Source organism: Novosphingobium sp. FSW06-99 (assembly GCF_001519065.1).
In the GTDB taxonomy this organism is placed as follows: domain Bacteria; phylum Pseudomonadota; class Alphaproteobacteria; order Sphingomonadales; family Sphingomonadaceae; genus Novosphingobium.
In genome coordinates, this window is sequence record NZ_KQ954260.1 from 104,662 (window position 1) to 161,503 (window position 56,842).

Consider the following 56,842-nt stretch of genomic DNA (forward strand, 5'->3'; position numbering starts at 1 on the left):
CTGACACGCCGCTGCTCTATGTGCTGCGCGACGATCTGGGGCTCAACGGCGCCAAATATGGCTGCGGGCTGGGCCAGTGCGGCGCCTGCACGGTACAGCTTGACGGCAAGGCGGTGTTCTCCTGCGTGACGCCGCTGGCGGCCGTGGGTGACCGGTCCGTGCGCACGGTCGAAGGGCTGGGCACGATCGACCGCATGAGCGCGTTGCAGCAGGCGTTCTGCGACGAACAGGCAGCCCAGTGCGGCTATTGCATCGCGGGCATGATCATGCGTGCACAGGCGCTGCTCGATGCCAATCCCCACCCTGACGATGCGCAAATCCGCGCGCATATGCAGACCAACTTGTGCCGGTGCGGCACCCATATGCGCATCCTGCGCGCGATCCACCGCGTCGCCGATGCGCCCACCGCAGGAGCAGGCCGATGAGCCGCGTCGATCAAGCAACCACGGTGAACCGGAGACAGCTTCTGGCCGGGGGCGGTCTGCTGGTGGCATTCAGCCTGTCCGCACCTGGCCTGGCGCAACTGGCCGGGGGCGGCGAGGGCAGCGCGCCGCCCAAACTGGTGCGGCCCGACCTGCCGGGCAGCCTGAAGACCAATCCCGAACTCGATGCCTGGATCCGTATCGCGCCCGATGGTCAGGCGACGGTCTTTTCGGGCAAGGCCGAACTGGGGCAGGGGATCAGCACCGCATTGTTGCAGGTCATCGCCGAAGAGCTCGATCTGCCGCCCGCCGCGATCACCTTCATCACCGCCGACACCGCGCGCACCCCCGATGAAGGGCTGACCGCGGGCAGCCATTCGATGATGGACGGGGGCACCGCGCTGGCCAATGCCGGTGCCAACGTGCGCCTGTTGCTGACGCGCGCGGCGGCAGAACACTGGCACCTCGATCCGGGCCTGCTGACGACCAGCGGCGAGGGCCATGTCACTGCGCCCGACGGCCGCCGCCTGGGCTATGGCGATCTGGCCGCGCGGCTGTCGCTGCATGTCGAGGCGGTGGCCCATGCGCCGCGCCGCGATCCGCGCAGCTATCGCACGATGGGCCGCAATCTGCCGCGTGTCGATATCCCTGCCAAAGTGACCGGGGGCGCGGCCTATGTGCAGGACATGCGCCTGCCGGGCATGCTGCATGCGCGAGTGGTGCGCGGGCCCAGTTTCGGCACGCACCTGGTCGCGCCGCAACTGGCGGCGGCCCGCGCGATGCCCGGCGTTGTCGCGGTGATCCGCAACGGTGCCTTCATGGCGGTGGTGGCGCGCAAGGAATGGCAGGCGATCGCGGCGATGCGTGTTGCGCAGCAAAGTGACTATGTGCGCACCGCGCCGCCGCTGCCGGTCGAAGACGGCCCGCACCGGTTGCAGAAACTGGCCGCCCGCGAAATCATCGTCGAGGCCACGCGCGACGGCGACCGACCACGCAGCCAGACGATCCGCGCCAGTTACAGCCGGCCCTGGTACAGCCACGGCTCGATCGGCCCGTCGTGCGCGGTGGCCCTTGCCAAAGATGGCGGGTTGACGCTGTGGTCGCATAGCCAGGGCGTGTTCGACATGCATCGCGCGGTGGCCGAACTGGTTGGCCTGCCCCCCGAAAAGGTGCGTTGCATCCACAGCCCTTCGGCAGGGTGCTACGGCCAGAACGGGGCCGACGACGTGACCGCAGAGGCCGGGATCATCGCGATGGCCCTGCCGGGGCAGCCGATCCGGCTGCAATGGATGCGCGAACAGGAATTCGGCTGGGAACCGTGCGGTTGCGGCATGGTGACCGAAGTCGAGGCCTCGATCGGGCCCGATGGCAAGATCGCGCAGTGGACGTTTGAAGTGTGGAGCAATTCGCACAACAATCGCCCGGTCAAGGCGGGCGGCTATGCCGTGGCGCAGGAAATCGTGCCGGGCTTTGCGCCGCAGACACCGGCGCCGATTCCGATGCCCGAAGGCGATGGCGATCGCAACGCCAACCCGCTCTATGTCTTTCCCAACATGGATGTGCGCTATCACTTCGTGCCGGACATGCCGTTGCGGGTATCGGCGCTGCGTTCGCTGGGCGCGCATCTCAACATATTTTCGATGGAAAGCATGCTCGACGAACTGGCGCTGGCAGCGCGGGTCGATCCGCTGGCGTTCCGGCTGGCGCATATGGAGGATACGCGGGCGCGGGCGGTGATGTCCGAGGCCGCGCGGCGGTTCGACTGGGCCCAGCGACCGCGCGGCGACGGGCGGCGCGGCTGCGGCATGGCGTTTGCCCGCTACAAGAACATCGGCGCCTATTGCGCGCTGGCGATGGAAATCGAGGTAGACCGCGAAACCGGCGCGATCACCGTGCACCGGGTCAATGCCGCCGTCGATGCCGGGCAGCCCGCCTCGCCCGACGGCATTGCCAACCAGGTCGAAGGCGGGATCATCCAGTCGTTGAGTTGGGCCACGCGTGAGGCGGTGACATTCGACACCTCGCGGCGCACCAGTTTCGATTGGGGGACTTATCCGATCCTGCGCTTTCGCGACATTCCCGGCGTGATCGACGTGCATGTGATGGATCGTCCGGGCCAACCGTTTCTGGGCGCGGGCGAAACTGCGCAGGCCCCGGCCTCGGCCGCGCTGGCCAACGCACTGGCCGATGCGACCGGCGTGCGGTTGCGCGATATGCCGCTGACCCCCGCAGCGGTGCTGGCGGCGCTCGGTCCCGGGGCTATTCCGAACCCAGCGCCTTGAACACGGCGATCAACTGATCCGATCGCGCGGTATCGGCCACGGCGACGGCCAGTTGCGCCTCGATCAAGGCCTGTTCGGCCTGCGAGAGGTCAAGCTGGCTGATCGCGCCCGACGCTTCGCGCGTTCCGGCCAGATCAAAGGCGATCCGCGCCTGATGTTCGGCAACCACCAGTTCGCGTTCGTGATCGACCGCCGAGGCATAACGCGCCAGCGCCTGTTCGACCTCCTTCAGCGCGTCCAGCACCACGCCGTCATAATGCGCGACGGCGGCCTGATCCTGCGCGCGGGCATAGCGAATGTGCGCCTGCACGGCGGCGATATTGGGAAACGACCAACTGATCAGCGGGCCCAGGCCAAAACTGGTCGAGCCATGATCGGGCAATGCGGACACCTCGGGCGCGATCGCGACGACCGATCCGACCAGCGTGACGCGCGGCAACAAGTCGGCCTTGGCAACGCCGATGCGCGCGCTGGCGGCGGCCAGCTTGCGTTCCGCCTCGCGCACATCGGGGCGGCGCGCGAGCAGACCGGCGCCGTCGCCCACCGCCACCGGATCGGTCATGGCGGGTACGGTGCTGCACCGTTCTGCTTCGTGCGGGATCCGGTCGGGGGTTCGGCCCAGCAGCGCCGCCAGCGCGAACAGCGCGGCGCGCCGGTCGCCTTCGAGCGTGGGCAGGGTGGCGCCGGTCCGCGCCACGATCTCTTTCTGGCGGGCGATGTCGAACGCGCTGGCACCCCCGGCGGCGGCCTGGCGACGGACGATGGCGTGCTGGCGTTCGGCGATCGCCAGCGCCGTGCGCGCGACCGCGATCTGGTTGCCCAGCGCGCAGGCATCGACATAGGCGCGCACGGTTTCGGCCACGATGGCAATGCGCACGGCGTCGCGCGCGGCGCCCGCCGCCCCGGCATCGGCGCGGCTGGCCTCGATCGATCGTCTGACCCGGCCAAACAGATCGACTTCATAGGCCATGTCGAACCCTGCCTCGTAGAGCCAGGTGGTGCTGGCTTCGCGTCCGGCCGCGTCGGCAATCTGGGTGGTGGTGGTGTTGCGGCCATAGGTGCCGCCGGCAATCGTCTCGGTCGTCGGCAGACGGGCGGCCTGCGTTTGGCGCAAGGCGGCGCGCGCGGCATCGAAATTGGCCTCTGCAACGCGCAGATCGGTGTTTGCCGCGACCGCGTCATCGACCAGCCGGTTCAACGCCGGATCATGATAGAGCTGCCACCAGGCGCTGCGCACCGGCGCGGCGATGGCGACAGTTGCGGGAACATAGGCCAGCGGCGCGCCGGGATGCGGCGGGGCATAGTCCGGGCCCAGCGTGCACCCGCACAGCAGCGCCGCCAGCAGGGGGACGGTCTGGCGGATCATGTGTGCCTCCCCGGCGACAGCACCGGGACATGGCGCGCCGGTCCCGGCGGGGCCCGGCCCAGCACCAGCAGAATGATCAGCGCGGCGGCGGCGACCAGCCCGATCATCGCAAAACAGTCGATGATCGCCTGCAGATTGGCCGCATTGCGCACCGCCAGACCCAGCAGCGCTGCTGCACGCGCCGTGGCGCTGCCCGCCGGAGAGGCCGCATCGACTGCACCGATGGTGGTCTGCAATCGGGCGACAGTCGCCGCCGATCCGGCAACGACATGCTGCCCGATCAGGTTTGAGGCGTATTGTTCGTGGGTTCGCAGCACGGTCTCGGTCAGGGCCAGGCCGATCTGGCCCCCCATCAGTCGGGCCGTCTGGATCATCCCGCCAAAGGTCAGTTGAATGTCGGGGCGCATGTGCAACACCGAAGTGAACACGATCCCGCTCAATGCGAGTGATTGCCCCAGCGCCTGGATCAACTGCGTCACCAGGAATTGGCGCGGACCCCATTCAACGGTCATTGTCGTGGTGACGATCAGACATGCCACTGCAATCAGCCCGAGCCCGAGCCCGGCCACCAGCCGCGAATCGAAACGGCGCAGCATCAGCGCAGCCAGCGGCGCGGTGATCATTTGCGGGACGGCGATCCACACCATCGCCTGGCCCACTTCAAAGGTGCGATAGCCCCGCACCAGCACCAGAAACTGCGGGATCAGGAACGCGGTAGACAGGATCGTCAGGCGCAACACCAGCACGAGCACGAGCAGCATCGGCAAGGGCCAGACCAGTCCCTGGCGCAGATGGAACCAATCGCTCGGCAGGATACGCAAATGCAGCAGCGACGCGGCGACCAGGATGCCCCCGGCCATCAGCAGACCGATGATTGTTCCCGAAGACAGCCAGTCGAGCCGGTTGCCCTGATCGAGCGCGGCATAGATCAGCGCCAGGCCCAGGCTCATCATCACCGCACCAAACAGATCCGGCAGGCGTACCTTGGCGGGCATCGGCCGGTATGGCAGGGCTTTGACCAGGCAGACGATCATTGCCAGCGCGAGCGGCACGTTCTGCCAGAAAATCATCTGCCAGCCGATATGGTCGATATACCAGGCCTCCAGCGAGGCCGAGATGTTCAGCGACAGTTCGAGGTTCAGCGCATAGACCGCCACGCCATAGGCCCACACCCGGGGCGGCGTCGATTGCAGCACTACCGGCAGAGTCAACGGAATGAACGCGCCCGAGGCGAGCCCGGCGATGAACTGGCACGCCAGCACCTGATCGAGGCTGGATGAAAACGGCAGCGCGGTCTCGGCACAGGCAAACAGTGCGGCGGCCCAGACCAGCACCCGGCGCGGGCCATAGACCCCGCCCGCCCATACCGCGATCGGCGTGATCAGCATCTGGCCCGCCGTTTGCGCGGTGACGATCCATGCGCCTTCGTCAAATCCGGCATGAATGGCGCCGCGAATGTCGGCCAGGCCGAACACCGACAGGCGGCCATTGACGGTCGAGATGAACGCCCCGAACAGCACCGCGAGCACGGCCAGCAAGGGACGTGTGCGCGACGATGCGCCAGGCGGTACGGTCGCGATCATCGCCGCCCCGTGTCGACATCGGCCACGACCGACAGCCCGGCGCGAAGCTGGTCGGTCAGCCCGTCGGTGTCGTCAAGCACGATCTTGACGGCCAGTCGCTGCACCACTTTGGTGAAATTGCCGGTGGCATTGTCGGGCGGCAGCAAGGCGAACTGGCTGCCCGATGCAGGCGCAAAGGCGAGCACATGGCCTTTGAGCAGACGTCCCGGAAAGGCATCGACCGTCAGCGTCGCCGGCTGGCCGACGCGCATATGGGTCAACTGGGTTTCCTTGAAATTGGCAATCACCCAGACATGGGGCAGGGGGGTCAGGCTGGTGACTTGCCCGCCGACCGCCAGATATTGTCCGCGCCGGACCATCCGCTGGCCCAGCACTCCGGCTTGGGGGGCGACGATGCGGGTGCGATCGAGGTTGATCTGCGCCAGATGGGTGGCCGCCGCTGCCGCGTGCAGCGCCGCGTCGGCCTGATGCAATTGCGCGCCAAGCACGGCCAGTTGGCGCGTCGCGGCGACGACGGTTGCGTTTGTGCGCAAGACATCCGCCCGCGCGGCCAGATCGGCGGCCTCGGCCGCTTCGAGCGAATCTTGCGAACCTGCCCCGCCGGTCAGCAGCACGCGCTGGCGGCGCGCGGCCTTGCCTGCGCGCTCGGCCACGGCTTGCGCGGCGGAAACCGTTGCTTGTGCGGCCTTGATATTGGCGGCCTGCAGATCGGCCTGCGCGACCAGGTTGGTCCTGGCGGCCTGTGCCACCCCTTCGTTCGCGCGCGCCTGGTCAAGCGTCGCCTGATAGTCCGACCGGTCGATCTGGACCAGCAGGTCGCCCGCCTTGACATGCGCGAAGTCCTGCGCCGGGATCGCCTGCACATAGCCGGCGACGCGCGCGCCGATCGGGGTCAGATCAGCTTCGAGATAGGCGTCGTCGGTGTGCTGATAGCGCGCGGAACCGACCCATTCGTTCCAGTGCACGATTGCCGTGTACGCCACCAGCGCGGCCGCCAACGCGGCGCCGATGCCGAGCGCGCGCGCGGCTAGCAATCGTGCCGGCGTGGCGGCGGCAGGTTCCTGCGCCGGATCATCGTGTGCCGCAACGGCATCGTCGGCCATGGTGCTTCCTCTCGGCGTCGGGTCGATCATCGCGGCGTGATCAGTCGGCGACAAAGCCTATTGCTTCATGCGTGTTGTCGCAAAACGGCTTGTTGGCGGAATGCCCGCAGCGGCACAGCCGCACCGACGTCACGCGATCGATCGTGCGACCGGTGCCGGCGCAGATTTCCAGATTGCCCCGGATCGACAGGGGGCCGTTGGGTTCTGGGCGCACGTCGACGGTGCCATTGCGCACTTGCAGGGGCTCCGAAGCGCGGGTTTCCGGCTCGCCACTGGCCTTGAAGGCGATGTCGCGATGGCTGCTGTCGCAAAACGGTTTGCGCTTCGATGCACCGCACCGGCACAACGTGGCGCGCGTGCCGATGGCATCCCCGTGCAGCCGCAGATCGCCGCGCAGGCCCAGCGGTCCGTCTTCGCGCAACTGGGCCAGATTGATCGGCGGCAGAGCCTCGTTGGCGCCCCCGTCCTTGCGCGTATAGCCGATCGCACCCGAGGGGCACATATGGGCGACAGTCACCAGATCCTCGGTCGATGCGGCATCGGGATCGATCCAGGCGCCTTTGACATTGGCCTTGAACACGCCGGGCAGGCCCAGCACGCAATGGCGCGCATGGATGCAGCGGCGCGCGTCGAAATGGAGCGTCAGCGCACGCCCCTCGGCATGTTCGACACCATGATCGAACCGGGGCTCGAACGGGGTTGTCGCGGGCGCGGCGGCATCGCCGGGCGACGGAACGGGCGCAATCACCGCGCCGGCCTGGGGCAGGGCCGCCAGGCCTTCGCGCATGTCGCCTGCAATCTGCCTGATCTTGCCCGGTGTCGCCGAGAGCGCAGGGACGGTTGCCACCAGCGCCGTGCTCGCCTCGGCGATTTCCTGCAATCGCTCGATCAGCACCGCATCGGTGGCCGCGCCAACCGGCAGGGGCGCCACCGCGCGCAAGGTGGCAAAGCTCATGCCTGCGGTGCACGACGGGTCCGACGCCTGCGCGGGAAAGGTGGTGAGCGAACTGGCGATCGGGGTGATCGCAATCATCAGATCGGTCGACGCCTGGGCAAACACACGCTGCGCATCGGCCCCGCGCGTCTCGACGAACACCTGTTTGAGCAGGCGCAGCATGTGGTTGTACGCGGCATTGACGACATCGAGCATTTCGGCCGCGGGCGAAGCCGAAATGAATGTGCGTTGGGCATCGGCAACCCGCTTGCGCATCAGCGGATTGTGCGCGGCCGGGCGTGCCGGGGCAAAATCGGGATTGGCGGCAAGCAAGGCACGGTATTCTGTGCGCACCGCAAGAAACCGCGCGAAGTGGGATGCTTCGCCCGCTTGCGCAGAGCCTTCACCCTGGATCACGATGGCATCGATCGCCGCCAGCGCGGTCTCAAGGCATTTGACCGCGAAAATGCCGGGCAGGCGTGAAATTTCGGGCCTGATCTGCTGCGTGGGATCGCCGATGAACAGCTTGTCCTCGCCCATCTGCGCGGCCAGCCGTATCAGCCCGTCGGCAATCGCGGCATAGAGTTGGCCGACCGTGTCATAGTCCTGTGCATTGGGCATGATCCGCCCCGGCACCTGGTGCCGCTCATAGAGAACCGGCGGATCGAAGCCGTCGCCGTCGGGTTCCGCATCACCTTCGGGGCGTTCCAGATAGATGAAATGCTGCAAGGTTTCGGGGCTGAACGGCGCCAGTTTCACCACGATCCCGGCGGGGTGATAGCCGGGCGCGATCGGAAAATTCTGCCGCCCCAGATGCGGTGCGCCGCCGATCGCCACCATCAGATTGGCGGCCATCGTCAGGTGCGCCATTTCCTCGACCGAAACCGCGATGATTTCGCGCCGCCAGCGCCGCGTCGCCGCCAGTTCGGGCGCGGTCAGGCCTTCGTCGTCACCCTGCTTCAGGCTGAACGCGGCATAGAGATAGCAGCACATCAGGTTGTGTTCGATCTCCGCAGCCTCGGCGAGCAGATCCAGCATCTCTTCACGGGTGTGGATCGGGGTGAAATGGGCCGGGATGGTCATGTGCGGTCCTTGCTTTGCTGCAAATCCGGCACGGCACGGCAATGTTGCCGGCACGATATCCATAATTTGCAATAAATACCTCTTATTCAGGCCATGACTTATCGCGCAGGTCGGAAATGTTCAAATTCATATCTGATCAGGATTGTCCAATTTCTGAATACTTTCGTCAAAAACTCCAAAAATATGACGCATACGTTGATATGTATTGCGGGAAGATACGAATGGCTTGATCATGGCGATGTTCGAACCTGTGTGGCTGGAGAAAGTCTATGGCCAAATCTTGCATCGCGGATATGGTGGTCGAAACGCTGGAGATGGCGGGCGTCGAACGCATCTACGGCGTCGTCGGCGACAGCCTGAACGGTTTGACCGAGGCCCTGCGGGTCAGGGGCACGATCGACTGGATCCATGTGCGCCACGAAGAAGTTGCCGCCTTTGCCGCATCGGGTGAAGCACAGATCACCGGCAAGCTGGCGGTCTGTGCCGGGTCGTGCGGCCCTGGCAATTTGCATCTGATCAACGGTCTGTACGATGCCCATCGCACCCGCACGCCGGTGCTGGCGATTGCGGCACAGATCCCCTCGGCCGAGATCGGCGGCGGGTATTTCCAGGAAACCCATCCCCAGAACCTGTTCCGCGAATGCAGCGTCTATTGCGAGCTCGTGTCGGACCCGCACCAGATGCCCTATGTTCTGGAAAATGCCATCCGCGCCGCGGTCGGTCGGCGCGGCGTGGCGGTGTTGGTCATCCCCGGCGATGTGGCGCTGATGCCCGCGCCCGCGCGCGGGGTTTCGCCGGTTGCGGGCCTGCTGCCTGCCGCACCGGTGGCCGTGCCGACCGACGACCGGCTCGATGCGCTGGCGCAGATGCTCAACGCGGGATCGCGCATCACGCTGTTCTGTGGCCGGGGCTGCGCGGGCGCGCATCGATCGCTGATGGACCTTGCGGCGACCTTGCAGAGCCCGATCGTCCATGCACTCGGCGGCAAGGACTATGTCGAATATGACAACCCGTTTGATGTGGGGATGACCGGGTTCATCGGCTTTGCCTCGGGCTATGAGGCGATGCAGGCCTGTGACGTTTTGCTGATGCTGGGCACCGATTTCCCCTACAAGCAGTTTCTTCCCACCGGTGCGCGAATTGCCCAGGTCGATATCCGCGCAGAAAATCTTGGTCGCAGATGTCGGCTCGATCTAGGGTTGGTGGGCGATGTCGGGCAGACCCTTGCCGCGCTGCTGCCCAGGCTGGAGCGCAAGACGGACACGGCGCACCTTGATGGCAGTGTCGCGCGATATCGCAAAAGCCGCGCGGATCTTGATGATCTGGCGCGCGGTACGCCGGGACGGCGGCCCGTCCATCCCCAATACCTGGCCCGGCTGATCAGCGAACATGCCGATCACGATGCCGTGTTCACGTTTGATGTCGGCACGCCAACGATCTGGGCGGCACGCTATCTCAAGATGAACGGACGCCGCAGGCTGATCGGATCACTGGTCCACGGGTCGATGGCCAACGCCTTGCCGCATGCGATCGGGGCACAGGCGGCGCAGCCGGGACGGCAGATCATTTCCCTGTCTGGCGACGGCGGATTTGCGATGTTGATGGGGGATCTGATCACGCTCAGGCAGATGAAGCTGCCGGTCAAAGTGGTCATCTTCAACAACGGCGTGCTCGGCTTCGTGGCGCTGGAAATGAAGGCCGCCGGGTTTGTCGATATCGGGACCGATCTGGAAAATCCCGATTTTGCGGCAATGGCGCAAGCCATGGGCCTGTTCGCGCTGCGGGTTGAAGACCCCGGTGATCTGGATGACGCGATCCGCCGCGTGCTGGCCCACGACGGCCCGGCCGTACTCGATGTGGTGACCGCCAAACAGGAACTGTCGATGCCGCCCACCATCACTGCCGAACAAGTCAAAGGCTTCAGCCTGTGGCTGCTGCGCGCGGTGATGAGCGGGCAGGGCGACGCCGTGGTCGATCTGGTCAAGCACAACCTCCTGCCCCGCTGACCTGCCGCGCCGTTATTTGCATTCGCCCCACCGGAGGCCACCATGGACATGACGCCGTTGCTGCTGTCACGCATCCAGTTTGCGTTCACGATTTCGTTTCACATCATCTTTCCCGCCTTCACCATCGGCCTTGCCGCCTGGCTGGCGTTTCTCGAAGGCTGCACGCTGGTTACCGGGCGGCCAATCTATCGGCGCCTGTTCGATTTCTGGCAGAAGATCTTTGCGATCGCATTCGGGCTCGGCGTCGTGTCGGGGATCGTCATGGCGTTTCAGTTCGGTACAAACTGGGGTGAATTGTCGCGGCGGTCAGGGCCGATCCAGGGGCCCTTGCTGGCCTATGAAAGCTTCAGCGCATTTGCGCTCGAGGCGGCGTTTTTCGGGGTGGTGATGTTCGGTCGCGACCGGATCCCGCGCTGGAGCTATTTCATTGCGTGCGTGCTGGTGTCTGCGGGCACCAGCCTGTCGGCGTTCTGGATCATGGTCAACAACACCTGGATGCAGGCCCCGACCGGGTTTGCGATGCGTCCGGATGGCGTGTTCGTGCCGACCGATTGGGCCGCGATCATCTTCAATGCGGCAGTGTGGGTGCGTTTTCCACACATGGTGCTGGCGGCCTTTGTCACCTCGGCCTTCTGCATCGCGGCAACCGGGGCCTGGTACATGCTGCGCGGCGTGGCAGTGGCAGAGGGCAAAGTCATGCTGATCATGGCGCTGCGGCTTGCCGCGATACTGGTCCCGGCCCAATTGCTGTTCGGTCATCTGGTCGGCGATTTTGTCCATGATCGGCAACCGGCCAAATTCGCCGCGATCGAGGGGCGCTGGGAGGATGAACAACCCGCTGCCGAAATCCTGATCGCATGGCCCGATCCGGCGCACGAGACCAATCACGTTGCGATTGCGGTACCCTATCTGGGCAGTCTTGTCGGATCGATGAGCCTGACGTCGAAGGAAATCGGGATCAAGAGTTTTGCGCCTGCACTGCGCCCGCCGATGGTCATCCCGTTTTTTGCCTTTCGCATCATGGTTGGATGCGGTGTCGCCATGCTGGCGATTGCCTGGCTCGGGACGGTGCTCAGCTTTGGTCAGCGCCTTGATCATGCCCGCCTGTTCCTGTGGGCCACGTTCCTGTCCTTTCCGCTTGGCTTTATCGCCACGCTGACGGGGTGGTTCACTGCCGAAGTCGGGCGCCAGCCCTGGGCGATCTATGGTCTGCTGCGCACGTCGCAGGCGGTGACGCCGGTTCTGACGCGGTCGCAAGTGGGGCTCAGCCTGGCGGTCTTTGCGGCGATCTACAGCCTCATCTTCGGGTTTGGCGTCTATTGCATCTACCGCCTGCTGCGAGGGGGTCCGACGGGGGACGGGGCCGATTGCGAACGCCTGCCGTCGATTACGCAGATCAATCACACCGGCCATCCCCTTGCGGCGGGAGAATGACGATGATGCTGTTCTGGTCGGGCGCGCTGGCGCTGTCCATCTTGCTCTATGTCCTGCTCGACGGCTTTGACCTGGGGGTGGGCATGCTGTTTGCCCTTGCCCCCGACGAGCGCGGGAGGCGCCAGATGCTGGCGTCGATCCAGCCCGTCTGGGACGGCAACGAAACCTGGCTGATCTGCGCGGCGACGATCCTGTTCGGTGCGTTTCCGATGGTCTTCGCGTTGTTGCTGGCGGCGTTCTATGTGCCCCTGATCGCTATGCTGGGGGGTCTGATCCTGCGCGGCATGGCGTTCGAATTTCGCGAGCGGGCCGGGTCTGTGCGGTGGATCTGGGATGCCGGTTTCATCGGCGGATCGTGGGTTGCCGCCTTTGTGCAAGGTGCCGCGGTCGGCGCGCTGGTCAAGGGTTTGCCGATCGCGCATGGTGTCTATGTTGGTGGTGCATTCGGCTGGTTGTCGCCGTTTTCGGTGCTGTGCGGGGTGGGGCTGTGCATCGGCTATGCGATGATCGGCTGCTGCTGGATCGCGGGCAAGGGCGCCAGCGACGTGCGCGCGCTGGCGTTCCGGTTGTTGCCGGGGCTGATCATCGCCTTGCTGGTGTTTCTTGCCTGCGTGTTTGTGGATGCGCTGTCGCTCGATCTGGCGGTGATGCAGCGATGGACCGATCGGCCGGTGCTCTATGTCTTTCCGCTGGTCGGGGTGGTCGCCTTCGCGGTTCTGGCGCGGGCGGTGCAGCGCAGGCAGGCCAATCGCCTGTTTGCACCGGCTGCGTTGATTTTCGTGGCGGCCTTCGGAACGCTCGCGCTGTCGTTCCTGCCCTTCATCATTCCCTGGTCGGTAACGATCGCACAAGCCATCGCGCCGGATGCGTCGCTCTGGTTCATGTTCTGGGGAATCGGGCTGGTATTCATGCCGGCGACATTGATCTTTACGGTGATCATCTATTTTGTATTCGGCCGAAATTCGCCGAGAGCCGACGATTTGTGATATAATATCAGCCTTATACGTTGATATAATATTCCCGGATCAGGACGGTGTCTACACGGGCGCAATCGCACATCGTTCGGCACGATTGCCGAATGCCCGCCCGGATTTCGGGGCGCTTTCACCAGGAGAATGTCATCATGGCTCATGCCGACCCGGAATTCTGGCCGCATGGCGCGCGGCTTGCAGTCAGTTTTTCGTTGATGTTCGAGGCGGGCGGACAGCCGATCTCGGGTGCGGGCGGGGTCATCCCCGAACCGATCGGGGGCGGCTTGCCCGATCTGCCGACCAATGCGTTTTTCCAGTATGGCGTCGAAGAAGGCATTCCGCGCATTCTCGACCTGTTTGACAAGCACGGTGTCAAACTCAGCTCATTCATGATCGGCCAGGCGGTCGACAAGGCCCCGCACCTGGCCGCAGAAATTGTCCGGCGCGGGCACGAGGCGGCAGCGCACGGGCGCACCTGGGAAAACAGCTATGCGCTCGACCGGGATGTCGAACGGCGGTTCATCTTTGACAGCGTCGAAAGCATCGTGCGTGCCACCGGTGAAGTGCCGCGCGGCTGGAATGCCTATTGGATGCGCAACAGCCAGCACACGCTCGATATTCTGCAGGAACTGGGGTTCACCTACCACATCGACGAACCCAGCCGCGACGAACCCTTCATCAACCGGTTGCGGGGCGGCGATTTCGTGACGGTGCCGTACACCTTCCATCTCAACGATATCGTCTCCTTTCCGTTTCAGGACTGGAACCCGGCGGCCTATGAACAGGCATTGAAGGACGAGTTCGACCAGCTTTATGAAGAAGGCGCCAGTCGGCGACGCATGATGGTGGTCAGCCTGCACGACCGGATTTCCGGCCATGCCGGCCGGGTCCGCGTGCTCGACCGATTTCTGACGTATGCCAAGTCAAAGCCCGGGGTGTGGTTCGCGCGCAAGGACGCGATCGCGCGATATGCGCTCGATACAAGCGAGGTTACCCCGTTGGTCGTGCGTACAAGCCCCATGCAGACAGGCCTTCCTGCTTCGGCCTAATACCAGGCTGCACTGACTTGCAGTCATACCTCCCGCCCCAAACTTGTGTGTGATTGCCCGCGCATGCGACGAAGCCATACATGGGAATTGCCCTTCCGGGTTCACATCGTCACCCGTCAACACCAAGGAACCAGCCATGTCACATACCCCGCATCCCAACCAGGCCCGTTATCTGCGTACCCCCACCGATCTGGGCGAAGACGCCTCACGCGACATCAGCGCCGGGCTCGGCGCGTTGCTGGCCGATGTCTTTGCGCTCTATTTCAAGACCAAGAACTTTCACTGGCATATCAGCGGCCCGCATTTTCAGGACTATCACCTGCTGCTCGACGGCCAGGCCGCCCAGTTGCTGGCGATGACCGACCCGATCGCGGAACGCACGCGCAAGGTTGGCGGTACGACCATCCGTTCGGTTTCCGACGTCGCGCGGCGTCAGCGCCTGCTCGACAACAATGCCGACTATGTCGAACCGCAGGATATGCTGGCAGAGTTGCAGAGCGACACCGTGCAACTGGTGGCCGAAATGCGCCGGGTGCATGAATTGTGCGAAGAACACGGCGATGTCGCGACGACCAGCCTGCTTGAGGTGTGGATCGACGAAAGCGAACAGCGCGGCTGGTTCCTTTTTGAAATCACCCGCGTGCGCGGATCGATCTGACCCGCCGGTCGGTCATTGTGCGGGGCGCGCGCCGGTCAGGCGCGCGCCACACGATCTGCGGTTTTTTGTGTGGAACACATACCTTGATATACCGTGTCCCCACCCACATTCTGGCGCATGGGCCAGATGGCGGCACGCGGCCGCAAACGGAGTAAGCCCTGTGGTGGCCAACAGCATCATCGGTGTGGTCGATGACGATGACGAAGTGCTGGCCAGTCTGGGCAGTTTCTTCCGCTCGGCCGGGTTGACGATCGTGCCGTTCCGAACTGCCGAAGCGCTGCTGGGCTGGCCCGATCTCGATCTGATGGATTTCCTGATCACCGATCTGCACATGCCGGGCATGGACGGGCTGTCGCTGAAATCCGCGTTGCTGGAACGCGGGTGCCAGGTGCCGGTCCTGCTGATGACCGCCTTTCCAACCGAGGCCGCGCGCGCGCGCGCCGGCGAACTGGGGATGGCAGACTTTGTAGTCAAACCGCCCAACCCCGACATGCTGTTGGATACGGTCGAGCGGTTGCTGTCACAGCGCAGCGCGGCCCATCATCCCGGCAGAACCTCGTGGAAGCGGCTGTAATCGATCGTGCGCAAGCCATCGGGCGCATTGCTGATGATGTCGGCAAAGCGGTATCCCCAATTGATGTCGGCGGCGCAATAGGCCCAACGGCCATGGATGGTCTGGCCCGAGATTTCATCGACGCCTGACAGGAACGCGATGATTTCGTCGTTGCGCGGCGCTTCGGGATCGGCCAGCCAGTGGCGCAGCGGACTGTTGTCATCGATCGGATGCATGATCGTCCAGGTCAGCGCGAACATCGGACTTTTTTCGCGCGTCAGCGGCAGATCGACAAACCGGCGCATCCACACACCGCCAACTTCCCCATCGACCATCAGTGACATCCGCGCCTCGGCCGAATAGATCATGTTGTGGCGCTGATTTGCCGCGCGCAACATCAGGGTCGGCACGCCGTCCACCATGCGGACAATCATGCGGCGACTGAACAGGATGCGGGCGGTCGGTCGCGAAAACCGTGCAAAGGCGATCCCGGTGGTCAGCGCGAAAAAGACGATGCCAAGCGTGATCTCGGCGATCACCACGATATTTGCCCACAGCGACACCGGATAAGTGTTGCCATAGCCGATGGTCGCAACGGTGTGCACGCTGAAGAAGAAATCGCGCCAGAACAGATTGGCGTCGGCGGCCTGGCCGCTGTTGGCCAGGCCTGTGGGGTCCAGTTTGTACAGTCCGGCAAAGACCAGGTTGAAGGTCAGAAACACACCGACAAACAGCCCGCCCAGCCGCAGCCACGTCATCCGCATCAGGCGATAGTAGATGTCGATCGCCAGCCGCCGGTCCATCCCGACACCGCGCACTTTCGGATCGCCTTCATGCACCGCCTGTCGGATCAGCGACGGGCCGATCATGTCTTCGCCGATCGCCGGGGCAAGCGATTCATCGGGTGTTGCGGCAGCGGACGGCGGGGGCATGGCAGACATGCGTACCGGTCTGCCCGATCGCTTTTGGGTGCGCAAGCGGATCGGCACCGGCCCGACGCGATCAACAAAAGATGCATCTATAATGAATCAAATTGTGCAAAACTCGATCGGATCGGCGGCGCAACGCTCGCGCAGGCGCGGGGTTTGTCCTATTCGCGCGCCATGCACCTGACCCGCCACACCGATTGCGCGCAGCGACCGACGCCCACGATCGATCAGGCCATAGGGGCCTTTGGCGCGGGTGCGTCGGCATGACCCGCGTTGCGCAATCCATCGCCAGGCTGGGGCATTGGCTTGGTGTTCAGCCGCGCACGAGCGGCGGTCGCATGGTTCCGGCGTTTCTGGGCGGTGCCTTCGGGATATTTGCCACCGGTGGTCTGATGCATCTGTGGCTGGGCAACGCGACCGGTCTGCCGCTGCTGATCGCGCCGATCGGCGCATCGGCCGTGCTGTTGTTCGCCGTGCCTGCCAGTCCGCTGGCACAACCGTGGGCGATAGTCGGCGGCAACACGATTTCGGCACTGTCGGGCATTTTCTGGATGAAGATGCTGGGCGATCCGGCCTATGCCGCCGGTCTGGGTGTGGCGACGGCCATCGCGATGATGAGCCTGGCGCGTTGCCTGCATCCCCCGGGCGGGGCCTGTGCGCTGACGTGCGCGATCGGCGGACCGGCGGTGGTTTCGGCGGGCTGGTCGTTTGCGCTGCTGCCGGTTGCGGTGGACAGCGCGCTGCTGGTGGCCCTGGGCATCGCCTATAACGCGGCGATGCGGGGCAATTATCCGCATCGCGCATCCCGCCATGGTGCGTCCGATCCGGCCAGGGCCGGCTATACCATCGCCGACATCGAATCCGTGCTGTCCCAATATGATGAACTGCTCGATGTCGACAGCGAAGATCTCGACACGCTGTTCAGGCAAGTTGAAACGCGCGCCTATCGCCGCTTGCATGGGATCATCCGCTGCGAACAGATCATGCGCAGCGACATTCCCCATGTTGCGCCTGACGATAGCCTCGATCACGCCCGACAGATGTTCGCGGCACAACGCGTGCGTGCGCTGCCGGTAACCGCGCGCGACGGTCATCTCGAAGGGCTGCTGCGGATGGATGCGGTGATATCGGTCGGGGATGGCCCGGTCGCGCGGGCGATGGATAGATCGCCCTGTATTGCGCCACCGGCCACGCCGATTGATGAACTGCTGCCGATCCTGTCCGGCGGGCTCTATCAAGAGGCGCTGGTGGTCGACCCAACGGGCAAGCTGCTCGGCCTGATTACCCAGACCGACCTGCTGGCCGCGTTGTGGCGTGGCCATATTGCCGAACAGATCGCGGCAAATGGCAACGCCAACTGATTCCATCAGGGTAACACGCGTCAGCCGCGCGCCGGTTGCGCGGGGCCGCTGCCCGCACCGCTGTCATCAATCGCCCGCGCAATCTCGGCCATATCCTCGCTGGTCAGGCGGAGCGTCGCGGCATCGAGCCAGCCATCCACTTGCGACGCCGTTCGCGCCCCGACGATTGCGCCGGTCACCCCAGGCCAGGCCAGGGTCCATGCAACCGCCGCAGCGGCCACCGTCGTGCCGTGCCGTTCGGCAACCGGTTGGAATGCCGCCGCAAGCCTGAGGTTGCGGTCGAGCGCCGGGCCCTGATAGTTTGCATTGCGCGAACGCCAGTCATCCTTGGGCAGCGCCGCCGCACGCTCTGCGGTAAAGCGACCGGACAGCAGACCTGCCTGCATCGGGCTGTAAACGATCACCCCTGTTTCATGCTCGGCACACCAGGGCAGCAGTTCGGCGGCTGCATCACGCCGGATGGCCGAGAACGGCGGCTGGAACGTATCGACATGGCCAATCCGTTCGGCCGCATCGAGTTGGGCACGGTTGTGATTGGACAATCCCACCGCGCGCACTTTTCCCTCTTGTTTCAAATCGAGCAGGGCCTGCCAATATTCCTCGATCGGGGCGCCGTCTTCGGCCGGCCAATGCATCTGATAGAGGTCGATCCGCTCGATCTGCAGCCGTTTGAGCGATGCTTCCACTTCGCGACGGATGCTGTCGCGCGCGCCCACTTGTCTGGGCGAGGCAAGGCGATCGGCCTCGTTCCAGATCAGCCCGCATTTGGTGAACACATAGGGCCGGTCGTCGAGCGGGACCGACCGCAGCGCTTGCGCCACGATCTCTTCGGAATGACCCAGCCCGTAGATTGCGGCGGTATCGATCCAGTTGATCCCGCGATCGATGGCATGGCGGATCGCGGCGACCGATTGCCGGTCATCCTGTTCACCCCAGCCCACCGCCCAATCGGCGCCGCCAATGGCCCAGGCGCCAAATCCCACTGCGGTGATCGCCATGTCGGTGCGTCCGAACGGCCGCACGGGCAGGGTTGCAATGGCGTTTGCGGATGTACGCATGAAGGATCTCCTGAAAGAAATGTTGAAACGGGATGGATGGCAGGAACCGGCCGCCGCGCGCGGATCAGGTCATGCCCGCCAGCAGCTTGTCCATTGTCACGGGATAGTCGCGCACGCGCACACCAGTGGCGTTGTAGACCGCATTGGTGATGGCCGCGCCCACGCCGCAGATACCAAGTTCGCCGACGCCTCTCGCCTTCATGGGCGAAGACTTGGTGTCCTCGCCATCCACGAACACGACATCGAGATCGGGCACGTCGGCATGAACCGGAACCTGGTATTCGGCGAGATCATGGTTCACGAAATATCCGAACCGCGGGTCGACGACCAATTCCTCCATCAGCGCGGCGCCAATACCCATGGTCATGCCGCCCAGGCATTGGCTGCGGGCGGTGACCGGATTGAGCACCCGCCCGATCGAGCAGACGCTCAGCAACCGCCTGACCCGCACTTCTGCCGTGTGGACGTCCACGCCGACTTCGCAGAAATGCGCGCCAAAGCTGGCTTGCGCATATCTGCGTGTCAGATCGCCATACGTCATGGTGTCTTCGGCGGTCACCGGGCCCGACGCGACGAGTTGCGCCAGCGCAACACTGCGCCCGCCAGAAACGATCAGCCCCTTGTCGAAGCTGACGTCGGAGCCATCGAAACCTGCCCGGCGCGCAAGCGTGTCGCGCAGCGCCACGCAAGCGGCGTATGTGCCCGCGGTAGAGCTGTTGCCACCCCATGATCCTCCAGACCCCGAAGCCTTGGGATAGGCGCTGTCACCCAGCCGCACTTCGACGGCCGCCATCGGCAGGCCGAGCATTTCGGCGGCGGTCTGAGCCATGATCGTATAACTGCCGGTGCCGATATCGGTCATCGCACTTTCGACCAGCACCGTGCCACCGGGCCGCAGGGTCACGCGTGCACCCGATGGCTGGACCGGATTGCTGCGGATGGCACAGGCCATACCCATGCCGACCAGCCATTGGCCATCGCGCACCTGGCCCGGCGTGGCAATACGGTGCGACCAGCCGAAACGATCGGCCCCGGTGCGCAGGCATTCGACCAGCTTGCGCTCTGAAAACGGGCGGCTCGGGCCCTGTTCCGGATCGTATTGAACATCGTTGACGATGCGCAGCTCGACTGGGTCCATGCCCAGTTTCTCGGCCAATTCGTCCATCGCGTTTTCAAGCGCAAGCAGGCCAGCCGCCTCGCCCGGTGCGCGCATCGATCCGCCCCTGGGCAGATCGAGTTCGGCAATGCGCGTATGAATCCGGCGATTGGCGCCGCCATACAGCAAGCGGGTCTGGTTTGAGGCAAGTTCGCCCCGCTCGCCGGGCTGATCGCCGGTGAATGTCTCGTGACCAACGGCAATCAGCCTGCCGTCATGCCCGGCCGCCAGACGCAGCCGCTGAATGGTGGGGGGGCGGTGGGTCGTGTGGTTGAATATCTGTGCACGGGTCAGGGTGATCTTGACCGGCCGGCCAAGCTGTCTGGACGCGACCGAGGCCAGGATTGCATCGGAATAGAGCGCAAGCTTGGACCCGAAGCCGCCGCCGACATAGGCCGCAACGACGCGGACCTGCGCTTCCGGTATGCCGATTGTGCCCGCGATACCGGATCTGGCCCAGTGCATGACCTGATGCGCCAGATAGACGGTCAGCCGATCGCCGTCCCAGAAGGCCAGCGAGGCATGCGGCTCCATCATCGCCTGGCTCTGGTTGGGGGTGGTGAATGTCGCATCGATCCTGACCGGCGCCGACGCATAGGCGGTGTCGAAATCGCCCATGTCGATATCGGCAACGCGTGGGTGCGGTTTGCCCTCGACCTGCATCGCCGGCAGTGAGAAACGACCGCTCTGCGCCTTGTAGCCAATGCGCAGGCTTCGCGCGGCCGCCCGCGCCTGTTCGAACGTTTCGGCCACGACCAGTGCCACCGCCTGATCATGCTGGGTGATCCGGGGCCCCTGGAGTTGCGGCGTCGCATGATCGAGCCTGGGGTCGTTCGGCGCCGCCGCATTCTGGCCGAACATTTTCGGCGCGTTGAGGTGGGTCATCACCAGCAGGACGCCCGGTGCACGTTCGGCGTCGACCGCATCGATCGAATCGATGCTGCCGCGCCCGATCCCGGCAGTAACCACCACGCCATAGGCGGCGCGCGGCGCCACATCGTGATATTCGTAGGCATAGCGGGCCAGTCCGGACACTTTCAACGGGCCGTCGATACGATCGTGCGCCTTGCCCAGCACGGTCTGCCGGTCGGTCGAGTTGGGGCCGGCGGGGGTCAGGAATTCCATCGCGCGTATCCTTCAGGCTTGGTCAAGCACGGCGGCGAGCGTGCGGCGGGTCAGCGCAAGCTTGAAGCGGTTCTGCGTGGTCGGCCGTGCGCCGACCAGCACGCGTTCGGCGATCGCCTCGGCACCCGATAACCGCTCGGCCTGTTCCACGCGCCAGGGCCGGGTGCCGATCCCGCCGAACGCAAAGCGCTGGATGCCGTTGCCGCGGATCATCGCCACCGAGACGACGGCAAAAGCATACGAGGCCCTGTCGCGGACCTTGCGGTAGACATGGGTGCCGCCGATCGGCCGGGGCAGGGTGACCGCCGTGATCAGTTCCCCGTGGCCAAGGACATTTTCGATATGCGGCGTTGCACCGGGCAGCGTGTGGAATTCGGCAATCGGGATCGATCGCGTCGCACCATCGGCTGCGACGGTTTCCACCGTCGCGTCGAGCACACGCATCGCTACCGCCATGTCCGATGGATGCTGGCTGATGCACATATCGGATACGCCCAGCACGGCAAGATTGCGGCTGAAGCCGCCAAGCGCCGCACAGCCGGTGCCGGGATCGCGTTTGTTGCAAGGCTTGGTGGTGTCGTAGAAATAGGGGCAGCGTGACCGCTGGAGCAGATTGCCCGCAGTTGTCGCCTTGTTGCGAAGTTGGCCCGATGCCCCGGCCAGCAACGCGCGGGTCAGCACCGGCCAACCGGCGATGACGCGGCTGTCGGCAGCAAGATCGGTGTTGCGGACAAGCGCACCGATGCGCAATCCGCCATCGGCAAGGGGTTCGATACGATCGAGCCCGAGCCGATTGATGTCGATCAGATGTGTCGGTTTCTCCACATCGACTTTCATCAGATCGAGCAGGTTCGTCCCACCTGCAACAAACTTTGCACCGGGGTGCGCGGCGACGGCGGCTGCGGCCTCGTGCGGGGTCGCGGCGCGCGTATAAGTAAAGGCTCTCATGCTGCGCTATCCTCGTGTACTTGCCGGATGGCGGCGACAATGTTGGGATAGGCGGCGCAGCGGCAGATATTGCCGCTCATCCGTTCGCGCGCCTCATGGTCTGAATAGCTGACGTGCTGCAGATCGGCGGTGACATGGCTCGGGATACCGGCACGGATCTCGCCCAGCATGGCGACCGAGGAACAGATCTGTCCCGGTGTGCAATACCCGCACTGAAAACCATCATGGGCGACAAATGCAGCCTGCATCGGGTGGAGCTTGTCCGGCGTGCCCAACCCTTCGATCGTCGTCACCTGGTCACCGTCGTGCATTGCCGCCAGTGTCAGGCAACTGTTGATGCGCCGGCCGTTGACGATCATCGTGCATGCCCCGCACTGTCCCTGGTCACAGCCCTTTTTGGACCCGGTCAGCGCCAGGTGCTCGCGCACGGCATCCAGCAGCGTCACGCGCGGATCGAGTGTCAGCACGATCTGCCTGCCGTTGATGTGCAGACGGGTCGTGACCGTCTGCAACGGCGCCGTTGCCTGGCCCGATGCGGCCTCGGCGTCTGCCGCGAGCACGGGTGTCGACGCGACGGCCACGGCGACCGCGCCGCCCGACAGCACGCCACGCCGCGTTACGGATGGATTCAAATCACCGGAATTGCGCATCGCCAGGCTCCTTGGTTGGTTGCTTTTAGAAAGCTCAAAACCATCGGGCCAGAGGAAGGGTGGTTACGTGGGCTAAACGCAACGTTGATGTCAGCTAATAACTGGCGCCTTATCCGCGTTGCTGTTCGCGGGTGCGGATCATCTCGATGAGCTGGCTCAGGCCAGGTTCGCTATGCTTGCGACTGGGGTAATAGGCGTAGAACGGGGGGCCGACAGAGGCCCATTCGGGCAGCACGATTTCAAGCGCACCGCGCGCGATATCGTCCACCACCCGGCGTTCGAGCACATAGCCAAGGCCAACACCGTGGAGGACTGCGTCGATTGTGGCATCTGTCTCGTTGACCGCAAACGGACCCTTGACGTCGAGCCGCACCATTGCCTCTCCGTCACCCAGTTCCCACCGGAAGATCGAGTTGTCGCCCAGACGGACGCGGATGCAGGCGTGGTCAAGCAGGTCTTCGGGCGAACGCGGCCGACCATGCGCGGCGAGGTAGGCCGGTGAGCCTACCACCACCCAGCGGAGCGGCGCGGTGAGCGGCATCGCAACCATGTCTTCCGGCACCGTGCCGCCATAGCGGATACCGGCATCGAACCCTTCGGCCACGATATCGACCGGCCGATCCTCGACCGCCAGCACGAGCTGTACGCCGGGATAGGCGGCGGTAAACTCGGCCAGCACCGGGGCAATCAACAAGCGGGACGCATCGCGTGGCACGTTGATGCGCAATTCGCCTGCGGGATTGGCGCGGAACGCCTCGATCTCTCCCAGGGCATGCTCGATCGCCTCAAAGCCGTGACCCAGACGTTCGGCCAGGCGCTCGCCCACCGCGGTCGGCATGACAGTGCGGTTGGTGCGGTGAAGCAGGCGCACCCCCAGTCGCGCCTCCAGCTTCTTGATACGATGGCTCAGGGCAGAGGTCGTGACGCCAAGCTCGATCGCCGCCAGCGTAAAACTGCGCCGCCGCGCGATCGTGGCAAACACATGCAGGTCGGGCAGATCGGATTGGCCAAAGGCAGGCATCTATATGGTCATGCGGGCGGGGCCGCCGCCGCACGCAGCGTGACCGGCACCGACTTGTAGGACGGCGTACCACATTTGTGGTCATGGTCTTCCAGCGCGATCAGGCGGTTTGCTTCGGGATAATAGGCCGCCACCGACCCACGCGCGATGCCATAGGCGATGGCTGTCTGGCCCGCGAACACGCGATCCCCCGACACGATGTCGATCACATCGCCATGCCGCAGCCCGAACAGCGCCAGATCGTCGGGATGCACGAAAACCACATCGCGCCGGCCGGTCACACCGCGATAGCGATCGTTCATGCCATAGATCGTGGTGTTGTACTGATCATGGCTGCGCACGGTGGTCAGCGTCAGCACGCCATCGCTTTTGCCGTCATCTTCGTCGGTGCCGGGAAAAGTGATGAAGTGGGCCTTGCCGTCGGGGGTATCCCATTCGCGGTCAGAGGCGCCGACGCGCAGGCGGAACCCGCCCTTTTGCAGCACCCGGATGTTGAAGTCGTAGAAATCGGGGAACACCTGTTCGATCTTGTCGCGGATGCGATCGTAATCCTCGATCAGCCAGTCCCAGGCCACCACGCTGTCGGGCAGCGCCGCCTTGGCAATGCCGGCGATGATGGCCGGTTCCGATCGCAAGTCGGGCGATGCGGGTTTGAGCAACCCGCGAGAGGCGTGGACCATCGACATCGAATCTTCGACAGTCACCGATTGCAGTTTGCCGTCCTGATAATCCTGCTCGGTGCGGCCAAGGCAGGGCAGCACGACGGTTTCGCGCGCGGTCAGCAGGCACGTGCGGTTGAGCTTGGTGCAGATCTGTACGTTGAGGTCGAGTTTGCGGAACGCCGCAAAAGTCGCCTCGGGATCGCTGATCGCCACCGCCAGATTGCCGCCCAGGCCGATAAAGCCCTTTGACCGGCCATCACGCATGGCGATGATCGAATCGACCGCGCTGTGGCCGTGCTTGCGCGGGCTGGTCATGCCGAACGCGGTGTCCATGCGCTGCAGGAAGCTTTCGGCGGGAATTTCGGTGATGCCGACGGTGCGGTCACCCTGCACGTTGGAATGGCCGCGCAAGGGGCAGATGCCCGCTCCTTCGCGACCGATATTGCCGCGCAGCATCAGCAAGTTGGCGATTTGCTGAACGTTCTCGGTGCCGTGGCGGTGCTGGGTGATACCCATGCCGTAGCAGATGATCACGCGCTCGGCCTGCCAATAGACTTGCGCCATGGCGGTGATGTCCTGACGCGACAGGCCTGACCGGCGTTCGATCGCAACCCACGGCGTGGCCTCGATATCGGCCTTCAGCGCGTCGAACCCGGCGGTGTGTTCGGCAATGAAGGGCCGGTCGAGCAACCCCGTTCCGCCGTGGGCCAGATCGTTGGCATCGGCGTGCAGCAACGCCTTGATCATGCCCTTGACCATGGCCGCATCGCCGCCGACTTTGACCTGGTAATAGGCGGAGGCGAGCGGCGTCGAACCGAATGTCGCCATTTCGGTGGGCACTTGCGGGTCCTGAAACCGTTCCAGTCCGCGTTCCTTCAACGGATTGGCGACGATGATCGCTGCGCCACGCCGCGACACTTCGCGCAACGTGCCAAGCATGCGGGGATGGTTGGTGCCGGGATTGTGCCCGATGCAGAACACCGCGTCGCAATGGTCGAAATCCTCGAGCGTCACGGTGCCCTTGCCGACGCCGATTGACTGCGGCAGACCGACCGACGTCGCCTCGTGGCACATGTTCGAACAATCGGGAAAATTGTTGGTGCCAAATTCGCGGGCCATCGTCTGGTACAGAAACGCGGCCTCGTTGGATGCCCGCCCCGACGTGTAGAACTCCATCTGATCGGGATGTTCCATCGCGCGCATGGCCGCGCCGATGGTTGCGAAGGCGGTGTCCCAATCGATCGGTACGAACCGGTCCGCCTGTGCGTCATAGCGCAGCGGAACGGTCAGGCGCCCGGCATTTTCCAGGTCGAAATCGGGCCATGTCCATAAGTCTGCCACGCTGTGTGCGGCAAAGAATTCCGGATCGACCTTCTTTGCGGTTGCCTCCCAGGTGACGGCCTTGGCGCCGTTCTCGCAGAATTCGAACGATGAGGTGTGCCTGGGATCGGGCCAGGCACAGCCCGGACAGTCGAAACCATCAGGCTGGTTCATGCTGAGCAGCGCGCGAGTGTCGGTGCTCGCGCCCATCTGGCTGCGCACGGCCGTTGCCACCGCCCGCAACGCGCCCCAGCCGCCAGCCGGGCCGCCATAGGGTTTCACGCCTTCCACCGGTTTGTCTGCCATAATCCTGCCTTTCGCAAAAACCCTGCCGCGCCTCGGGTTGTGATCCCGCAGATAGTTGTGATTCCGCAAAAAAAAGCGCACGCGCGCGTCTGCATTTGGGCGATCTGGAACGGCCGATCGCTTATAGCTCAAGCAGTTATACAATGTCTGCGGCCCGCTTGCCAGCGGGTACGGGCAGGAATTTGCAGCGCTGTCCACAGCCGTCAGGTGGACAGATCGGCCGGGCCCACGCTACCCGCGCGCCATGGGAATCACCGCAACGATCATGAACACCGTCACCGGACGGCCAATCCAGAAAATGACCTTTGGCCGGATGCCGAAGCCATGGATCAGTTTCAACCTCGAGACGGGCGAACTGGTCACCGCCGAACGGATCGACATCGGCAAACCCGCACCGGGCAAAGTGGTGACCCCTGTCGACATCTGGGTCACGCTGAAACCGAAAGACTGACGATTGTAGACCGGGCCGGAACCCGGGGTCAGGCGCTCACCACGATCTGATCGATGGCCCCGAACGGCGCGTGGCCGTCGCGGGTGCGGCCTTCCATGCGCACGCGGTCGCCGTGCGCCATAAAGGCGGTTTGCGGCGCGCCATCGGCGATCATCTCGATCGCGCGGCGTTCGGAAATGCAGGCCGATCCGCGCGTGGCATATTCGCGGTTGGAAACGGTGCCCGATCCGATGATGGTGCCCGCCACCAAATCGCGCGTGCGCGCGGCGTGGGCGACCAGTTCGGGAAACGAAAAGGCCATCTGGTCGCCGCAGACGCGGCCAAACGGTTCGCCGTTCCACGTCACCACCAGATCGCAGCAGACCCGCCCGTCGCGCCAGTCGGGCCCGAGGGTGTCTGGGGTGACCGCAAACGGCGCCATGCTGCACGCCGGTTTGGCCTGCACCCAGCCGAATCCCGTCTTCATTTCGACCGGCGCGATCGCGCGCAACGACCAGTCGTTGATCTGCACGATCAGGCGGATGTGCGCCGCCGCCGCCGCGGCGGTCACGCCCATCGGCACGGCATCGACAATCACGCCGAATTCGCCCTCGAAATCGATGCCGTCGGCCTCGCTGGCAAACGGCACCGGGTCGTTCGGGCCATAGAACCGGTCGGACAGGCCCTGATACATCAGCGGGCGGTCGGTTTCGATCGGCGGCAGGTTGAAGGCAATCTGCATCAGGTCGCCGTGCTGGCTGAACGCGGACCCATCGAGCCATTGCCACGATCGCGGCAGCGGCGCCCTGATCCGTGCCGGGTCGAGCGGATCGCCGTGGCCGGCCTCGACCCGCGCCGCCAGCGCGCGCAGCGCCGGTTCACTGCGTGCCCAGTCGGCGATCGCGGCGATCAGGCTGGTCTCGGCGGGCAGCGCGCGAGCGCCATCAGCCGAAACGATCACCAGCGCCCCGTCGGGCGTGCCGTCCTGCAATGTTGCCAGCCGCATCGATCAGGCCTCGATGATCGCAACGGCGCGGGTCCACCCTGCCGAGGCGCCCTGAATCTTGTGCGGAAAGCACGACACGGTAAAGCCGCTGGGCGGCAGCGCCTCAAGATTGTGCAGCTTTTCCAGATGGCAATAGCCGATGTCGCGTCCGGCCTTGTGCCCTTCCCAGATCAGCGATGTGTCACCGGTTTCGGCAACCTTTTTGGCGGTATGCGCAAACGGCGCGTCCCAGCTCCAGGCATCGGTGCCGGTCACGCGGATGCCGCGGCTGGTCAGGTACATGGTCGCCTCATAGCCCATGCCGCAGCCGACATTGACGAAATCGGGCCGCCCCAGCGCCTTGCCGGCGGCAGTGTTGACCAGCACGATTTCGAGCGGTTGCAGGGTGTGGCCGATCCGCGCCAGTTCGTCCTCGACATCTTGCGCCGTCACCACATAGCCATCGGGGAAATGGCGGAAATCGAGCTTTACCCCCGGCTGGAAACACCATTCGAGCGGCACTTCGTCGATGGTGATGGCGCGCTCGCCGCCGTTCATGGTGGGGTGGAAATGCCACGGTGCATCGAGATGCGTGCCGTTGTGCGTGGTCAGGCGCACCCATTCTGCAGCGGCAAAGCCTTCGCCGCCAGGCACTTGTTCGGCAGTCAGCCCTGGGAAGAAATGCGCGGCCTCGCCCACGGTTTCGTGGTGCGTCTGATAGGTGATTTCGGGCCGCATGAACGGCGGGTCGGACACCACGTCGTTGCACAGCGTGATCGACAGATCGATGAATTGGCGCGCCATGAATAATCCTCTCAGGCCGTTTTGCCGCCGAGCGTATCGGCAAACCAGTCGGCGATATAGTCCCGCCCGAATGTCATGTTGTCGGCGCCGACATGTTCGACCCCGCCTTCGCGCGCGGTAAAGATCTTCAGTTCGCGGCGCGGTGAATTGACCAGTTGGTCGTAACAGTCGTGCGCGTATTGCACGCTGATCTGGCGGTCGTTGGCGCCGTGGGTGACCAGGAACGGCACGCGCACGCGGTCCATCTGGCCGTTGAGGTTCATCGCATCGGATTTCGCGAAAAAGTCGTCCATGTCGCTGGCGCCAAACGCCCACATCACGTGCGCCCAGTAATGCGGCACGGGGTTTTCGCCCTCGCGCAGCAGGCGCTTGTCCTGCACTTCGCGCCAGTTGTGGTTGGCACCCCAGCAGGCGCCGCTGGCAAAGCGCGAGTCATGGGCGACCGCGCGCGGCGCAAAATGCCCACCCAGCGAAATGCCGGTCATGCCGATGCGGGCAGGATCGACATCGCCCTGCGTTTCCAGCCAATCGATCGCGCGGCTGGCCCAGCGTTCGCTGTCGGGAGCAACCGGCAGGCTCTGCAGGCGCAGCGCCTCGCCGCTGCCGGGTTGATCGACGCACAGGGTCGAGATGCCGCGCCGCGCCAGTGCCTCGGGCAGGCGCGACCAATAGAGCAGTTCCTTGCAGCTATCGAGGCCATTGCAATAGACCACCACCGGATGCGGACCGGGGCCGGGCGCACGGGTATAGAGCGCGGGCATCGTCGCGCCTGCGGGCCAGCCATCGCCCAGCGGCACTTCGATGCGTTCGCGGTTTATGCTGCCGAGCGAGGTCGAGCGGTCGAACGTTGCGCGGGCTCTGGCATATGTTTCGGCGCGACCGGGATGGCCGTGGCCCTGCATGCGTTCGGCGTTGAACAGATAAAGCGAGGCGCGCTCCAGCTTGTCGGACGCGCTGAACGCGCGGCCGCGTGCTTCGTCTTCAGTGGCAAGTTCGATCAGCTTTTCACCCATCGTCGCCCAGGCCTTCATGAAGGCGGGGGTTCCGGCATCGGCGCCATTGGCCGCCGCATCACGGATCGGCTGGCACATATCGACGATCTCGCCGATCTGCCCGCCCGATTCCATCGCGATGGCGACCGACAGGTTCCAGATATAGTTCGGGAAATATTCAAACAGCGCCATGGGTCAGGCCTCTACCGCAACAAACAGCCCCGGATTGGGATGGGGGTGCGGCAATGTTTGCGGACCGCCGGTGCCGATGCCCCACTGATCCATAACCAGCGGCGCGGGCACATGCACCATGCCGGTGTGGGTTTCGAAATCGACCACGTCGAGTTCGCTGGTATATTCGGCAACGAAACCTGCCGGCGTGACGAAATAGCTGAACGTGTTGTTGCCCGCGGTATGCCGACCGGGGCCCCAGCCGATGTCGATCCCTTTGACTTTCAGGCGGTGCGCGCCGCGCATCATGTCATCGAGCGTCGGCATGTCATAGGCGACATGGTTGAGGCAGGGCGGCCCGGGCAGGATGGCAAAGCGGTGGTGCGCCGAATTGCAGCGCAGGAAACACATGAAATCGCCCAGCCAGTCCGATACCTTGAACCCCAGCACATCGCAGAACCACGTGACCAGCGCCTGGTGGTTGGGCGAATGTAGTACGATATGGCTGATCTTTTCGGGAACGCCTTCCCAGCGGGCAAGATCGCGGCTGGTGCCGCGCGCCACCCCGGCGCTGATTTCGAACTGCAGTCCGTCGGGCGAAAAGAACCGGAAGCCATAGCCGCCACCGGGCGTGGTCAGCGGCTGCGGTTCGTGGACGATCCGGCCGCCGGAACTGCGCACGCGTTCGGCCAGCGTGTCGACATCGGCAGCGGAACCGGTGGCCAGCGCGATCACGTCGACGCGGTTTTCGTCCGCCGGGCGCAGGCGCACGACATGGTGTTCGTCATGCCCTTGGGTTTTGAACCACGCCATACCGTCTTCGCCGGGTACGCGGTCCAGCCCCCAGACATCGGCATAAAAGGCGGCTTCGGCGTCGAAGTCGACCACGCCATAGCCCACGTATCGGATATCGGTTACTCGGCTCATGGAAAAATTCCCTGACAATCAGATGGGTTGGGCGACAACGGCGAACATTTCGGCGGTGGCCTGCGCATTGTCGACCGGCGGACCTTTGCCAATCTGGCCGTGGCAGATGGCCAGGCTTTTTTCGACGATGTAGCGGCAGCGTTCGAAACGGCGGTTGCGAAAGGCGGTGAACGCCTGTTCGGGCGTGGCGGCGCGCGCGATTTCCTCGGCCAGTACAATGCTGTCCTCGACCGCCATGCCCGCGCCCTGGCCCAGATGGGGGGTGGTGGCGTGGACGGCATCGCCCAGCAGCACGACGCGGCCCTTGTGCCAGAGCCCTTGCACCAGCATCCCTTCGAGCGGGCGATAGACCACGCCATGATCATCGACGATCTGTTCGGCCAGCGCCTGGATCGCGGGCGCGGTCCCGGCCAGCTTGCCACGCATCAGCGCGGCCAGGCCTTCGGTGGGGTAGCGCGGGTTGTCGGGTTCGGGCGTGGTGACATACATGTACATCAGGCTGTCGCTGATCGGCACGAGCCCGACCCCGGTCGGCCCGTTGTAGACCTGCAGCGCGTCAAGATCGGCAGGGCGCGGGAAATTGTAGCGCCACACCGCCTGCCCGGTGAATTCGGGCGTTTCCGCCCCGGGCAGGATTTGTCCGCGCGTGGTGGAATAGACCCCGTCGGCGGCGATCACCAGATCCCAGGTGCCATGACTGCCGTCCGAAAAGCGGACATTGACGGCATCGCCGGTGTCGTCGAGCGTCTCGGCAGTGATCCCCAGCCGCACGTCGGCGCCCGCCGCGATCGCGGTATCGCCCAGCAGTTTGTGCAGCGCGGGGCGCCCGATGCCCAGATTGACGGGCAGGCCCGGCGCCACCGGATGGCCCGGAATGCGCGCCACCTTTTGCCCGCTGGGGATGAAGATCTCGACCGCGTCAAACCCGACACCGGCGGCAAGATAACCGTCAAGAATGCCCAGCGCCTGTGCCGCGCGCAGCACGTTCGATTGCTGTATGATGCCCACGCCATAGACCGACCAGGTCGGGTCGCGCTCGATCACCGTCACCGCATGGCCATCGCGGCGCAGCGCAATCGCGCTGGTCAGCCCGCCGATGCCGCCACCGATGATCAGTATCTGCAGATTGTCCAAAATGCCTCTCCCGGTGCGCTTCGCATGCGCTTTCAACGGGAGATTAGCCGCCTGGCCAGTGATATGTAAAAATCATTATACTTATGCGAATGCATCATTTCAATTCATGATGTGCTCAGCGCCGCCTGGCGCAACTGTTCGCGCAACCATACCAGCCCGGCGTCGTCGCGCCGGGATTCGTGAAACTGCACCATTTCGCGCAAGCGCGGAAACGGGAAGGGCATCGGCACATACGCCAGATCGAATTGCGGCATCATCGCGCGCACCAGCCGTTTGTGCAGCACCGCCAGCCGGTCGGTCCCTTGCAGAAACCACGGCACGCTGGCGAACGAGGCCACTTCGATGGCGATCCGCCGTTGGCGACCCATCCGCGCCAGTTGGGTGTCGGCAAACGTAGCCGCGCGCTGCACCCCCAGCGCGACCCCGACATGGCTTGCGGCAAAGAACCGCTCTTCGGTCAGGCCCCCGTCCAGCGCCGGATTGCCGTTCCAGCCAACCACCACTTGTTCTTCTTCATAGAGGAATTCCGAAGGGTGCCATGGCGCCAGCAGTTGTTCGGGCGCGATCAGCACGTCGATCCGTCCGTTTTCCAGGTCTTCGGCGTTGGATTCGGTGGGCAATTGCACTTCGAGCTGGATCGCCGGGGCATGGGCGCGCACCCGCGCGGCCAGTTCGACCAGCACCGCGACCATGACATAGTCCGACGCATTGATGCGAAACCGGCGCGAACTGGTTGCCGGGTCAAAGCCTGCAGGCGTGGCGATGGCATGCTGCACCTGGGTCAGCGCGCGCTGGATCTGGGGATAGAGCGCTTCGGCAAAGGGCGTGGGATGCATGCGCTTGCCCACTTGCACCAGCATCGGATCGCCGAAATAGGCGCGCAACCGCCGCAGTGCCGCGCTAGCCGCCGGTTGGGTCAGGCTCAAACGTTCGCCGGTGCGGGTGACACTGCGCGTTTCCATCAGCGTGGCGAACACGATCAGCAAGTTGAGATCGAGTTCCTTGAAGCGCATGATCAACAATTCCAGTGATGGATAACGCGCCTCATCATACGCAATGCTTCTGGCAATTGACAGCCCGGAACAAACCTCGGTCCTGGCGGAACGACGGTCACGTCCCGCGACGTGACCACGGCGCAGCGACGCAACACCCACAGGACTGGTGTTCGGGAACTTTTCGATCTGTGGCACCGATGGGTGCACCGACCGGCCCACGTCCATCCCGCATTCATTTTGGGACCGGTGATGATCAGCATTTGATCAGGGATTGGCGAAATTTGTTTCGACCAATTTCCAAATCACAATGGTGTCGAGGGGGGGTGACATGTCCCGACCGCAAGACTGACCGAGCTGCGCCGCAGCGCCCGACTGTAATCGTTGGGCGATGTACCGTCGGGGTTGAGGATATAGCGATTGGGGGTGGTGGTGCCGGGCATCGGCAAGCGGGTCGGATACCGCGAGGGGACAAGACCACCAGCGAGCGTCAGCACCGCGTCCTGCCAGAATTCTTCCTGGTCGAAATAGAAGCAATGCGTGGTCACCGGGCTGAGCATCGCGTCCGGATCGTCGTCAAATTTGGCAAAAAGATCGGAGCAATCGACTTCGCACATCGTATCTGGCGCATCGTCGGGCAGCCCGACCCGGCCCATGCGCGGCGCCAGTTCCAGGCGCTTGGCATTCGATGCCAGCAACGCCTTGTCGTAACCGTTGCAATAAGCGGTCAGCCGGCCGCCATATTTCGCAAATGCGGTTGAAAAGATCGCACCGTCGTCGAACGCACTGGTATCGACATCGGCCGCCACCAGCAGGACTTGCGCCACCTGCCATGACGGCGACACATCCTGGTACGCCCAGCAAAACGCCTGTTGCAGCACGAACGCGCCCATCGAATGCGCCATGACATGGACGTCGATGGTGCAATCGGTGGCTTGCGTGCGCTCAAGCAGCGCTATTGCGTCGGTCACCAACCTGCTGGCTGAGGCGCGCGCGTTGGCGCGGTCTGGCAGATAGGCAAAAGTCACCCCGTCCGATGGCCAGTCGAAACTGACCACCTGGCCACACCAGCCGACCGAAATCAGATGTTGCGCGCATTTCATGTGAAACGCCTTGGCCGCCTGGTGATTGACATTGAAGCCGTGGATCAGAAACAGCACGTCTCCGCGGCGCGCCGCGCCCACGCCGTTGCTGGTCAGTTCAGTGTCACCCGCATTGGCGGTGGCGCCTGCCATCAGTTGGCGCACCCAATCGGCAACACCCGGCTCGGTTTCGGCGCTATTTTCATCTGTGAAGGTGATGTAGCGCGACTGCGTTGCCAGCGCATCCGAGTCAGTCGCGTCGCGCAATGTGATCATGAATTCAGTCATGGTGCCACCCTTTTCAGGAAGGTTGCTGCAAGATCATTGGCTCTTGAGAAATTCGATTATCGCTTTGCGGTCATCATCGTTCAGCGCCGGGCCGATCACCCCGTTGCCGCGCGGTCCATCGCGGAACTCGTGGCCGCGGTTGGAATTGCCCGTCTGGCTGGCGTCAAAGCGGAACGTGCCTGCAGGACAGGCCAGACCAAACCACGACAACCCGGTTTCAAGCCCGACTTTCCGGGGATCATAAGCGCGATTGCCAAGGCAGAATGTGCCGGGTCGGTCCTTGGCCGGATCGCTGCCCAACAGCGCGTCGAGGCTGGGGACAGAACCGTTGTGCAGATAGGGCGGGGTTGCCCAGATGCCGTCAAGCGGACGCGCTTTGTAAGCGACTTTGGCCTGGATGCAGTTGGGGCGCGAATCCTGCCTTGCGTGGATCAACCCGGTGTCAGCTTTTTGCGTGATATTGTGGGCGGTGATATATTTGGCCACCGCCTGCTGCACCAAATTGGCGAGCGCCTGACCGAAACCGGTCGTGGTCACTTGGGCCGACGGCTGGTCGAAACAGATTGAATCGCCGCGTTTGATACCCTCTTCGATGCCCAACCCGGCGGGCACCTTGACCTGGCGCTTAACCAGGATTTCGGCTTCGCCCGGGTCGGTGCCGACGTAGCTTTGATCGACCAGTTTGACCTTGAGGAACGATTCGCCGAACTGTGTCGGGGTGGTCCAGTTGGCAGATCCATAGAACGCCTGATCAGCGGCATTGACCGGCGCCAGGTGGCATGCCTGACAATGCGCGGCATAGAGCGCAGCGCCTTTGGCAACCAGCGCCGGATCAAGCTTGCCCAACACCGCTTCTGGCCATTTGGGTGCGCGCAGTCCGGCGAACCCGGTCACCCCGCCACCGGGTCTGGCCTTGAGCGGGTCGGGGCCGCTCAACATCGCCTCGAACTGCCCGAGATGTTTGAAATCGACCGAAGATGCCCACAGTTTCTGGCGATCATCGTAACTGGTCAGATTGATCCTGGCGGCTACCCCCAGCGCTTCGCCGGCGTTGCGGATCACCGGCTGCATGATCGAGGCATCATACTGCGCCCAGATAAACCACGGCGTGTCCCACAAGTGCGGGTATTTGACCGGCGCGGCGTTGGCCACGTTGTTGACCGAACTGTCAAAGCCCCTGGCCCCTGCCAGATCGACAAAGAACACCTGATTGCCGATACGGTTCAGCGCGTCGAGCCGGTTGAACCCTTCGGCAGTGCCTGGCTTGGTGGTCTTGGCACCGGCCAGAATGCCCGCAACGGTGGCATCGAGTTGTGCCTTGAGCCTATCCTTGTCAGCCTTGCCTGCATCGGGTCCGAGGACGCGCCTGGCAAAACGATCGAAACGCCAGCCGAGCTTGTCGGTCAGCAACAGTGAAGCGCCCAGCGCCGACGTCAGCTTGTCGAGGCTGGCCGCAGAATTCGCGCCGTCGATACGCAGGCTGGTGCCCTTGTATTCAAGGTGCCCGGTATGGCACGCGGCACACGTCAAGCCGACTTGATCGGGCAGCATCTGACCGGTGACCGGGTCGCGATAGGCATGGGTGATTGCAAACCCCACCGGCAGATCGCCGGGATTGGCGGCATTGACCTGGCCATCGCCCCAGGCAGAAAACTGGCCCGGATCGGCCGCCGTGGCATAGCCCGCGCTTTGCCAGTTCTTGCCGCCCTTCATGCTGGGTATGAAGCCGAGGCGGGTCATATAGGCAGGGCTGGCCAGCATCGGCGGATCGCCGAACAGGGTCAGCTTGGGCGCTTCGAGTGCGACAAACCAACTGTAGGGAACCGGGATCGTCGAGGTGCCTTGCGAAGCATGGTGGAACCAGTAGCGATCGGCGGTCGACCAGTTCTGATCAAGCCACTTGGCGCGGACAACTGGCTGCGCGTCTGGCGTGCTCGGAAAAACCAACTTTATCAATGGGGAAAAATAGAATCCCCCGACAATTGCGACCACTGCTGCACCGGCCAGGACAATCGCTGTCGATCTTTTCATCGCAATCGCTCCATTATGGTCGAATTTTGCGAATTTAGCTCAGGTCAATATTCCAGTTTATGGTCATCGCATTTGACAATACCAAATTATTCCAAGTTACGCTCTGATTCTTTACGCGGTGATCGCATTTTTCATCACCAGGGAACGCCCTGATGACAAAAGACAACGTCGGTTCGTTTTTCGCCAAACAGGACACGGTGGCTGACGCACAACAGGCGTGGGCTCTGTTCAAATGAGTCCAGACCGATGTCTGCGCTGTGCGGTCAACAGAGCCCGATCCTGCAGTTCAGGGCGAGCCCGTGCCGGTTACGGCGCCGAAGTGATGGAGGTGCCTGGGCCTTGGCGCTGTGGCCAGTCAGGCAGACCGATGTTCGAAAGCGGATGGCGGAGACGGAGGGATTCGAACCCCCCAAGCGGAGCGGCTTGCCGCGCAGCGCAACAAGAGACTCCGAGGGTTCGGTTGGTCCTTGGCGCCTTGGTCAGTCAGGCAGGCCGACGTTCGAAAAGGGATGGCGGAGACGGAGGGATTCGAACCCTCGGTACAAGCATTACTCGTACGACGGTTTAGCAAACCGCTGGTTTCAGCCACTCACCCACGTCTCCGGACCGCAGCGGCGAAGGGGGCCTATAGCTTCGCTTCGCGGAGGCGGCAAGGGGGGCGCGATTTTTTTCCGAGGGGTGTGTGCCACGCGTTCGGGCGCAAATTCGACTCGGCTCATCGCCGGTTCATTGCCGCGCCGCAATTGTCCACCAAAAGGAACCATGGTGGCCTTGCCAGATGGCGGGCGGGCGACAATCGTGGCGGGTATCAGGCCTGTCCACGGACGGCGGACAAGAGGTGTGCAGATGATCGAACGTTCCACCCCATGGCTGCGTGCGCTGCCGATCGCGGCTGCTGCAATTGCCGTGCTGGCCGCGCCTGTGGCACGCGCGCAAGTGCAGACGATCGATCCCAACACCGCGATCGACTCCGATCTTAACCGTGGCCCGGCCAATGCGCCTGCGCCGGTCGCCCCATCTCCGCCGCCTGCGGCAGCACCGGTTGCGCCGCCGCCCGGCGCGCCACCGATGGCCGCACCTGCGGGTGCGCCGGGCTATGGTCCGGTTGGCGGGCCCACGGCGGCTCCGCCGCCGGGCGATACGACGTATCATGAAAACGAACTGGTCGATGCGGCCGAAGGCGTGTTCGGCAAAGGCGCGCGCGGGCTGGCGCTGATGATCCGCGATCTGCTGAAAAAGCAGGGCGAGCCCGATGGCTATATCACCGGCACTGAAGGCGGCGGCGCGGTGATTGTCGGCCTGCGTTACGGGTCGGGCACGCTGCACCAGAAAATCGAGGGCGCGATGCCGGTCTACTGGACCGGGCCATCGATCGGGCTCGATTTCGGCGGCAACGTCGCCAGCACGTTCGTGCTGATCTATAACCTGCATGACACCGAAACGCTGTTTCACCGCATTGGCGCGGGCGAGGGGCAGGCCTATCTCGTCGGCGGGTTCAATGTGTCCTATCTGCGCCGGGGCGATCTGGTGGTGATCCCGGTGCGCATGGGCGGCGGGCTGCGCCTGGGCGTCAATGCCGGGTACATGAACTTTACCCACAAGCAGAAATGGGTGCCGTTCTGATCGGCTGATCCCGCGCGCAAAATGCTTGCGCCACGGGGGCAGGGGGGGCATGGGGGCGCCGCCGCCGGAGCCCGTCGGGGTTTTGGTTGGCTGGATACACTTGCCAGGAAAGCCGAACCGATGCTCGAAGCGCTAAGCCCGCAGCCCGCCGATGCCCTGTTGGGGTTGATCAAGCTTTACAACGCCGATCCGCGCCCCGAAAAGATCGATCTGGGAGTGGGTGTCTATCGCACGGCGACGGGCGCAACCCCGGTGTTCAAGGCGATCAAGGGCGCCGAGGCACGCCTGCTGGAAACGCAGCAGAGCAAGAGTTATCTCGGGCCGGAAGGCGACATGGGCTTTGTCCGTGCGCTGATCCCCTATGTTTTCGGCGCCGGGTTCGACACCGCGCGGGTTGACGGCATGCAGGCGCCGGGTGGCACCGGTGCTGTGCGGCTGGCGATCGAAGTGGCGCGCCGCGCGGGCGTGCGCCGCATCCTGATGGGCACCCCGTCGTGGCCCAACCATGCGCAGATCGTTGCCGCATCCGGGCTGGAACTGGTGACATTCCGGCATGTGACGGCCGAGGGCACCGCCGATCTTGACGCGCTGAAGGCGGCGCTGGCCGATGCCGGGCCGGGCGATGCGGTGCTGTTGCACGGATGCTGTCACAACCCGTCGGGGGTCGATTATACCGAGGCGCAGTGGGACGAGATTGCCCCGCTGCTGGCCGCGCGCGCGGTGCTGCCGCTGCTCGATCTGGCCTATCAGGGGCTGGGCGCGGGGATGGAGGCCGATGCCTATGGCCTGCGCACCGTGCTCGCCGCCGTGCCCGAGGCGCTGGTGGCCTATAGCTGCGACAAGAACTTCGGGCTTTATCGCGACCGGGTCGGCGCGTTCTATGCGGTTACCGGCGATGCCGACGCGCTGGCACGGGCGATGGCCAATGGCGCATCGATCGCGCGCGCAAGCTGGTCGATGCCGCCCGATCACGGTGCGGCGGCGGTGCGCGAAGTGCTGGCCGATGCGGCGCTGACGCGCGAATGGCTGGCCGAACTCGATGATATGCGCGGCCGGATGCGCCAGGTGCGCGATCGCCTGGCCGCCGCGCAACAGATCGGGCCGATCGCGATGGCGCCGCTGGGTATCCAGAACGGGCTGTTTTCGATCCTGCCGCTGACCGGCGAGCAGATCCTGACGCTGCGCGAAGCGCACGGCATCTACATGGCCGGGTCTGGCCGTATCAACATTGCCGGGCTGACCACTGACAATATCGAAACCTTCATCGACGCCTTGCGCGCGGTAACGGCCTGAATAGAGGAACCCCGGCGGCCCGTGCCGCCGGGGGGATACTCACGCCTGACGCGCGGTGCTTTGCATGCGCATCAGATAGCGGGCCAGCACATCGATTTCGAGATTGACCGCATTGCCCGGCACGAGCGCGCCCAGCGTGGTCACTTCGGAGGTGTGCGGGATCACGTTGATGCTGAACCGTGCGCGGCCATCGGCCTCGTCGGCAACAGTGTTGACGGTCAGCGACACGCCATCGATGGTGATCGAGCCCTTGGCGGCGATATAGGGCGCCAGTTCGGCCGGTGCGAGGAAATCGATCCGGCGCGAGGCGCCTTCGGGCGTGATCGCGGCGACTTCACCGACGCCGTCGACATGGCCGGTGACGATATGCCCGCCCAGTTCCTCGCCCACCTTGAGCGCGGGTTCGAGATTGAGCGGCGCGCCAACCTGCCATTGCGTGGGCACCGTGCGGCGGATCGTTTCGCCCGACACATCGACCGCAAACCAGCCGGTGCCCGCTTCGCCGCCAAAGCCGGTGCCTTTTTCAACCACTGTCAGGCAGACCCCCGAACAGGCGATCGACGCGCCGATGGCGATGCAGGTCTGGCTGCGCCGCGTGGCGATCGTCACGCGCGCATCGCCGTGGTCGCTGATCGCCAGCACTTTGCCCACTTCGACAATGATGCCTGTAAACATGTGCGGGGATGCTCCTGTACCAATCGTTGCGAAGGTGATTCAGCCTATCCGCTCGTAGATGTCGAGCGTGTCGCTGCCAAGCACTTGTCGCGTGCCAGGGCGCCAGCGGTCATGCGCATCCGCCAGCCGGTCGAGCCCGATCGCGCCGATTGCGGCAAGGCCGTCGCCGATCACGATCGGCGCGCGATAAATCATCAGCGTGTCGACCAGGTCGGCGGCCAGAAACGTGGCAGCGGCGCCGGCGCCCCCTTCGACATAGAGATATTGCGCGGTGCCAAAGGCGCCGGGCGCGGTGATATCGGCCACCGCATGCCATCCCGCGGGCGCCGCGCCGCGCGTCAGCACCCAGCGTTCGGGGCTGCGCGCGGCCAGCCCGGGGAGGCGCACATCGAGCCGTGGCGCATCAGCGCGCAGAGTGCCGCCGCCGACCAGAATGGCATCGGCACGCGCGCGCATGGCGTGGACATGCGCGCGCGCCTGCGCACCGGTGATCCACCGGCTTTCACCCGTGGCCAGTGCGATCCGCCCGTCGAGCGACATGGCCAGTTTCAGCGTGACATGGGGCCGCCCCAGACGCGTGCGCAACAAATAGCCCGCCAGCGAGGCGCGCGCGCCTGCGTGATCGAGCACGTCGACGGCAATGCCCGCCGCGCGCAGCCGTGCAATCCCGGCACCGGCAGTGCGCGGGTCGGGGTCGGTGCAGCCGATCACCACGCGCGCGGGGCCTGCCGCCACCACCAGGTCGGCACAGGCGGGCCCGCGCGCGCTGTCATGCGCACACGGTTCCAGCGTTACATACAGCGTGGCGCCGCGCGCCGCCGGGCCTGCCATAGCCAGCGCACCGGCCTCGGCATGGGGGCGCCCACCGGCCTGGGTATATCCGCGCCCGACCACGCGGCCCTCATGCACGACGATGGCGCCGACCGCCGGGTTGGGCGCGCTGAGCGGGCGTCCGTGCGCAGCAAGCGCCGCGGCGGCCTGCATCCACGCCTGATCGTCCGGCATCGCTGCCGCGCTCACTCGGTGCCGGATGCAGGCGCGTCGGGATCGACGACCAGTTTGGCACCTTTGGGCAGATAGCGCTGGATCAGCGCCTTGTCGTGCGCGGCTTTGGCCCGCGCATCGGCGGCGCGTTCGGCATCGGCCTGTTTGGCCATGGTGTCGGTATCGAGCCCGGTGGCCGCGCCGACCGCCTTGTACATATGGCGGATATCGGCATCGCGGCGATCTTCCTCGGCCTGTTCGGCACGGGCCTTGCGCGCGGCGGCGATGTTGCCTGCGATGATTTCGGCATCGCTGCGATCGGCGCGCCACGAATTGATATAGATGATTTTGGGCATCTGCGGCAGCGCGCGCCCTTCCTGTCCCATCATCAGCCAGAAGATCGACCCGGTGACCATGGCCGCCATCAAGAACCCCGGCCAGCGAAATTCGCTTGGCGCACCCAGCACGTTCCACAGATCGATCACCGCACGACGCGGCGAAACATTGCTCAAAAAGACCTTCATGCGCCTGTTATAGGGATTGATCGCGCATTGTGCCAGCCGTGGCTGGGCTTGTTTCGAAAGTGCCGCCCACGGGCGACTTTCGAAACAGGCGCTAGCCGAAGGGGTGGTAAAGGGCGCGGCCATGGCGTTTCAGCCAGGCGTTGGCCTCATCGATGCTGCCTTCGAACAGCGTGGCCAGGCAGGCGTGGAATGCCGGGCTGTGGTCGAAATGGACAAGGTGGGCGACTTCGTGCGCGACCACCGACCGGCGCACGGCATCGGGCGCCATGATCAGGCGCCAGTTGATGCGGATCGTGCCATTGGCCGCGCAACTGCCCCAGCGCCGCCGTGCGCGCGACAGCGCCAGGCCGGGCACCGGGCGCGCGGCACGGGCGCAATAATCGGCCAGATCCTGCGCCAGCACGCGGCGTGCTTCTGCCTCCAGCCAGCGCGCCAGCCGTGTGGCGAGGCCCGCTTCGGGGCCGCCGATGACAATCCGGCTGTCCACCTGTTGCGGGCGGCGCGCGGCGGCAGAATTCCACGCCACGGTGACCGGCCTGCCGCGATAGGAAATCGTGCTGCCCGGCGCCAGGGTATGCGGCGCAGGGACGCGCGCGGCCTGTTCGGCCAGCCATTCGGCGCGCGCGCGGGCAAATGCCAGTGCCTCTTGCGCGGGCACCCATGGCGGCAACGAAATGCGCACGGTCCGGCCATCGGGCGCCAGCCGCAGCGTCATGCGCCGGGCATGGCGCACCCGGCGCAATTCGACCGGCAGCAGCCGATTGCCGACCTGCACCTGCGGCGGCTGGGCAGGGGGCTCGACCAACGCGCGGCGGAGCCAGTCGATCATGCCGGATCGTCCTCGTCGTGATAGAGCAATGTGCCATCGGCATCGACGATATGTTCTTCCAGCGGCCCCGCGACCACTTCGCTGATCGCGCGGCCGACCACCGATTGCCCGGCCCGGTGCACTGCATCGCGATCGCCGCATTCCAGATAGTGCCAGGCGGGCAGCGGCTGATCCTCGGCGCGCAGCCGATAGGCGCAGGTTTCGGGCAACCAGGGCACTTGTGCGACCAGGCGTGGGGTCAACCGCAGGCAATCGGGCACCAGCGCTTTGCGATGGCGGTAATCGGCGCAACGTGCGGTTTTCAGATCGAGCAGGCGGCAGGCGACATTGGTGCGCCAGACATCGCCGGTTTCATCATCTTCCAGCTTGTGCAGGCAGCATTTGCCGCAACCGTCGCACAGAGCTTCCCATTCCTCGCGGTTCAGGCTGGCGATCGGCTTGTCCCAGAAGCGGTTTGCCGGCGCGGTCAATGGACCCACTTTTCCAGCTCTGCCGCGACCGCCGGTCCCGACTGGTCAACCGGCAACAGCGCCACCGGCTTGCCACCGGGGTCCATCAGATAGGCGGCGCGGCTGTGATCCATCAGATATGTCCCGGCATTGGCGCCGGGGCGTTTCTGGTAATAGACCGCAAAGGCCTTGGCCGCGCCCGCGACTTGCGCCGGGCTGCCGGTCAGGCCGATCAGTTCGGGGCCGAACGCGGCGGCAAATTGCCCCATCGCCTGCGGCGTATCGCGTTGCGGATCGATCGAGATGAACATCGGCACGATGCGCGCGCCCAGATCATGATGCGCACGGGCATAGGCGTGATAGCCCTGCATCAGGTGCTGCACATCGAGCGGGCAGACATCCGGACAGAACGTATAGCCGAAATACAAGATGCGCCATTTGCCCGCGAAATCGGCATAGCGCACCGGCTTTCCCGCCTTGTCGATCAGCGTGAAATCGCCGCCCAGTTGCGATCCGGCCAGCGGCGGATCGGCGCGCCCGCCCGCCTGGCCGCATCCGGTCAGGCCCAGGCTGCCCACGATCAGCGCCGTGGCGGCAAGCAACGGAGGAAAAACGCGTTTGATGCGTTTGGCGGGCTGGGCGGATGGGGGTAGAACAGCGTGCATGGCGCTGCGCTTCATGCTCTGCTAACCAGCCGCTGGCAAGTGTCGGGCCGCAGTTTCGATCAAGGGATTCGACGTGAACAAGAGGTTTGGCGTGAACAGGAATTTTGGCGCAGGCATGGCGAGCATTCATCTGGCGGCAGCGCTCGCGCTCGGCGCCATCGTGGCACCATTGCCTGCGGCCGCGCAATTTTCCGACAGCTACAAATTTCTCGACGCGGTCAAGAAGAAGGACGGCGACACGGTCAACGACATGGTCAGCAAGCCGTCGACCCAGATCGTCAACACCCGCGACGTGACGACCGGTGACAGCGCGTTGCACATCGTTGTCGCGCGGCGCGATCTGGTGTGGACCCAGTTTCTGGTGTCCAAGGGCGCCAACGTCAACGCGCGCAACAACAAGGGCGAAACCCCGCTCGAAATCGCCGCCGAACTCGGTTTTGTCGAAGGGGTCGATTTCCTGATCAGCGCCGGCGCGCGAGTCGACGAAACCAACAACACCGGCGGCACCCCGTTGATCGACGCGGTCAGCCGACGCGATCTGGCGGTGGTGCGCTCGTTGCTCAAGGCCGGGGCCAATGCCGATCGGCCCGACAATTCGGGGCGTTCCGCGCGTGATTATGCCACGCTCGATGGCAAGGAAAGCCCGATCCTGGCCGAAATTGACAATGCGGCCAAGGAACACGGCGGCAACGCCGCCGTCCACAAGACTTATGGCCCGACTTTCTAGCACCGGAGAAACCAGCGTGATGGCCACCACCGACCGCACCGGGGACGACAGCTTTCGTCTTGAACTTGCACCCCTGATCGCCGACGCGGCCGCGTTCGACGGCTGGACCGACACAGCGGTGGTCGCGGCGGCCGAGAGCGCCGGAGTCGATCCGGCAGCGGCGCGGTTCGTGTTCGGCGGCAAGCCGATGGCGATGATCGCCGCGTGGACGCGCGCAATCGATGCCGAAATGGCGGCCGCGCTGCCGACCGAACGCCTGATCACGCTGCCGATCCGCGAACGCATCCGCGCGCTGATCGAATTTCGCATCGATGCGATGGCCGGGCGCGAGGAAGCGCTGCGCCGCGCGCTGATCGTGCTGGCCCGGCCAGACCATCTGCCCGAAGCGGCTCGGCTTGGCTGGAAAAGTGCCGATGCGATGTGGCGTCTGGCAGGTGATACCGCCACTGATTACAACCACTATACCAAGCGTGCGACGCTGGCCGGGGTCTATGCGGCAACGCTCGCGGTGCTCGCCGAAGATCGCAGCGAAGACCATGCCGATACCCGCGCGTTTCTGGCGCGCCGGATCGACGGGATCATGCGGTTTGAGAAGTTCAAGGCGCAAGTGCTCAATCCCAAAGCCGAACGGCCCAGTCTGGTGCGGCTGTTCGGGCGGCTGCGCTATCCCGCGCGGTAATTGATCCAGATCAACTATTGCGAATGACTTGCAATTGCCTCGTCGCTGTGGCAGCGGTGGATGGGTGACACTTGATCAACTCCCCATCGGCACGCCCGCGCGCATTGTCGCGGTGGACTGGGCCGCGCTCGTTCCCGAAGAGGCGCATCGCCTGCGCGCGCTGGGACTGGAAGAAGGTGCCGACGTGCGGCTGGCCTATCGCGGCGTGTTCATGACCCGCGATCCGCTGGCGGTCGAGGTCGGCCGGATGACCGTCGCGCTGCGCCGGGTTCACGCCAGCGCGATGCAGGTCGAAGCGCAAGTGGTGGCGGCATGAGCCGGTTGCCGGGCGTCGTCGCGCTGGTCGGCAATCCCAATGCCGGCAAAAGCGCGCTGTTCAATGCCTTGACCGGTGCGCGGCAAAAGATTGCCAATTATCCGGGGGTTACTGTCGAGCGCAAGGCGGGGCGGCTGATCCTGCCGAATGGCGAATCGCTCGAACTGGTCGATCTGCCCGGCACTTACGGGCTCGATACCAGCAGCCCCGATGAAGAAGTCACCCGCCGCGTGATCATGGGCGAACAGCCGGGGCAGGCCAAACCCGATGTGCTGGTCTGCGTGCTCGATGCGTCGAACCTCGAACAGCATCTGGTGCTGGTACAGGAAGTGCTGGAACTTGGCCGCCCGACCGTGGTGGCGCTCAACATGGTCGATCTGGCCGAACGCGATGGACTGGTGCTCGATCCAGAGGCGCTGGCCGCCGAACTGGGCGTGCCGGTGGTGCCCACGGTCGCGGTGCGGCGGCGCGGGCTCGATGCCCTGACGGCGGCGGTGGCTACTACGCGCGAGGCGGCGGCCTCGTCGCCACCCAGGCCGCGTCCGCATCTGACCGGCCCCGAACGGCGCATGCTGGCGCGCACGATGGCGCGCGGCGCGACCCTGTCGGAAACCGCGGTACACCGGTTGCACGCGCGGATGGATCAGGTGCTGTTGCATCCCTGGCTGGGCCCGGTGGTGCTGTTTGCGCTGTTGTTCGTGGTGTTCCAGGCGGTGTTCAGTTGGGCCAAGCCGGCGCAGGACGCGCTCGATGCGCTGTTTACCGGCGGCGCCGACTGGCTGCGCGCGCATATGGCGGCATCGTTGCTGCGCGATCTGATCACCGACGGGGTGATCGCCGGGGTCGGTTCGGTGGTGGTGTTCCTGCCGCAGATCCTGGTGCTGTTCTTTTTCATCCTGATGATGGAGGCGACCGGTTACATGGCGCGCGCGGCGTTCCTGATGGACCGGCTGATGGCCGGTGTCGGGCTGTCAGGCCGCAGTTTCATCCCCCTGCTGTCCAGCTTTGCCTGCGCGGTGCCGGGGATCATGGCGACGCGATCGATCACCGATCCGCGCGACCGGCTGACCACCATCCTGATCGCGCCGATGACGACGTGTTCGGCGCGGTTGCCGGTCTATGCGGTGATCATTGCCGCGTTCATTCCGGCGCGTCAGGTGCTGCCCGGTGTCGGCCTGCAAGGGCTGGTGCTGTTTGCGCTCTATGCCATCGGCATTGTCGGCGCGATGGCGGCGGCCTTGCTGATGCGGCGCACGATCACGCGGGGCGAGGCGTCGGGCTTCATCATGGAATTGCCCAAATACCAGTTGCCCACGGTCAAGGATCTGGCGCTCGGGCTCTATCAGCGCGGATGGATTTTCCTGCGCCGCGCGGGTACGATCATCTTTACCGTGGCGATCGTGCTGTGGTTGCTGCTCAATTTTCCGCGCGCAGAGCCGGGGCGTGATCAGGTCGATGCCTCGATTGCCGGGCATATTGCCAATGGCCTGGCGGTGGTGGTCGAACCGATCGGGTTCAACCGCGATATCGCGCTGTCGCTGATCCCGACGATGGCCGCGCGCGAGGTTGCCGTCAGTTCGCTCGCCACGACATATGCCGTGGGCGCGACCGATGAAGATGCCCGCGCCGAAGGGCTGGCCAAGCAGTTGAAATCGCACTGGAGCATGGCGACTGCGCTGGCGTTTCTGGCGTGGTTCGTGTTCGCGCCGCAATGCATGTCGACCATCGCGGTGACCCGGCGCGAAACCAACGGGTGGAAATGGCCCGCGTTCATGCTCGGCTATCTGTTCGCGCTGGCCTATGTCTTTGCAGGCGCGGTCTACTGGATCGCGGTTGCCGCCGGTCTCGGTTAGAAATCGGGGAAAAGCCCGGCGGGGGGCTGGGCGCAGCCGTGCCTGATCGGCTAGCCCATGTGCCGGTAAGATATAGGGACACGATTCGATGGCAGGCAGCGTCAACAAGGTCATTCTGGTCGGCAATCTTGGCGCGGACCCTGAAACCCGTTCGTTCCAGAATGGCGGCAAAGTGTGCAACCTGCGCATTGCCACGTCGGAATCGTGGAAAGACCGCAACACCGGCGATCGCCAGGAACGCACCGAATGGCACACCGTGGCGATCTTTTCCGAAGGTCTGGTGGGGGTTGCCGAACGCTTCCTGCGCAAGGGTTCGAAAATCTATATCGAGGGCCAGTTGCGCACGCGCAAATGGCAGGACCAGAACGGGCAGGACCGCTACACCACCGAAGTCGTGCTGCAAGGCCCTGGCGCGGTGCTGACCATGCTCGACGGTGCCCCCGGCGCCGGTGGCGGTGACCGTGGTGGCGCATCGGGCGGCGGCTATGGCGGCGGCCAGCGTTCGGGCGGCGGCGGTTTCGGCGGCGGCGCGTCTAGCGGCGGTGCATCGGGCGGCGGTGGCTTTGGCGGTGGCCCGTCGAGCGGCGGCGGGTTCAACGAAGACCTCGACGACGATATCCCGTTCTGATCAGGTTCCGCGCGTATCGCCATAAAGATGGATGTGCAGCCGGTCGGTAAACCGCCAGCCGGCCTCCATTGCGGCCTGCGCCAGCCAGCGTGACCGTTCGCGCAACGTCGCGCTGTCGGTGCCTTCGGGCATCACGAACAAACGTTCGGGTGCGATCGCATATTCCCGCGCCAACGCATTGATTTCGATCAGGTCTGTGGGCGTTGCGACAACAAATTTGAACAGCGCGCGCGGGTCGGCGGCCCAGGCCGCCAGCCGTTCCGGGATCAGCGCGAGCGCGGCGGGATTGCCCGAATGCGCCAGCTTCGGGCTGACATTGTACTGGTGGATCTGCGCGTCGAGCGCGGGGGGCGGGGCGACGCTGCCGTTGGTTTCCACCTCGATATGAAATCCTTCGCCCAGCGCGGCGATCATCCGCGTCAATGCCGGGGCCTGCAACAGCGGTTCGCCACCGGTCAGCACCAACCGGGGCACGCCAAAGGCGCGCACCCGCGCGGCGACCTCGGCAGGATCGAGCGAAACCTGATTTTGCTTGCGTTCAAACGCGCGCCCGTCGCGGTGCGGCCGGTTGTCGCCGGTAAAGCGCCAGGTATAGGCGGTGTCGCACCACTGGCACGCCAGGTTGCAGCGCGACAGCCGCACAAACACCGATGGCCGCCCGATCGACGCGCCTTCGCCTTGCAGCGAGGCGAAAATCTCCGCCTCGCCCGGCGTGGTCGTGGCCAGGATCAGGGTCATGACTTGAAAAGCCCCGCCCCTGAAGGGGAGGGGTTGGGGAGGGGAGGCCAGGTCGTGCGCGGGCGCGCTGTGATCGGGCGTGGCATACCCCCACCCAACCCTCCCCCTTCAGGGGGAGGGCTTTTGAGGCATGGTGCCGGCATCACCCCAGTCGCGCCAGCGCGGCGGCCAGCCGGGCCGCCTCTGCGGTGTGGTGGGCATGGTCGGCGCGGGCCTTGTCGACCGCTTCGGGTTTGGCACGTTCGACGAACGAGGCGTTGTTCAACCGCCCTTCAAGCGCCTTGGCCTCCTTTTGCGCGGCGGCCAGCGCCTTTTCCAGCCGGGCCTGTTCGGCGGCAATGTCGATCAGCCCTTCCAGCGGCACAATCAGCGTGGCATCGCCTGCGCCCACCTGCATCGCCGCGCCGGCGGGCGCCGGGGCGAAATGGATTGCCGACAGCCGCGCCAGCCGGTCGATCGCGCCCCCATTGGCATCGATGATCGCGCGCGTCGCGGCGCTGGGTTCGGGCAGCCATGCCTCCAGCTTGGCCCCCGGCGACAGGCCAAGCTCATTGCGTGCGGTGCGAAATCCCGACACCAGCGCGATCAGCCATTCGACTTCGGCCTTGGCCGCCGCGTCCACGCCCGCGCCCGGTTGCGGCCATTGTGCCAGGATCAGATCGGTGTCGCGCGATCCCAGCGCGTGCCACAGTTCCTCGGTCACAAACGGCATGAACGGGTGGAGCATGACCAGGATCTGGTCGAGCACCCAGCCTGCCACCGTGCGGGTTTCGTCATCAAAGTTGCCCTTGATGAATTCGATATACCAGTCGCAGAACGACCCCCAGGCAAACTGATAGACCGCGTTGGCGGCGGCATCGAAACGCAGATCGGCCATCGCCTGATCGAGCGTGGCCAGAGTTTCGACCACTTCGCCGATGATCCAGCGGTTGACCGCGTGGCTGGCGGCGGGCGCGGCCAGCGTGGTCGATCCGCCGATGCCGTTGGCCTGGCAGAACCGCGCCGCGTTCCACAGCTTGGTGGCGAAATTGCGATAGCCTTCGACGCGGCGTTCATCCATTTTCACGTCGCGGCCCTGGCTTTCCATCGCGCACATGAAAAAGCGCAAGGCATCGGCGCCATACTGGTCGATCAGGCCCAGCGGATCGACCACATTGCCCTTCGACTTCGACATTTTCTGCCCGTCGGCGGCGCGCACCAGCCCGTGCAGATAGAGCCGTCGCCACGGCACCTGCCCCATGAATTCCAGTCCCTGCATGGCCATCCGCGCATCCCAGAAAAACAGGATGTCAAACCCGGAAATCAGCAGGTCGTTGGGATAGTGCCGCTTGACCAGATCGGCCTCGTCGGGCCAGCCGAGCGTGGCAAACGGCCACAGCGCGGAGGAAAACCACGTGTCGAGCACGTCTTCGTCGCGGGTCAGCGCCACGCCTTCGCCGGCCTGCGCTTGCGCGGCGGCTTCGTCTTCGGCGACATAGGCGCGGCCATCGGCATCATACCACGCCGGGATACGGTGGCCCCACCACAACTGGCGCGACACGCACCAGGGCTGGATGTTTTCCATCCAGTTGAAAAAAGTCTTTTCCCAGGTCTTGGGCACGATCTCGATCGCGCCCGACCGCACCGCCGCGATCGGCGCAGAGGCCAGCGCTGCGGCATCGACATACCACTGGTCGGTCAGCCAGGGTTCGATCACCACCCCGCCGCGATCGCCAAACGGGGTCTGGATCGTGCGCGGTTCGAAATCGTGCTCCACCCCGTCCTTGTCGATGTGGGGCACCAGGAACCCGGCCTCTTTCATCGCGGCGACCACCATCGCCCGCGCGGCAAAGCGGTCCTGCCCCAGGAACTGTTCGGGCACCAGCCCGTCGGCGGTCTGCACCACCTGCGCTTCGGCATCGAACATGTTGAACATGTCCGCCGCCTTGATCCCGGCGCGCTTGCCGACCTCAAAGTCGTTGAAATCGTGCCCCGGGGTGATCTTCACCGCGCCCGAACCGAGCTCGGGATCGGCATGCAGGTCGGCCACCACCGGAATGCGCCGCCCGGTCAGCGGCTGTTCGATGAACGCGCCGATCACGCTGTGATACCGCGCGTCGTCAGGATGCACCGCCACCGCCATGTCGGCCAGCATCGTTTCGGGGCGCGTGGTCGCCACCTCGATATAGTCCAGCCCGTCGGCGCGCGTCACGCCATCGGCCAGCGGATAGCGAAACCGCCAGAACCCGCCCTTGATTTCGTGCGTTTCGACTTCCAGGTCGGAAATCGCGGTTTTCAGCCGCGGGTCCCAGTTCACCAGCCGCTTGTCGCGATAGATCAGCCCACGGTTGAACAGATCGACAAACACCTTGACCACCGCGCGGGTGAAATGCGGGTCCATGGTGAACTGTTCGCGGCTCCAGTCCATCGAACAGCCCAACCGCCGCAACTGGCGCGTGATGGTGCCGCCGCTTTCGGCCTTCCATTCCCACACTTTGTCGATGAAGCCTTCGCGGGTGTAGTTGGTGCGCTTGTCCTGGCGTGCCTCCATCTGGCGTTCCACCACCATCTGCGTCGCGATCCCGGCATGATCGGTGCCCACCACCCACAGCGCATCCTTGCCGCGCAGGCGTTCATAGCGGATCACCACGTCCTGCAACGTGTTGTCGAGCGCGTGGCCGATGTGCAGGCTGCCCGTCACGTTGGGCGGCGGGTTGACAATCGTGAACGGCACGGCATCGGGGCGCGCGGGGCGGAATGCGCCCGTGCTTTCCCAATGGGGATACCATTTCGCCTCGATCGCGGCCGGTTCAAACGTCTTGGCCAGGGTCTCCTGGGCGGGCTCTTGCAGATGGGTTTCGGTCATGACCTGTGCGCCTTGCCATCCCTGCGCGCGCCCCGCAACCTTTGCGCGCAGGGCGCTTGCCCAAGTGCATGATTTCCCCCATGACTGGCCCTGATGAGCGATGTGCCCGATTTTACCCTGATACCCGCAGAGGGCGGCGACACGCTGGTGTTGACCGGGGCAATGGTCGTTTCGCGCGTGGGGCCGCTCGATATGCGGCTGCGCGCGATTGCCACACCCCTGGCGCAGATCGATCTGGCCGGGGTTACCACCATCGACACGGTCGGCGCCTGGCTGTGCTGCCGCCTGTCGCGCGATACCGGCGCGGCGATCATCAACGCCGACGACGTGGCGCAACGCCTGATCAAGGCGCTGCAGGCGGTCGACGACGGGGTGACCGATGAGCCGGTGCAGGCTTTGCCCACCTGGCTGCGCGTTCCGTCCGAAGTGGGCGATGCGGTGGTCGGCATGGGGCACGGCACGATCGGCGTGCTGGGCTTTATCGGGCAGATTGTGATGGCATCGGGATCGATGATCCGCCACCCGGGCCGCATCCGCGCCCGCGCGCTGGTGCACCAGATGGAACTGGTCGGCGTCAACGCGCTGGGCATTATCGGATTGATGAGCTTTCTGGTCGGGATCGTGATCGCGCAACAAGGCGCGGTAGAGCTGCGCCAGTTTGGCGCAGAGGTCTATACCGTCAATCTGGTCGGGCGGCTGACCTTGCGCGAACTGGGCATCCTGATGACCGCGATCATGGTCGCCGGCCGGTCGGGATCGGCGTTCGCCGCAGAAATCGGCACGATGAAGCTGACCGAGGAAGTCGACGCCATGCGCACCATCGGGGTTTCGCCGATGGAGGCGCTGGTGCTGCCGCGCGTGTTTGCCACCGTGCTGATGATGCCGCTGCTGGGGGTCTATGCCGCGCTGATGGGGATTATCGGCGGGGCGTTCCTGGCGCAATTGACGCTGGGCATCCCGTTCATCAGCTTTATCGCGCGTATCCGCACGGTGGTGCCGGTTTATGACGTGTGGGTCGGGCTGATCAAGGGGCCGGTGTTCGGGCTGATCGTCGCGCTGGCCGGGTGCTATCAGGGCATGCAGGTTGAATCCAACGCCGAAGAAGTGGGCAAGCGCACTACGGCGGCGGTGGTCATGGCGATTTTTACCGTCATCGTGCTCGATGCCTTCTTTGCGGTGTTCTTCAGTGAGGTGAACTGGGGATGACCGCTCTGTGCCGCGCGCCTGAATATACCGTGTCGGGCGATGCCGACGCCTTTCCGATCCGCGTGCGCGGCCTGCGCAACGAATTCGGCGACTATGTCGTGCACGACGATCTGGATCTGGATGTGCGGCGGGGCGAAATCCTGGGCGTGGTCGGCGGGTCGGGCACCGGCAAATCGGTGCTGATGCGATCGATCATCGGGTTGCAGACGCCGGTGGCGGGATCGATCGAAGTGCTGGGCCAATCGATCACCGGCGCGCGCGATGATGCCGATATTGCCATCCGCTGCCGCTGGGGCGTGCTGTTTCAGGGCGGGGCGCTGTTTTCCACACTGACCGTGGCGGAAAATGTCGAAGTGCCGTTGCGCGAATTCTATCCGGATATCGATCTGCGCCTGCTGGCCGAAATCGCGCATTTCAAGGTGCGGCTGACCGGGCTGGCGGGCGATGCGGCGGTGAAATATCCGGCGGAACTGTCGGGCGGCATGCGCAAACGGGCCGGGCTGGCGCGCGCGCTGGCGCTCGATCCCGAACTGCTGTTTCTGGATGAACCGACCGCCGGGCTCGATCCGATCGGCGCGGCGGCGTTCGACCAGTTGATTCGCGGGCTGCAACAGACTTTGGGGCTGACGGTGTTTCTGATCACCCACGATCTCGACACGCTGCACGAAATCTGCGACCGGGTGGCCGTGCTGGCGGATAAACGGGTGATTGCCGTGGGCACCATCCCCGAATTGCTGGCGCTCGATCATCCGTGGATCCAGTCTTATTTCAAGGGGCCGCGCGGTCGCGCCGCCGCCTCTGTACGACATCTCGATTGAGGGGCATTGCGGACCGATGGAAACACGCTCTAACAATGTCTGGGTCGGGGTGGTCACACTGGCGTTGCTGGTGGGGCTTGCCGCGCTGGTCATCTGGATCACCCGGCTCAACCATCCCGCGCAGAACGATTACGACATCTTTTTCAAACAGTCGGTCGATGGCGTCACGCGCGGATCGTCGGTGTCGTTTTCGGGCGTGCCGGTGGGGCGGGTGGCCGAAATCGCGCTGTGGCAGAAAGATCCCGGCTATGTGCGTGTGCGGATCACGGTCAACCGGTCGGTGCCCATCCTGGTCGGCACCACCGCCAGCCTGCAGGGCAGCTTTACCGGGGTGACCACGATCCAGTTGTCGGGTGCGGTCAAGGGCGCGCCGCCGATTACCGAAATCGGCCCCGGCGGCGTGCCGCAGATCCCCACGCGGCAAAGCGGGCTGGGCGAACTGCTGTCCAGCGCGCCGGTGCTGCTCGATCGCCTGACCGAACTGACCAACCGGCTGATGGATGTGCTGTCGGACAAGAATCAAAAGGCGCTGTCGGATATCCTGGCCAACACCGACCGGCTGAGCGGCAGCCTGGCCTCGGCCGGGCCCGAAGTGAAGGCGACGCTCGACGAATTGCAGGCGACCATCCGCCAGGCCAATTACACGCTGGCCAGTTTTGAAAAGCTGTCGGATTCGGCCAACGACGCGCTGAACGATGATCACAAGGGGCTGGTGCGTCAATTGCACGAAACGCTGACCTCTGCCAACGCGGCGGCCACCGCGCTGCAAGGGCTGGCCAACGATGCGCGGCCCGGCGTGCGCCAGTTGAACGATCGCACCTTGCCCGCCGCGGAAAGCGCGATCCGCGATCTGGCCGCCACCACCAAGGCGTTGCGCGATCTGACCGACCAGATGAAGGATCGCGGGGTCGGCACCCTGATCGGCGGGCCGCAATTGCCCGATTACAAACAGTGAAGACCCCCGGCAAAAAGGCGTTCCCGATGCGCAAGCTCCTGTTGGCCCCGCTGCTGTTGATCCCCGCACTGGGCGGATGCATCAATCTGGGGCTTGGCTCGTCAAAAACCCCGACCTCTCTGCTGACGCTGACGCCCGACAGCAAGCCGGTCGATGGCAGCACGATCAGCGGCCCCGCCGACACCGCGCTGAGCGTGATCGAGCCCGAAACCGAGGCCAAGCTGGCCGTGCTGCGCGTACCGGTCACCATCGATGCCTCGCACGTCGCATACTTGCGCGGCGCACTGTGGGTGGAACGCCCGACGCGCCTGTTCCAGCACCTGCTGACCGAAACCCTGCGGGCACGCGGCAAACGCCTGGTGGTCGAAGGCGACCGCCTGTCACGCGGCCCCATCCTGACCGGCCGCCTGATCGATTTCGGCTATGACGCCCCCACCCGCGCCGCCATCGTGCGCTATGACGCCATCCGCCAGATGCCCGACGGCACCACCCAGACCCGCCGCTTTGAAGCCAGCGTGGGGGATGTTACCGCCGACGCGCGCGAGGTCGGCCCGGCCTTGAACAAGGCCGCGAATGATGTGGCGCGGTCGGTGGCGGATTGGGTGGATTAGGGACGATCCGGAACGGCTCCTTTCAGGAGCACTCATTGGATAGCGGACGTTGCCGACGGCAAACCGGCATGTCAGCTATGCGCCCCAAGAGCAGCCGTTCGCGCCATGCCTAACGGTGCTCCATTACTGCCGTTCCAAGCATACCTTGCTTGATGCGATAGGATCGAATTGGATATTTATTGCGATGGCGCTGCCGGCGTATCCCGCCATGAGTGAAGCGCAGGTAGGAGCATGCCGCTCAGTACACGAGCGCGGCCTGACACGGCTTTGATTGCCGTATCGGTGGAAACGGCGGCGATCAAAGTTTCGCGGATTGTCGGCGTGGTCTCTCGGGCGGGTTGCATCTCAAGAAAGATTTGTCCAGCTGGTGGAGCAACCTGGATTTGTGCCGCCAACTCAGTTGCCAGACCGGCGGCATCATGCATGCAGGCAAGAGCCAGCAAACGTGACTGCGCTGGGACTGAAAGCTGGTATGAATTTATGTCCGCGTCATCCGTGATGGTTGCCAAGGTTGCTCGCGCTTGATCCTGCTTACCCAACCCTTTGAGTGCGCAGGCCCGAATAGCCGTAAAATAGGCGTTGCTATCAGGCAACTTGCGATGGCCAACCAAAAAACCCGAAGCAGATTTATCAAAGTCATGTTCGGTTGCATCATCGATCTCCAGCGCCCGATCGTATTGCCCCGTGAGTGCCAATATGAGAGCGAAATTGGCATTGACGTTCTGCCGAGCCGCATTGGACTTGGCATCTCGAGACGCTTGTTCAAACACAGTGATCGCTTTATCGGTTGATCCATTGCGGAAAAGAAGGCCCGCCAGCATGATCTGGCGTTGCGACGTAAGAATCGGATTGTCATCTGATGTCGATGCAGCAATCTCAGTTTGTGTCTTGGCAATGGCATCAGAAGCCCGGCCCGAACGCTCCAGTGCCGATATATATTGTTGGAAAACGCGGAAACGCTTGCTAAAACCTTCGAGCTTCGCCCTGCCAGCTACCGGAAGCGGTTGAAGCTCACCGTCGGCGGCCCGCTCAGCATGGGCCAAAACGCTGTCTCGCAGAATATGAAGATCATCGCCTGCCCAGGTTAGCAGGGCTGGCCATGCAAAGGAGAGTCGTTCGTCAGCCAGAATGGCGAGTGCATCATCCACAGAGTAAACCGGTCGCAATTGGGAGCGTTTTCCGTCAGGTGCGAGTAAGGTCAGTTCTGCCGTATCACCGTTAGTTTGAAATTCGACCATGCCAGAGCCGCCTGACCATTTCACCTCCGCATGAGGAAAATTCGGTTGAGCTTGCGCATTCACGGGCCAAAGCGCCATGGTGATTAAGGCGGCCAGTGAGCGTGTGCACTTCTGCAGCGATCCATTATTCTCTCGAGCTTTGATCGCCACTAGTTTACTCCGGTTTGCAGTTTGCGGATTATTGTAAATAATAGAGCTAGTTGCAAATTGGGCAATGCCCAATCCAATGTCAGCTAACCCCATTTTGCTGTCGATAGGAGACCTTCCGGACCCAGTCCATTTGCCGCCATTGTCGGAGGTGAATGAACGACCCTTCAGACGAACTGATTTTGAACCGCGAATGTCCGCAAAGAGGGCGGATCAGGCTGCCTTTGCAAACTTTCCTACCTTAATCTCGCCCTCATGTTTGCGTGCCTGCGCAAGCTCATAGGTCGTCTGCATCCGCAACAGCGTATCGGCCTTTACTCCGAAGGCCTTCTCGAAACGGATCGCCATATCGGCGGAAAGCGAGGCATTGCCGTTGAGTAAGGTGCTCAAGGCCTGCCGCGATACACCAAAGTGCTCGGCCAGGGCGGTAACGCTGACCTGCGCGGGCTCGACGATTTCCGACTTCAGCCATTCGCCCACATGGACGGCGAGCGAGGGGTGCATCCTAAGCGCCATGATAATCCTCCAAATCCAGATCGATCAGCGCATCCTGTTCATTCACGCCAAAAGTCATGCGCCAGTTTCGCGTCACGGTCATTGACCAGGTGCCCTTCCGGTCGCCGGTCAGTTCATGCAGTCCAAAGTTTGGCGGCACCGCCAATTCTGCAAAACTTTCGGCAGCGTCGATGTAAGCAAGCATCTTGCGCAGCCGCCCCACATCACCGACCAGACCCTTGGCATTGCCAGTTTCAAAGAAGCGCCGCAGCCCTTTGTGCCGGATGCTTTCGATTTCCATGCGCCACCAATAATGCAAACATCGCTCAGTGTCAAGTGTCGCGTGACACTTGACTGACGATCCGCGTCAGCGGTCCCTATCTCCAAAACGGCCATATCGGCCACTGGAGAAGCACAATGGGACATTCCGATCTTGACCCCGCCGTGCACGAACGGCGCCCTTGGAATGCGGGGCAAAATGTGGGCCCGAAACGCCCGCTCAGACCGCGCGATATCTGGGCAATCCGGTTTTACCTCGACGAACACAAGCGACTGCGAGACCGAGCCTTGTTCAACCTGGCCATCGACAGCAAACTGCGCGGGTGCGACTTGGTGAAACTGCGCATTGGAGACCTGGTCAGCGGCGGCACCATCCGCAACCGAGCAACCGTTATCCAGCAGAAGACAGGTCGGCCGGTTCAATTCGAGATCATGTCCGACGCGCGCAA

At 64.3% G+C, this 56,842-nt stretch carries 52 protein-coding genes and 1 tRNA gene (2 of these 53 running past the window's edge); 22 read left to right on the forward strand and 31 right to left on the reverse strand.

Features of this window, described 5'->3' with window-relative positions; translation table 11 throughout:
• Positions 1-425, forward strand: the 3' portion of a protein-coding gene (locus AQZ49_RS16465; protein ID WP_067618052.1) for a (2Fe-2S)-binding protein. Its footprint begins 52 nt before the window's first position; only the last 425 of its 477 coding nucleotides appear in the window; the start codon falls outside the window, past its left edge; its stop codon occupies positions 423-425.
• Entirely contained in the window at positions 422-2,704 is a 2,283-nt protein-coding gene (locus AQZ49_RS16470) for a xanthine dehydrogenase family protein molybdopterin-binding subunit (RefSeq protein WP_067618055.1), read from the forward strand. Before AQZ49_RS16465 ends, AQZ49_RS16470 begins: the two co-directional genes overlap by 4 nt.
• On the opposite strand, the gene AQZ49_RS16475 is transcribed toward AQZ49_RS16470, so the two are convergent.
• The 4 genes from AQZ49_RS16475 to AQZ49_RS21925 are packed head-to-tail and all read right to left on the reverse strand — an operon-like array spanning position 2,682 to position 8,773.
• Positions 2,682-4,070 carry an efflux transporter outer membrane subunit gene (locus tag AQZ49_RS16475; RefSeq protein ID WP_067618062.1) on the reverse strand — a complete coding sequence of 463 codons (1,389 nt, stop codon included), beginning with the start codon at positions 4,068-4,070 and terminating at the stop codon, positions 2,682-2,684. The two genes, AQZ49_RS16470 and AQZ49_RS16475, sit on opposite strands and share 23 nt — an antisense overlap.
• The gene (locus tag AQZ49_RS16480; protein WP_067618064.1) at positions 4,067-5,653 is read right to left on the reverse strand and encodes an MFS transporter; all 1,587 of its coding nucleotides are present in this window, start codon (positions 5,651-5,653) and stop codon (positions 4,067-4,069) included. Before AQZ49_RS16480 ends, AQZ49_RS16475 begins: the two co-directional genes overlap by 4 nt.
• Positions 5,650-6,756: an HlyD family secretion protein gene (locus AQZ49_RS16485; protein ID WP_197411092.1), complete on the reverse strand. Its 1,107-nt coding sequence runs from the start codon at positions 6,754-6,756 to the stop codon at positions 5,650-5,652. The genes AQZ49_RS16480 and AQZ49_RS16485 overlap by 4 nt, the downstream gene beginning before the upstream one ends.
• A 40-nt stretch (positions 6,757-6,796) precedes the next feature.
• Positions 6,797-8,773, reverse strand: a complete 1,977-nt coding sequence (locus tag AQZ49_RS21925) for a ferritin-like domain-containing protein (protein ID WP_197411093.1) — start codon at positions 8,771-8,773, stop codon at positions 6,797-6,799.
• A 269-nt stretch (positions 8,774-9,042) separates the two neighbouring features.
• Here AQZ49_RS21925 and poxB point away from each other — a divergent pair, with 269 nt between their 5' ends.
• The 6 genes from poxB (at position 9,043) to AQZ49_RS22620 (ending at position 15,465) form a co-directional block, all read left to right on the forward strand.
• Complete coding sequence (poxB, locus tag AQZ49_RS16495) at positions 9,043-10,779, forward strand: ubiquinone-dependent pyruvate dehydrogenase (protein WP_067618067.1); 1,737 nt, start codon at positions 9,043-9,045, stop codon at positions 10,777-10,779.
• Between the two features lie 42 nt (positions 10,780-10,821).
• Positions 10,822-12,213 (forward strand): cytochrome ubiquinol oxidase subunit I, encoded by a 1,392-nt coding sequence (locus tag AQZ49_RS16500; RefSeq protein ID WP_067618068.1) that lies wholly within the window; start codon positions 10,822-10,824, stop codon positions 12,211-12,213.
• A 2-nt stretch (positions 12,214-12,215) separates the two neighbouring features.
• Positions 12,216-13,199 (forward strand): cytochrome d ubiquinol oxidase subunit II, encoded by a 984-nt coding sequence (gene cydB, locus AQZ49_RS16505; protein WP_067618400.1) that lies wholly within the window; start codon positions 12,216-12,218, stop codon positions 13,197-13,199.
• A gap of 137 nt (positions 13,200-13,336) precedes the next feature.
• Complete coding sequence (locus AQZ49_RS16510; RefSeq protein ID WP_067618403.1) at positions 13,337-14,233, forward strand: polysaccharide deacetylase family protein; 897 nt, start codon at positions 13,337-13,339, stop codon at positions 14,231-14,233.
• A gap of 136 nt (positions 14,234-14,369) precedes the next feature.
• Positions 14,370-14,891: a Dps family protein gene (locus tag AQZ49_RS16515; protein ID WP_067618071.1), complete on the forward strand. Its 522-nt coding sequence runs from the start codon at positions 14,370-14,372 to the stop codon at positions 14,889-14,891.
• Positions 14,892-15,054: 163 nt separating this feature from the next.
• Entirely contained in the window at positions 15,055-15,465 is a 411-nt protein-coding gene (locus tag AQZ49_RS22620; protein ID WP_197411094.1) for a response regulator transcription factor, read from the forward strand.
• On the opposite strand, the gene AQZ49_RS16525 is transcribed toward AQZ49_RS22620, so the two are convergent.
• Complete coding sequence (locus AQZ49_RS16525) at positions 15,432-16,385, reverse strand: ion channel (RefSeq protein WP_067618080.1); 954 nt, start codon at positions 16,383-16,385, stop codon at positions 15,432-15,434. The two genes, AQZ49_RS22620 and AQZ49_RS16525, sit on opposite strands and share 34 nt — an antisense overlap.
• A gap of 251 nt (positions 16,386-16,636) precedes the next feature.
• On the opposite strand from AQZ49_RS16525, the gene AQZ49_RS16535 reads away from it, so the two are divergent.
• The gene (locus AQZ49_RS16535) at positions 16,637-17,734 is read left to right on the forward strand and encodes an HPP family protein (protein ID WP_231739280.1); all 1,098 of its coding nucleotides are present in this window, start codon (positions 16,637-16,639) and stop codon (positions 17,732-17,734) included.
• Between the two features lie 20 nt (positions 17,735-17,754).
• Here the strand turns inward: AQZ49_RS16535 and AQZ49_RS16540 are convergent, their stop codons facing one another.
• The 6 genes from AQZ49_RS16540 to AQZ49_RS16565 all read right to left on the reverse strand — a co-directional run bounded on the left by AQZ49_RS16540 (position 17,755) and on the right by AQZ49_RS16565 (position 25,980).
• The gene (locus tag AQZ49_RS16540) at positions 17,755-18,792 is read right to left on the reverse strand and encodes an aldo/keto reductase (protein ID WP_067618098.1); all 1,038 of its coding nucleotides are present in this window, start codon (positions 18,790-18,792) and stop codon (positions 17,755-17,757) included.
• A 64-nt stretch (positions 18,793-18,856) separates the two neighbouring features.
• A complete protein-coding gene (locus AQZ49_RS16545) occupies positions 18,857-21,073 on the reverse strand; it encodes a xanthine dehydrogenase family protein molybdopterin-binding subunit (protein WP_067618107.1) in 2,217 nt (738 codons plus the stop codon).
• A gap of 12 nt (positions 21,074-21,085) precedes the next feature.
• Complete coding sequence (locus AQZ49_RS16550) at positions 21,086-22,021, reverse strand: FAD binding domain-containing protein (protein ID WP_067618109.1); 936 nt, start codon at positions 22,019-22,021, stop codon at positions 21,086-21,088.
• Positions 22,018-22,671: a 2Fe-2S iron-sulfur cluster-binding protein gene (locus AQZ49_RS16555; RefSeq protein WP_067618111.1), complete on the reverse strand. Its 654-nt coding sequence runs from the start codon at positions 22,669-22,671 to the stop codon at positions 22,018-22,020. Before AQZ49_RS16555 ends, AQZ49_RS16550 begins: the two co-directional genes overlap by 4 nt.
• A gap of 109 nt (positions 22,672-22,780) precedes the next feature.
• The gene (locus AQZ49_RS16560) at positions 22,781-23,692 is read right to left on the reverse strand and encodes a LysR family transcriptional regulator (protein ID WP_067618113.1); all 912 of its coding nucleotides are present in this window, start codon (positions 23,690-23,692) and stop codon (positions 22,781-22,783) included.
• Positions 23,693-23,700: 8 nt separating this feature from the next.
• Positions 23,701-25,980, reverse strand: coding sequence for an FdhF/YdeP family oxidoreductase (locus tag AQZ49_RS16565; protein ID WP_067618117.1), 2,280 nt, complete (start codon positions 25,978-25,980; stop codon positions 23,701-23,703).
• Positions 25,981-26,224: 244 nt separating this feature from the next.
• Here AQZ49_RS16565 and AQZ49_RS16570 point away from each other — a divergent pair, with 244 nt between their 5' ends.
• Entirely contained in the window at positions 26,225-26,431 is a 207-nt protein-coding gene (locus tag AQZ49_RS16570; protein ID WP_082701852.1) for a hypothetical protein, read from the forward strand.
• 28 nt (positions 26,432-26,459) lie between these two features.
• On the opposite strand, the gene AQZ49_RS16575 is transcribed toward AQZ49_RS16570, so the two are convergent.
• From AQZ49_RS16575 to AQZ49_RS16615, 9 genes are all read right to left on the reverse strand, one after another.
• Positions 26,460-27,416, reverse strand: coding sequence for a fumarylacetoacetate hydrolase family protein (locus tag AQZ49_RS16575; protein ID WP_067618119.1), 957 nt, complete (start codon positions 27,414-27,416; stop codon positions 26,460-26,462).
• A 3-nt stretch (positions 27,417-27,419) separates the two neighbouring features.
• The gene (locus AQZ49_RS16580) at positions 27,420-28,199 is read right to left on the reverse strand and encodes a cyclase family protein (RefSeq protein ID WP_067618121.1); all 780 of its coding nucleotides are present in this window, start codon (positions 28,197-28,199) and stop codon (positions 27,420-27,422) included.
• Positions 28,200-28,210: 11 nt separating this feature from the next.
• A complete protein-coding gene (locus AQZ49_RS16585; RefSeq protein WP_067618124.1) occupies positions 28,211-29,383 on the reverse strand; it encodes an alpha/beta hydrolase family protein in 1,173 nt (390 codons plus the stop codon).
• A gap of 3 nt (positions 29,384-29,386) precedes the next feature.
• On the reverse strand, positions 29,387-30,289 hold the full coding sequence (locus tag AQZ49_RS16590) for a VOC family protein (protein ID WP_067618127.1): 903 nt from the start codon (positions 30,287-30,289) through the stop codon (positions 29,387-29,389).
• 18 nt (positions 30,290-30,307) lie between these two features.
• Entirely contained in the window at positions 30,308-31,423 is a 1,116-nt protein-coding gene (locus AQZ49_RS16595) for an FAD-dependent oxidoreductase (protein WP_067618130.1), read from the reverse strand.
• Between the two features lie 104 nt (positions 31,424-31,527).
• Positions 31,528-32,436 carry a LysR family transcriptional regulator gene (locus AQZ49_RS16600; RefSeq protein WP_067618409.1) on the reverse strand — a complete coding sequence of 303 codons (909 nt, stop codon included), beginning with the start codon at positions 32,434-32,436 and terminating at the stop codon, positions 31,528-31,530.
• Between the two features lie 284 nt (positions 32,437-32,720).
• Positions 32,721-33,785, reverse strand: a complete 1,065-nt coding sequence (locus AQZ49_RS16605) for an alpha/beta fold hydrolase (RefSeq protein WP_067618132.1) — start codon at positions 33,783-33,785, stop codon at positions 32,721-32,723.
• A gap of 33 nt (positions 33,786-33,818) precedes the next feature.
• Complete coding sequence (locus AQZ49_RS16610) at positions 33,819-35,732, reverse strand: di-heme-cytochrome C peroxidase (protein ID WP_156428352.1); 1,914 nt, start codon at positions 35,730-35,732, stop codon at positions 33,819-33,821.
• Positions 35,733-36,326: 594 nt separating this feature from the next.
• Positions 36,327-36,419: transfer RNA gene (locus tag AQZ49_RS16615), tRNA-Ser, on the reverse strand.
• Positions 36,420-36,662: 243 nt separating this feature from the next.
• Here AQZ49_RS16615 and AQZ49_RS16620 point away from each other — a divergent pair.
• Together AQZ49_RS16620 and AQZ49_RS16625 are read left to right on the forward strand one after the other, a co-directional pair.
• A complete protein-coding gene (locus tag AQZ49_RS16620) occupies positions 36,663-37,439 on the forward strand; it encodes a DUF1134 domain-containing protein (RefSeq protein WP_067618136.1) in 777 nt (258 codons plus the stop codon).
• Between the two features lie 120 nt (positions 37,440-37,559).
• Entirely contained in the window at positions 37,560-38,732 is a 1,173-nt protein-coding gene (locus AQZ49_RS16625; RefSeq protein ID WP_067618138.1) for an amino acid aminotransferase, read from the forward strand.
• A 39-nt stretch (positions 38,733-38,771) separates the two neighbouring features.
• On the opposite strand, the gene AQZ49_RS16630 is transcribed toward AQZ49_RS16625, so the two are convergent.
• The 6 genes from AQZ49_RS16630 to AQZ49_RS16655 all read right to left on the reverse strand — a co-directional run bounded on the left by AQZ49_RS16630 (position 38,772) and on the right by AQZ49_RS16655 (position 42,795).
• Positions 38,772-39,407, reverse strand: a complete 636-nt coding sequence (locus AQZ49_RS16630) for a riboflavin synthase (RefSeq protein ID WP_067618142.1) — start codon at positions 39,405-39,407, stop codon at positions 38,772-38,774.
• Between the two features lie 39 nt (positions 39,408-39,446).
• Positions 39,447-40,412 (reverse strand): bifunctional diaminohydroxyphosphoribosylaminopyrimidine deaminase/5-amino-6-(5-phosphoribosylamino)uracil reductase RibD, encoded by a 966-nt coding sequence (ribD, locus tag AQZ49_RS16635; RefSeq protein ID WP_067618145.1) that lies wholly within the window; start codon positions 40,410-40,412, stop codon positions 39,447-39,449.
• 11 nt (positions 40,413-40,423) lie between these two features.
• Positions 40,424-40,915 carry a hypothetical protein gene (locus AQZ49_RS16640; RefSeq protein ID WP_067618148.1) on the reverse strand — a complete coding sequence of 164 codons (492 nt, stop codon included), beginning with the start codon at positions 40,913-40,915 and terminating at the stop codon, positions 40,424-40,426.
• Positions 40,916-41,006: 91 nt separating this feature from the next.
• Complete coding sequence (locus AQZ49_RS16645) at positions 41,007-41,744, reverse strand: M48 family metallopeptidase (RefSeq protein ID WP_067618156.1); 738 nt, start codon at positions 41,742-41,744, stop codon at positions 41,007-41,009.
• Entirely contained in the window at positions 41,741-42,214 is a 474-nt protein-coding gene (locus AQZ49_RS16650; RefSeq protein ID WP_156428353.1) for a YcgN family cysteine cluster protein, read from the reverse strand. Before AQZ49_RS16650 ends, AQZ49_RS16645 begins: the two co-directional genes overlap by 4 nt.
• The gene (locus tag AQZ49_RS16655; protein WP_369819150.1) at positions 42,211-42,795 is read right to left on the reverse strand and encodes an SCO family protein; all 585 of its coding nucleotides are present in this window, start codon (positions 42,793-42,795) and stop codon (positions 42,211-42,213) included. The genes AQZ49_RS16650 and AQZ49_RS16655 overlap by 4 nt, the downstream gene beginning before the upstream one ends.
• Before the next feature lie 136 nt (positions 42,796-42,931).
• Here AQZ49_RS16655 and AQZ49_RS16660 point away from each other — a divergent pair, with 136 nt between their 5' ends.
• The 5 genes from AQZ49_RS16660 to ssb all read left to right on the forward strand — a co-directional run bounded on the left by AQZ49_RS16660 (position 42,932) and on the right by ssb (position 47,061).
• Positions 42,932-43,585: an ankyrin repeat domain-containing protein gene (locus AQZ49_RS16660; protein WP_231739281.1), complete on the forward strand. Its 654-nt coding sequence runs from the start codon at positions 42,932-42,934 to the stop codon at positions 43,583-43,585.
• A 19-nt stretch (positions 43,586-43,604) separates the two neighbouring features.
• Positions 43,605-44,264, forward strand: a complete 660-nt coding sequence (locus tag AQZ49_RS16665) for a COQ9 family protein (RefSeq protein WP_067618165.1) — start codon at positions 43,605-43,607, stop codon at positions 44,262-44,264.
• Between the two features lie 64 nt (positions 44,265-44,328).
• A complete protein-coding gene (locus tag AQZ49_RS16670; RefSeq protein ID WP_067618167.1) occupies positions 44,329-44,580 on the forward strand; it encodes a FeoA family protein in 252 nt (83 codons plus the stop codon).
• Positions 44,577-46,433, forward strand: coding sequence for a ferrous iron transporter B (locus AQZ49_RS16675; protein ID WP_067618170.1), 1,857 nt, complete (start codon positions 44,577-44,579; stop codon positions 46,431-46,433). The genes AQZ49_RS16670 and AQZ49_RS16675 overlap by 4 nt, the downstream gene beginning before the upstream one ends.
• A gap of 88 nt (positions 46,434-46,521) precedes the next feature.
• On the forward strand, positions 46,522-47,061 hold the full coding sequence (gene ssb, locus AQZ49_RS16680; protein ID WP_067618173.1) for a single-stranded DNA-binding protein: 540 nt from the start codon (positions 46,522-46,524) through the stop codon (positions 47,059-47,061).
• Here the strand turns inward: ssb and AQZ49_RS16685 are convergent, their stop codons facing one another.
• Together AQZ49_RS16685 and AQZ49_RS16690 are read right to left on the reverse strand one after the other, a co-directional pair.
• Positions 47,062-47,799, reverse strand: a complete 738-nt coding sequence (locus tag AQZ49_RS16685; RefSeq protein ID WP_067618176.1) for a 7-carboxy-7-deazaguanine synthase QueE — start codon at positions 47,797-47,799, stop codon at positions 47,062-47,064. It abuts the gene before it with no gap.
• Positions 47,800-47,941: 142 nt separating this feature from the next.
• Entirely contained in the window at positions 47,942-50,644 is a 2,703-nt protein-coding gene (locus tag AQZ49_RS16690) for a valine--tRNA ligase (RefSeq protein ID WP_067618179.1), read from the reverse strand.
• Positions 50,645-50,737: 93 nt separating this feature from the next.
• Here AQZ49_RS16690 and AQZ49_RS16695 point away from each other — a divergent pair, with 93 nt between their 5' ends.
• The 4 genes from AQZ49_RS16695 to AQZ49_RS16710 are packed head-to-tail and all read left to right on the forward strand — an operon-like array spanning position 50,738 to position 54,234.
• On the forward strand, positions 50,738-51,850 hold the full coding sequence (locus AQZ49_RS16695; protein ID WP_067618182.1) for an MlaE family ABC transporter permease: 1,113 nt from the start codon (positions 50,738-50,740) through the stop codon (positions 51,848-51,850).
• The gene (locus tag AQZ49_RS16700) at positions 51,847-52,668 is read left to right on the forward strand and encodes an ABC transporter ATP-binding protein (RefSeq protein ID WP_067618185.1); all 822 of its coding nucleotides are present in this window, start codon (positions 51,847-51,849) and stop codon (positions 52,666-52,668) included. The genes AQZ49_RS16695 and AQZ49_RS16700 overlap by 4 nt, the downstream gene beginning before the upstream one ends.
• A gap of 16 nt (positions 52,669-52,684) precedes the next feature.
• A complete protein-coding gene (locus AQZ49_RS16705) occupies positions 52,685-53,623 on the forward strand; it encodes an MlaD family protein (RefSeq protein WP_067618188.1) in 939 nt (312 codons plus the stop codon).
• Positions 53,624-53,649: 26 nt separating this feature from the next.
• A complete protein-coding gene (locus AQZ49_RS16710) occupies positions 53,650-54,234 on the forward strand; it encodes an ABC-type transport auxiliary lipoprotein family protein (RefSeq protein ID WP_067618415.1) in 585 nt (194 codons plus the stop codon).
• Positions 54,235-54,410: 176 nt separating this feature from the next.
• On the opposite strand, the gene AQZ49_RS22395 is transcribed toward AQZ49_RS16710, so the two are convergent.
• From AQZ49_RS22395 to AQZ49_RS16725, 3 genes are all read right to left on the reverse strand, one after another.
• Positions 54,411-55,715, reverse strand: coding sequence for a hypothetical protein (locus AQZ49_RS22395; protein WP_156428354.1), 1,305 nt, complete (start codon positions 55,713-55,715; stop codon positions 54,411-54,413).
• Positions 55,716-55,832: 117 nt separating this feature from the next.
• On the reverse strand, positions 55,833-56,135 hold the full coding sequence (locus AQZ49_RS16720) for a HigA family addiction module antitoxin (RefSeq protein ID WP_067618194.1): 303 nt from the start codon (positions 56,133-56,135) through the stop codon (positions 55,833-55,835).
• Positions 56,125-56,415, reverse strand: coding sequence for a type II toxin-antitoxin system RelE/ParE family toxin (locus tag AQZ49_RS16725; protein WP_067618197.1), 291 nt, complete (start codon positions 56,413-56,415; stop codon positions 56,125-56,127). The genes AQZ49_RS16720 and AQZ49_RS16725 overlap by 11 nt, the downstream gene beginning before the upstream one ends.
• A gap of 116 nt (positions 56,416-56,531) precedes the next feature.
• Here AQZ49_RS16725 and AQZ49_RS16730 point away from each other — a divergent pair, with 116 nt between their 5' ends.
• A protein-coding gene (locus tag AQZ49_RS16730) for a tyrosine-type recombinase/integrase (RefSeq protein WP_067618200.1) crosses the window boundary here: on the forward strand, positions 56,532-56,842 show its start. 322 nt of this gene lie beyond the right edge of the window; only the first 311 of its 633 coding nucleotides appear in the window; it begins with the start codon at positions 56,532-56,534; its stop codon lies off the right edge, out of view.

What these genes read in the sequence shown, in the direction of transcription:
- AQZ49_RS16470 (WP_067618055.1), top strand. Translation starts at nt 422, where the DNA reads ATGAGCCGCGTCGATCAAGCAACCACGGTGAACCGGAGACAGCTTCTG.
- AQZ49_RS16475 (WP_067618062.1), bottom strand. Translation starts at nt 4,070, where the DNA reads ATGATCCGCCAGACCGTCCCCCTGCTGGCGGCGCTGCTGTGCGGGTGC.
- AQZ49_RS16480 (WP_067618064.1), bottom strand. Translation starts at nt 5,653, where the DNA reads ATGATCGCGACCGTACCGCCTGGCGCATCGTCGCGCACACGTCCCTTG.
- AQZ49_RS16485 (WP_197411092.1), bottom strand. Translation starts at nt 6,756, where the DNA reads ATGGCCGACGATGCCGTTGCGGCACACGATGATCCGGCGCAGGAACCT.
- AQZ49_RS21925 (WP_197411093.1), bottom strand. Translation starts at nt 8,773, where the DNA reads ATGACCATCCCGGCCCATTTCACCCCGATCCACACCCGTGAAGAGATG.
- poxB (WP_067618067.1), top strand. Translation starts at nt 9,043, where the DNA reads ATGGCCAAATCTTGCATCGCGGATATGGTGGTCGAAACGCTGGAGATG.
- AQZ49_RS16500 (WP_067618068.1), top strand. Translation starts at nt 10,822, where the DNA reads ATGGACATGACGCCGTTGCTGCTGTCACGCATCCAGTTTGCGTTCACG.
- cydB (WP_067618400.1), top strand. Translation starts at nt 12,216, where the DNA reads ATGATGCTGTTCTGGTCGGGCGCGCTGGCGCTGTCCATCTTGCTCTAT.
- AQZ49_RS16510 (WP_067618403.1), top strand. Translation starts at nt 13,337, where the DNA reads ATGGCTCATGCCGACCCGGAATTCTGGCCGCATGGCGCGCGGCTTGCA.
- AQZ49_RS16515 (WP_067618071.1), top strand. Translation starts at nt 14,370, where the DNA reads ATGTCACATACCCCGCATCCCAACCAGGCCCGTTATCTGCGTACCCCC.
- AQZ49_RS16525 (WP_067618080.1), bottom strand. Translation starts at nt 16,385, where the DNA reads ATGTCTGCCATGCCCCCGCCGTCCGCTGCCGCAACACCCGATGAATCG.
- AQZ49_RS16535 (WP_231739280.1), top strand. Translation starts at nt 16,637, where the DNA reads ATGACCCGCGTTGCGCAATCCATCGCCAGGCTGGGGCATTGGCTTGGT.
- AQZ49_RS16540 (WP_067618098.1), bottom strand. Translation starts at nt 18,792, where the DNA reads ATGCGTACATCCGCAAACGCCATTGCAACCCTGCCCGTGCGGCCGTTC.
- AQZ49_RS16545 (WP_067618107.1), bottom strand. Translation starts at nt 21,073, where the DNA reads ATGGAATTCCTGACCCCCGCCGGCCCCAACTCGACCGACCGGCAGACC.
- AQZ49_RS16550 (WP_067618109.1), bottom strand. Translation starts at nt 22,021, where the DNA reads ATGAGAGCCTTTACTTATACGCGCGCCGCGACCCCGCACGAGGCCGCA.
- AQZ49_RS16555 (WP_067618111.1), bottom strand. Translation starts at nt 22,671, where the DNA reads ATGCGCAATTCCGGTGATTTGAATCCATCCGTAACGCGGCGTGGCGTG.
- AQZ49_RS16560 (WP_067618113.1), bottom strand. Translation starts at nt 23,692, where the DNA reads ATGCCTGCCTTTGGCCAATCCGATCTGCCCGACCTGCATGTGTTTGCC.
- AQZ49_RS16565 (WP_067618117.1), bottom strand. Translation starts at nt 25,980, where the DNA reads ATGGCAGACAAACCGGTGGAAGGCGTGAAACCCTATGGCGGCCCGGCT.
- AQZ49_RS16570 (WP_082701852.1), top strand. Translation starts at nt 26,225, where the DNA reads ATGGGAATCACCGCAACGATCATGAACACCGTCACCGGACGGCCAATC.
- AQZ49_RS16575 (WP_067618119.1), bottom strand. Translation starts at nt 27,416, where the DNA reads ATGCGGCTGGCAACATTGCAGGACGGCACGCCCGACGGGGCGCTGGTG.
- AQZ49_RS16580 (WP_067618121.1), bottom strand. Translation starts at nt 28,199, where the DNA reads ATGGCGCGCCAATTCATCGATCTGTCGATCACGCTGTGCAACGACGTG.
- AQZ49_RS16585 (WP_067618124.1), bottom strand. Translation starts at nt 29,383, where the DNA reads ATGGCGCTGTTTGAATATTTCCCGAACTATATCTGGAACCTGTCGGTC.
- AQZ49_RS16590 (WP_067618127.1), bottom strand. Translation starts at nt 30,289, where the DNA reads ATGAGCCGAGTAACCGATATCCGATACGTGGGCTATGGCGTGGTCGAC.
- AQZ49_RS16600 (WP_067618409.1), bottom strand. Translation starts at nt 32,436, where the DNA reads ATGCGCTTCAAGGAACTCGATCTCAACTTGCTGATCGTGTTCGCCACG.
- AQZ49_RS16605 (WP_067618132.1), bottom strand. Translation starts at nt 33,785, where the DNA reads ATGACTGAATTCATGATCACATTGCGCGACGCGACTGACTCGGATGCG.
- AQZ49_RS16620 (WP_067618136.1), top strand. Translation starts at nt 36,663, where the DNA reads ATGATCGAACGTTCCACCCCATGGCTGCGTGCGCTGCCGATCGCGGCT.
- AQZ49_RS16625 (WP_067618138.1), top strand. Translation starts at nt 37,560, where the DNA reads ATGCTCGAAGCGCTAAGCCCGCAGCCCGCCGATGCCCTGTTGGGGTTG.
- AQZ49_RS16630 (WP_067618142.1), bottom strand. Translation starts at nt 39,407, where the DNA reads ATGTTTACAGGCATCATTGTCGAAGTGGGCAAAGTGCTGGCGATCAGC.
- ribD (WP_067618145.1), bottom strand. Translation starts at nt 40,412, where the DNA reads ATGCCGGACGATCAGGCGTGGATGCAGGCCGCCGCGGCGCTTGCTGCG.
- AQZ49_RS16640 (WP_067618148.1), bottom strand. Translation starts at nt 40,915, where the DNA reads ATGAAGGTCTTTTTGAGCAATGTTTCGCCGCGTCGTGCGGTGATCGAT.
- AQZ49_RS16645 (WP_067618156.1), bottom strand. Translation starts at nt 41,744, where the DNA reads ATGATCGACTGGCTCCGCCGCGCGTTGGTCGAGCCCCCTGCCCAGCCG.
- AQZ49_RS16665 (WP_067618165.1), top strand. Translation starts at nt 43,605, where the DNA reads ATGGCCACCACCGACCGCACCGGGGACGACAGCTTTCGTCTTGAACTT.
- AQZ49_RS16675 (WP_067618170.1), top strand. Translation starts at nt 44,577, where the DNA reads ATGAGCCGGTTGCCGGGCGTCGTCGCGCTGGTCGGCAATCCCAATGCC.
- ssb (WP_067618173.1), top strand. Translation starts at nt 46,522, where the DNA reads ATGGCAGGCAGCGTCAACAAGGTCATTCTGGTCGGCAATCTTGGCGCG.
- AQZ49_RS16685 (WP_067618176.1), bottom strand. Translation starts at nt 47,799, where the DNA reads ATGACCCTGATCCTGGCCACGACCACGCCGGGCGAGGCGGAGATTTTC.
- AQZ49_RS16690 (WP_067618179.1), bottom strand. Translation starts at nt 50,644, where the DNA reads ATGACCGAAACCCATCTGCAAGAGCCCGCCCAGGAGACCCTGGCCAAG.
- AQZ49_RS16695 (WP_067618182.1), top strand. Translation starts at nt 50,738, where the DNA reads ATGAGCGATGTGCCCGATTTTACCCTGATACCCGCAGAGGGCGGCGAC.
- AQZ49_RS16700 (WP_067618185.1), top strand. Translation starts at nt 51,847, where the DNA reads ATGACCGCTCTGTGCCGCGCGCCTGAATATACCGTGTCGGGCGATGCC.
- AQZ49_RS16705 (WP_067618188.1), top strand. Translation starts at nt 52,685, where the DNA reads ATGGAAACACGCTCTAACAATGTCTGGGTCGGGGTGGTCACACTGGCG.
- AQZ49_RS16710 (WP_067618415.1), top strand. Translation starts at nt 53,650, where the DNA reads ATGCGCAAGCTCCTGTTGGCCCCGCTGCTGTTGATCCCCGCACTGGGC.
- AQZ49_RS22395 (WP_156428354.1), bottom strand. Translation starts at nt 55,715, where the DNA reads ATGGGGTTAGCTGACATTGGATTGGGCATTGCCCAATTTGCAACTAGC.
- AQZ49_RS16720 (WP_067618194.1), bottom strand. Translation starts at nt 56,135, where the DNA reads ATGGCGCTTAGGATGCACCCCTCGCTCGCCGTCCATGTGGGCGAATGG.
- AQZ49_RS16725 (WP_067618197.1), bottom strand. Translation starts at nt 56,415, where the DNA reads ATGGAAATCGAAAGCATCCGGCACAAAGGGCTGCGGCGCTTCTTTGAA.